This window comes from Streptomyces sp. NPDC052042, from assembly GCF_044548345.1.
GTDB lineage: Bacteria > Actinomycetota > Actinomycetes > Streptomycetales > Streptomycetaceae > Streptomyces.
This window is the reverse complement of the sequence record NZ_JBIUBU010000015.1, coordinates 1-56742: the sequence shown is the minus strand read 5'-3', so window position 1 is coordinate 56742 and position 56742 is coordinate 1. Positions and strand designations below refer to the sequence as shown.

At 71.8% G+C, this 56742-nt stretch carries 51 protein-coding genes and 1 pseudogene; 35 read left to right on the top strand and 17 right to left on the bottom strand.

The features are described from left to right. Positions 1-98: 98 nt before the first annotated feature. On the bottom strand, positions 99-1031 hold the full coding sequence (locus ACIHCL_RS23425; RefSeq protein ID WP_399864480.1) for a hypothetical protein: 933 nt from the start codon (positions 1029-1031) through the stop codon (positions 99-101). 849 nt (positions 1032-1880) lie between these two features. Here ACIHCL_RS23425 and ACIHCL_RS23420 point away from each other — a divergent pair. The 14 genes from ACIHCL_RS23420 to ACIHCL_RS23355 all read left to right on the top strand — a co-directional run bounded on the left by ACIHCL_RS23420 (position 1881) and on the right by ACIHCL_RS23355 (position 15451). After that, complete coding sequence (locus ACIHCL_RS23420; protein ID WP_399864479.1) at positions 1881-2870, top strand: ABC transporter ATP-binding protein; 990 nt, start codon at positions 1881-1883, stop codon at positions 2868-2870. Then, positions 2867-3721, top strand: a complete 855-nt coding sequence (locus ACIHCL_RS23415) for an MlaE family ABC transporter permease (RefSeq protein ID WP_399864477.1) — start codon at positions 2867-2869, stop codon at positions 3719-3721. The genes ACIHCL_RS23420 and ACIHCL_RS23415 overlap by 4 nt, the downstream gene beginning before the upstream one ends. A gap of 6 nt (positions 3722-3727) precedes the next feature. Then, on the top strand, positions 3728-4531 hold the full coding sequence (locus tag ACIHCL_RS23410; protein ID WP_399864474.1) for an MlaE family ABC transporter permease: 804 nt from the start codon (positions 3728-3730) through the stop codon (positions 4529-4531). Beyond that, the gene (locus tag ACIHCL_RS23405; protein ID WP_399864624.1) at positions 4531-5838 is read left to right on the top strand and encodes an MCE family protein; all 1308 of its coding nucleotides are present in this window, start codon (positions 4531-4533) and stop codon (positions 5836-5838) included. The genes ACIHCL_RS23410 and ACIHCL_RS23405 overlap by 1 nt, the downstream gene beginning before the upstream one ends. Further along, on the top strand, positions 5835-6866 hold the full coding sequence (locus tag ACIHCL_RS23400) for an MCE family protein (RefSeq protein WP_399864473.1): 1032 nt from the start codon (positions 5835-5837) through the stop codon (positions 6864-6866). The genes ACIHCL_RS23405 and ACIHCL_RS23400 overlap by 4 nt, the downstream gene beginning before the upstream one ends. Beyond that, complete coding sequence (locus ACIHCL_RS23395; protein ID WP_399864472.1) at positions 6863-7882, top strand: MCE family protein; 1020 nt, start codon at positions 6863-6865, stop codon at positions 7880-7882. Before ACIHCL_RS23400 ends, ACIHCL_RS23395 begins: the two co-directional genes overlap by 4 nt. Before the next feature lies 1 nt (position 7883). After that, on the top strand, positions 7884-9020 hold the full coding sequence (locus tag ACIHCL_RS23390; RefSeq protein WP_399864471.1) for an MCE family protein: 1137 nt from the start codon (positions 7884-7886) through the stop codon (positions 9018-9020). Further along, complete coding sequence (locus ACIHCL_RS23385; RefSeq protein WP_399864470.1) at positions 9017-10321, top strand: MCE family protein; 1305 nt, start codon at positions 9017-9019, stop codon at positions 10319-10321. Before ACIHCL_RS23390 ends, ACIHCL_RS23385 begins: the two co-directional genes overlap by 4 nt. After that, positions 10318-11574, top strand: a complete 1257-nt coding sequence (locus ACIHCL_RS23380; RefSeq protein WP_399864468.1) for an MlaD family protein — start codon at positions 10318-10320, stop codon at positions 11572-11574. Before ACIHCL_RS23385 ends, ACIHCL_RS23380 begins: the two co-directional genes overlap by 4 nt. Continuing rightward, a complete protein-coding gene (locus ACIHCL_RS23375; RefSeq protein WP_399864467.1) occupies positions 11571-12089 on the top strand; it encodes a hypothetical protein in 519 nt (172 codons plus the stop codon). Before ACIHCL_RS23380 ends, ACIHCL_RS23375 begins: the two co-directional genes overlap by 4 nt. Positions 12090-12108: 19 nt before the next feature. Then, positions 12109-12759, top strand: a complete 651-nt coding sequence (locus ACIHCL_RS23370) for a hypothetical protein (protein ID WP_399864465.1) — start codon at positions 12109-12111, stop codon at positions 12757-12759. Between the two features lie 77 nt (positions 12760-12836). After that, positions 12837-13367: a hypothetical protein gene (locus ACIHCL_RS23365; protein ID WP_399864463.1), complete on the top strand. Its 531-nt coding sequence runs from the start codon at positions 12837-12839 to the stop codon at positions 13365-13367. A gap of 43 nt (positions 13368-13410) precedes the next feature. Next, the gene (locus ACIHCL_RS23360) at positions 13411-14208 is read left to right on the top strand and encodes a hypothetical protein (protein ID WP_399864462.1); all 798 of its coding nucleotides are present in this window, start codon (positions 13411-13413) and stop codon (positions 14206-14208) included. Positions 14209-14245: 37 nt separating this feature from the next. Then, positions 14246-15451, top strand: a complete 1206-nt coding sequence (locus ACIHCL_RS23355) for a lytic transglycosylase domain-containing protein (RefSeq protein WP_399864461.1) — start codon at positions 14246-14248, stop codon at positions 15449-15451. Here the strand turns inward: ACIHCL_RS23355 and ACIHCL_RS23350 are convergent. Beyond that, entirely contained in the window at positions 15434-16501 is a 1068-nt protein-coding gene (locus ACIHCL_RS23350) for an ATP-dependent DNA ligase (protein ID WP_399864460.1), read from the bottom strand. The genes ACIHCL_RS23355 and ACIHCL_RS23350 overlap by 18 nt on opposite strands. A 97-nt stretch (positions 16502-16598) precedes the next feature. On the opposite strand from ACIHCL_RS23350, the gene ligD reads away from it, so the two are divergent. From ligD to ACIHCL_RS23335, 3 genes are all read left to right on the top strand, one after another. Then, complete coding sequence (ligD, locus tag ACIHCL_RS23345) at positions 16599-17609, top strand: non-homologous end-joining DNA ligase (RefSeq protein ID WP_399864623.1); 1011 nt, start codon at positions 16599-16601, stop codon at positions 17607-17609. Further along, entirely contained in the window at positions 17606-18685 is a 1080-nt protein-coding gene (locus ACIHCL_RS23340; RefSeq protein ID WP_399864459.1) for an ABC transporter permease, read from the top strand. Before ligD ends, ACIHCL_RS23340 begins: the two co-directional genes overlap by 4 nt. Positions 18686-19110: 425 nt before the next feature. Continuing rightward, on the top strand, positions 19111-20265 hold the full coding sequence (locus ACIHCL_RS23335; protein ID WP_399864458.1) for a multicopper oxidase domain-containing protein: 1155 nt from the start codon (positions 19111-19113) through the stop codon (positions 20263-20265). 34 nt (positions 20266-20299) lie between these two features. On the opposite strand, the gene ACIHCL_RS23330 is transcribed toward ACIHCL_RS23335, so the two are convergent. Then, positions 20300-22567 carry a DEAD/DEAH box helicase gene (locus tag ACIHCL_RS23330; protein ID WP_399864457.1) on the bottom strand — a complete coding sequence of 756 codons (2268 nt, stop codon included), beginning with the start codon at positions 22565-22567 and terminating at the stop codon, positions 20300-20302. A gap of 575 nt (positions 22568-23142) precedes the next feature. Between ACIHCL_RS23330 and ACIHCL_RS23325 the strand changes: the two genes are divergently transcribed. Beyond that, the gene (locus tag ACIHCL_RS23325; RefSeq protein WP_399864455.1) at positions 23143-23397 is read left to right on the top strand and encodes a WhiB family transcriptional regulator; all 255 of its coding nucleotides are present in this window, start codon (positions 23143-23145) and stop codon (positions 23395-23397) included. A 91-nt stretch (positions 23398-23488) separates the two neighbouring features. Further along, positions 23489-23995 (top strand): tetratricopeptide repeat protein, encoded by a 507-nt coding sequence (locus ACIHCL_RS23320; protein WP_399864453.1) that lies wholly within the window; start codon positions 23489-23491, stop codon positions 23993-23995. 85 nt (positions 23996-24080) lie between these two features. Here the strand turns inward: ACIHCL_RS23320 and ACIHCL_RS23315 are convergent, their stop codons facing one another. From ACIHCL_RS23315 to ACIHCL_RS23300, 4 genes are all read right to left on the bottom strand, one after another. Continuing rightward, positions 24081-25055 carry an acyl-ACP desaturase gene (locus ACIHCL_RS23315; protein WP_399864452.1) on the bottom strand — a complete coding sequence of 325 codons (975 nt, stop codon included), beginning with the start codon at positions 25053-25055 and terminating at the stop codon, positions 24081-24083. Between the two features lie 155 nt (positions 25056-25210). After that, positions 25211-27505, bottom strand: a complete 2295-nt coding sequence (locus ACIHCL_RS23310; protein WP_399864450.1) for an ATP-binding cassette domain-containing protein — start codon at positions 27503-27505, stop codon at positions 25211-25213. 177 nt (positions 27506-27682) lie between these two features. After that, a complete protein-coding gene (locus ACIHCL_RS23305) occupies positions 27683-27874 on the bottom strand; it encodes a hypothetical protein (RefSeq protein WP_399864449.1) in 192 nt (63 codons plus the stop codon). A gap of 25 nt (positions 27875-27899) precedes the next feature. Beyond that, the gene (locus ACIHCL_RS23300) at positions 27900-28754 is read right to left on the bottom strand and encodes a Scr1 family TA system antitoxin-like transcriptional regulator (protein WP_399864448.1); all 855 of its coding nucleotides are present in this window, start codon (positions 28752-28754) and stop codon (positions 27900-27902) included. A 294-nt stretch (positions 28755-29048) separates the two neighbouring features. Between ACIHCL_RS23300 and ACIHCL_RS23295 the strand changes: the two genes are divergently transcribed. Beyond that, on the top strand, positions 29049-29381 hold the full coding sequence (locus tag ACIHCL_RS23295) for an ATP-binding protein (RefSeq protein WP_399864446.1): 333 nt from the start codon (positions 29049-29051) through the stop codon (positions 29379-29381). Positions 29382-29520: 139 nt separating this feature from the next. On the opposite strand, the gene ACIHCL_RS23290 is transcribed toward ACIHCL_RS23295, so the two are convergent. Continuing rightward, positions 29521-29934: an SsgA family sporulation/cell division regulator gene (locus tag ACIHCL_RS23290; RefSeq protein ID WP_399864445.1), complete on the bottom strand. Its 414-nt coding sequence runs from the start codon at positions 29932-29934 to the stop codon at positions 29521-29523. A gap of 488 nt (positions 29935-30422) precedes the next feature. Here ACIHCL_RS23290 and ACIHCL_RS23285 point away from each other — a divergent pair, with 488 nt between their 5' ends. Together ACIHCL_RS23285 and mmpA are read left to right on the top strand one after the other, a co-directional pair. Next, complete coding sequence (locus ACIHCL_RS23285; protein WP_399864622.1) at positions 30423-31085, top strand: endonuclease V; 663 nt, start codon at positions 30423-30425, stop codon at positions 31083-31085. 102 nt (positions 31086-31187) lie between these two features. After that, complete coding sequence (mmpA, locus tag ACIHCL_RS23280; protein ID WP_399864444.1) at positions 31188-31331, top strand: morphogenic membrane protein MmpA; 144 nt, start codon at positions 31188-31190, stop codon at positions 31329-31331. Between the two features lie 31 nt (positions 31332-31362). Here mmpA and ACIHCL_RS23275 read toward each other — a convergent pair whose 3' ends face one another. Continuing rightward, positions 31363-32403: a peptidoglycan-binding protein gene (locus tag ACIHCL_RS23275; protein WP_399864443.1), complete on the bottom strand. Its 1041-nt coding sequence runs from the start codon at positions 32401-32403 to the stop codon at positions 31363-31365. Between the two features lie 258 nt (positions 32404-32661). Between ACIHCL_RS23275 and ACIHCL_RS23270 the strand changes: the two genes are divergently transcribed. From ACIHCL_RS23270 to ACIHCL_RS23245, 6 genes are all read left to right on the top strand, one after another. Then, positions 32662-33489, top strand: coding sequence for a glycoside hydrolase family 25 protein (locus tag ACIHCL_RS23270; protein ID WP_399864442.1), 828 nt, complete (start codon positions 32662-32664; stop codon positions 33487-33489). 313 nt (positions 33490-33802) lie between these two features. Continuing rightward, entirely contained in the window at positions 33803-34813 is a 1011-nt protein-coding gene (locus ACIHCL_RS23265) for a peptidoglycan-binding protein (protein WP_399864440.1), read from the top strand. Between the two features lie 240 nt (positions 34814-35053). Then, a complete protein-coding gene (locus tag ACIHCL_RS23260) occupies positions 35054-36205 on the top strand; it encodes a CaiB/BaiF CoA transferase family protein (RefSeq protein WP_399864439.1) in 1152 nt (383 codons plus the stop codon). An 80-nt stretch (positions 36206-36285) separates the two neighbouring features. Beyond that, complete coding sequence (locus tag ACIHCL_RS23255) at positions 36286-37428, top strand: acyl-CoA dehydrogenase family protein (protein ID WP_399864438.1); 1143 nt, start codon at positions 36286-36288, stop codon at positions 37426-37428. Positions 37429-37525: 97 nt separating this feature from the next. After that, positions 37526-38740, top strand: coding sequence for an acetyl-CoA C-acetyltransferase (locus tag ACIHCL_RS23250; RefSeq protein ID WP_399864436.1), 1215 nt, complete (start codon positions 37526-37528; stop codon positions 38738-38740). Positions 38741-38778: 38 nt separating this feature from the next. After that, a complete protein-coding gene (locus ACIHCL_RS23245; protein WP_399864434.1) occupies positions 38779-40950 on the top strand; it encodes a 3-hydroxyacyl-CoA dehydrogenase NAD-binding domain-containing protein in 2172 nt (723 codons plus the stop codon). Between the two features lie 37 nt (positions 40951-40987). Here the strand turns inward: ACIHCL_RS23245 and ACIHCL_RS23240 are convergent, their stop codons facing one another. Continuing rightward, positions 40988-41722: a MerR family transcriptional regulator gene (locus ACIHCL_RS23240; protein ID WP_399864433.1), complete on the bottom strand. Its 735-nt coding sequence runs from the start codon at positions 41720-41722 to the stop codon at positions 40988-40990. Between the two features lie 180 nt (positions 41723-41902). Between ACIHCL_RS23240 and ACIHCL_RS23235 the strand changes: the two genes are divergently transcribed. Next, a complete protein-coding gene (locus ACIHCL_RS23235) occupies positions 41903-42379 on the top strand; it encodes a macro domain-containing protein (protein ID WP_399864432.1) in 477 nt (158 codons plus the stop codon). Between the two features lie 122 nt (positions 42380-42501). Here the strand turns inward: ACIHCL_RS23235 and ACIHCL_RS23230 are convergent, their stop codons facing one another. Then, positions 42502-42957 (bottom strand): hypothetical protein, encoded by a 456-nt coding sequence (locus ACIHCL_RS23230; protein WP_399864431.1) that lies wholly within the window; start codon positions 42955-42957, stop codon positions 42502-42504. 275 nt (positions 42958-43232) lie between these two features. On the opposite strand from ACIHCL_RS23230, the gene ACIHCL_RS23225 reads away from it, so the two are divergent. Further along, the gene (locus ACIHCL_RS23225) at positions 43233-44153 is read left to right on the top strand and encodes an oxygenase MpaB family protein (RefSeq protein ID WP_399864429.1); all 921 of its coding nucleotides are present in this window, start codon (positions 43233-43235) and stop codon (positions 44151-44153) included. Between the two features lie 236 nt (positions 44154-44389). Here ACIHCL_RS23225 and ACIHCL_RS23220 read toward each other — a convergent pair whose 3' ends face one another. Next, positions 44390-45892: a M1 family metallopeptidase gene (locus tag ACIHCL_RS23220; RefSeq protein ID WP_399864428.1), complete on the bottom strand. Its 1503-nt coding sequence runs from the start codon at positions 45890-45892 to the stop codon at positions 44390-44392. A gap of 257 nt (positions 45893-46149) precedes the next feature. On the opposite strand from ACIHCL_RS23220, the gene ACIHCL_RS23215 reads away from it, so the two are divergent. Both ACIHCL_RS23215 and ACIHCL_RS23210 read left to right on the top strand, forming a co-directional pair. Beyond that, on the top strand, positions 46150-46290 hold the full coding sequence (locus ACIHCL_RS23215; RefSeq protein ID WP_399864426.1) for a hypothetical protein: 141 nt from the start codon (positions 46150-46152) through the stop codon (positions 46288-46290). A 12-nt stretch (positions 46291-46302) separates the two neighbouring features. Further along, a complete protein-coding gene (locus ACIHCL_RS23210) occupies positions 46303-47940 on the top strand; it encodes an ABC-F family ATP-binding cassette domain-containing protein (RefSeq protein WP_399864424.1) in 1638 nt (545 codons plus the stop codon). Positions 47941-48118: 178 nt separating this feature from the next. On the opposite strand, the gene ACIHCL_RS23205 is transcribed toward ACIHCL_RS23210, so the two are convergent. Further along, positions 48119-50509, bottom strand: a complete 2391-nt coding sequence (locus ACIHCL_RS23205) for a Tex family protein (protein ID WP_399864423.1) — start codon at positions 50507-50509, stop codon at positions 48119-48121. 352 nt (positions 50510-50861) lie between these two features. On the opposite strand from ACIHCL_RS23205, the pseudogene ACIHCL_RS23200 reads away from it, so the two are divergent. After that, a pseudogene (locus ACIHCL_RS23200) lies at positions 50862-51272 on the top strand (helix-turn-helix domain-containing protein); the annotation flags it as partial. Positions 51273-51310: 38 nt separating this feature from the next. On the opposite strand, the gene ACIHCL_RS23195 reads toward ACIHCL_RS23200, so the two are convergent. Further along, complete coding sequence (locus tag ACIHCL_RS23195) at positions 51311-52123, bottom strand: enoyl-CoA hydratase/isomerase family protein (protein ID WP_399864422.1); 813 nt, start codon at positions 52121-52123, stop codon at positions 51311-51313. A gap of 79 nt (positions 52124-52202) precedes the next feature. Here ACIHCL_RS23195 and ACIHCL_RS23190 point away from each other — a divergent pair, with 79 nt between their 5' ends. Both ACIHCL_RS23190 and ACIHCL_RS23185 read left to right on the top strand, forming a co-directional pair. Beyond that, complete coding sequence (locus tag ACIHCL_RS23190; protein WP_399864420.1) at positions 52203-52883, top strand: HdeD family acid-resistance protein; 681 nt, start codon at positions 52203-52205, stop codon at positions 52881-52883. A gap of 132 nt (positions 52884-53015) precedes the next feature. Beyond that, the gene (locus ACIHCL_RS23185) at positions 53016-53471 is read left to right on the top strand and encodes an ATP-binding protein (protein ID WP_399864419.1); all 456 of its coding nucleotides are present in this window, start codon (positions 53016-53018) and stop codon (positions 53469-53471) included. Between the two features lie 118 nt (positions 53472-53589). Here the strand turns inward: ACIHCL_RS23185 and idi are convergent, their stop codons facing one another. The 3 genes from idi to galE all read right to left on the bottom strand — a co-directional run bounded on the left by idi (position 53590) and on the right by galE (position 56551). Next, on the bottom strand, positions 53590-54183 hold the full coding sequence (gene idi / locus ACIHCL_RS23180; protein ID WP_399864418.1) for an isopentenyl-diphosphate Delta-isomerase: 594 nt from the start codon (positions 54181-54183) through the stop codon (positions 53590-53592). 270 nt (positions 54184-54453) lie between these two features. Beyond that, positions 54454-55395, bottom strand: a complete 942-nt coding sequence (locus ACIHCL_RS23175) for a cation diffusion facilitator family transporter (protein WP_399864416.1) — start codon at positions 55393-55395, stop codon at positions 54454-54456. A gap of 166 nt (positions 55396-55561) precedes the next feature. Continuing rightward, positions 55562-56551, bottom strand: coding sequence for a UDP-glucose 4-epimerase GalE (galE, locus tag ACIHCL_RS23170; RefSeq protein WP_399864414.1), 990 nt, complete (start codon positions 56549-56551; stop codon positions 55562-55564). Between the last annotated feature and the right edge of the window lie 191 nt (positions 56552-56742).

The window sequence follows — 56742 nt, the reverse complement described above, 5'->3', positions numbered from 1 at the left end:
CGGGCGAGGGGCGGTGCCGGGCATGCGGAGGGGGCCGCCCTCCGAGAACGCTCCCGTTCGGAGGACGGCCCCGCCCGAGGTCCGGACGGCCGGGCCGGTCAGCGCACCGCCGAGTGCCAGTACCGCGCCATCAGCCTGCCCGCGTCGGGTGCCGCGCCGCTCGGGTCGTTGAGCGTGGCCACGTAGGTCTGGGCGTCGTTCAGGACCACGTTGTTGCCGCCCGAGGCGGAGGGGAGCCCGGTCTTCAGGTTCACCGCCCAGTCCAGCAGGCCGAGGCCGCAGCCGCCGGCGCCCGGGACCGCGTAGGTGGTGTCCGTCTGGGTGGCGCCGAGGAGGCTGATGCGCCCCATCACACCGGCCGGATCGGGGGTGCCGTCGCCGTCGAACTGCTGGGTGCCGGCGGTGGGACGGGTCAGGTTCTGCGGGCGGAGCAGGATCGGCTTCGACGCGGAGCCGATGTAGCACGTGTTGCCGAGGAACGGGTTCTCCAGGTGGATCCGCACGGGCAGCGTGATGATCGGCTTGCCGGTGGTGACGCCCGCCAGGAGCTGGAAGTCGCTGGGGTCGCCGACCGACTCGACGGTGGCGGTGACCCGGTTCAGGGTGCTGTTCGTGATCTGGCCGCAGATGGCGCTGACCACCGGGATGTCGCTGGGGCACATCAGTCCGAGCAGCCCGCCGGGGATCTGCGCGGGGTCGGCCACCAGGGCGCCGCCCGCGGGTGAGACCACCGTCGAGGCGCCGCCGGAATGCGTGATCACACCGACCTGGAGGTCGCTGACTCCCACCGGCACGGTGGTGCTGCCGAGCTTGATGGAGCCGCTGGCGGAGCGCGAGGAGACGCACACCGCGGTGTCGTTCAGCCCGTCGGCGGCGAGCATCGCCGGCGCATCCACCGGGCAGCGGGTGAACGGTGCCCAGTGGCCGTTGAGGCCCGTGGCGGCGGTGGCCGATCCCACGGATACGAAGGCGGTGAGCGCGGTGAAGGACGCCAGCAGCCCCAGGCGCGCCCGTCTCGAACCAGATCTCATGTCGTCCCCTTTTCGGACAGCCGCCACCGGGCGGCCACATAAGCGGATGTGCTCGGGTCTTCCTGCGGTGCACCGATCCCTGCCGTTTTCGGGCAGGATTCCCCGGGCACACAGGCCATCGGATTGCGATACGGGTGCCGGAGCCCGCGGCGAGCCATGCCGAAACGGGCGCCTTTTCACCGAGCCGTGAGGTTACTGGCGGGAAACACCGCCGCACAATCCCGTCGTTTGAGATTCTTCCCCCGAAGAAGACTTCTCGTTCCCGGATGAGTGCGCCACGCGGGCGACTTGTCATTCGGTGCACATCCCGCGATGACGGAACCGGCCATGTCCGGAACCATCGGCCTGTGCGCAGAACTTGTCATCCGGTGATAAACGTGCTCGGTTTCCTGCTCAGACCATGAGAAGAACACGAGGGGTCGGTGCGGACTCGCGAAAACTTGGAGAACCGGTATTGCCCGGTCAGGTTACCCGGCCGTAGCGTCGCTCCGTAAGCAACTCGGCCACGCTGTCCGACGGTTGCTCCCCTTTCCGAAAAGGAGTCTCGTCGTGACCTGTGCGCGCAAGCCTCCGGCCGGGGGCCGTCGGTCGGGAGTCCGTGGGGGCGGCGGGCGGGGGCCGCCCCCGCCTCGCGTCCGCGACCACCGGGAACGCGGGGGAGGGGCCGCGCGTGACGCTGTGGATTACGCATCCGCCGACAAGGTGTACGCGGGAGTTTGTCATCGTGTGACAAATGCTCCGGCCCCTGGAGAAAAGGCTGTTCAAGGACTTGTCCTGGCGGTCCTGGTGAACCTAACGTGCGCCCCTCGGTGCACTTCTGTCACTTCGTGAGTGCATGCAGGAGGTGGGATGGGAATCGAAGTGGTCGTCGAGGGTCTTACCAAGTCCTTCGGCAGGCAGAACATCTGGCAGGACGTGTCGCTCACACTGCCCGCCGGTGAGGTAAGCGTGATGCTCGGCCCGTCCGGCACCGGAAAGACCGTTTTCCTCAAGTCCATCATCGGACTGCTGAAACCCGAGCGAGGGCGCGTTCTCATCAATGGCGTCGATATGGTGAACAGTCCCGAGCGGGACATCATGGAGACGCGCAAACTCTTCGGGCTCATGTTTCAGGACGGTGCGCTGTTCGGCTCCATGACACTGTTCGACAACATCGCCTTCCCGCTGCGCGAGCACACCCGCAAGAAGGAATCCGAGATCCGGCGCATCGTCATGGAGCGGATCGACATCGTCGGCCTGCTGGGATCCGAAGGGAAACTGCCCGGCGAGATCTCCGGGGGAATGCGTAAACGCGCAGGTCTGGCCCGCGCCCTCGTACTCGACCCTCAGATCATCCTCTGCGACGAGCCGGACTCCGGACTCGACCCGGTCCGCACCGCCTACCTCTCCCAGCTCCTCATCGACCTGAACGCGCAGATCGACGCGACGATGCTGATCGTCACCCACAACCTCGACATCGCGGCCACGGTCCCCGACAACATGGGCATGCTGTTCCGCCGCAACCTCGTCACATTCGGGCCCAGGGAGGTGCTGCTGACCAGCGACGAGCCGGTCGTCTCGCAGTTTCTGGCCGGACGCCGGGAGGGGCCCATCGGCATGTCCGAGGAGAAGGACGCGGCCACCCTCGCCGCCGAGCGGCTGAACGCCGACGGCACAGGTCACGCCTCCGGCCCGCGCACTGTCGTGCCACAGCTGGAGCCCTCTGACGGGATGCCGGTCCGCCGGGCCGTCCAGCGCCGCCGCGAACGGGTCCTCGGCATGCTGGAGCAGCTGCCCGAGGCCGCGCGCACGGCCATCGTGAACAGCTACGCCCCGGCCGCCGGCGGTGCCAGACCATGACCGCCGACCTTCCGGTGCGGCCCTCCGAGCCGCCCGCCGCCGACGCCCCACCGCCGGAGAGGAAAGCGGTGCGCCGGCCGCCGGTACGGCTGTTCGCGCCGCTGCGCGAGACGGGCAGACTGTTCGCGCTCGCCCTGTCCGTGACCCGCTCGGTCTTCCGCAGACCGTTCCAGATACGCGAGTTCGTCGAACAGTTCTGGTTCATCGCCAGCGTCACCATCCTGCCCGCCGCCCTCGTCTCCATCCCGTTCGGCGCGGTCATCGCCCTCCAGGTCGGCTCGCTCACCCAGCAGCTCGGTGCCCAGTCCTTCACCGGCGGCGCCAGCGTCCTCGCCGTGATCCAGCAGGCCAGCCCGCTCATCGTGGCGCTGCTCATCTCCGGTGCGGGCGGCTCCGCGATCTGCGCCGACCTCGGCTCGCGGAAGATCCGCGAGGAACTCGACGCGATGGAGGTCATGGGGGTCTCGCCCATCCAGCGCCTGGTCGTCCCGCGGGTCCTGGCCACCATGGGTGTGGCCGTCCTGCTCAACGGGCTGGTCTCCGTCGTCGGCACCCTCGGCGGCTACTTCTTCAACGTGATCATGCAGCACGGCACGCCCGGCGCGTACCTCGCCAGCTTCTCCGCGCTCGCCCAGCTCCCCGACCTCTACATCAGCGAGGTCAAGGCGCTGATCTTCGGATTCATCGCGGGCATCGTCGCCGCCCACCGCGGGCTGAACCCGCGCGGCGGACCCAAGGGCGTGGGCGACGCGGTCAACCAGTCCGTCGTCATCACCTTCATGCTGCTGTTCTTCGTGAACATGATCCTCACGGCGATCTATCTCCAGATCGTCCCCGCGAAGGGGAGCTGAGAGACGATGTCCATGCTCGGCTGGCTGGATCGCTCGGGCGACCAACTCACCTTCTACTTACGCGCGTTGATCTGGATCCCACGCACGCTGCGGCGCTATCTGAAGGAGGTGCAGCGACTCCTCGCCGAGGTCGCCTTCGGCAGCGGCGGGCTCGGTGTCATCGGCGGGACCATCGGCGTGATGATCGCCATGACCCTGTTCACGGGAACGGTCGTCGGCCTCCAGGGCCACGCGGCCCTCGACCAGATCGGCACGTCCGCGTTCACCGGCTTCATCTCCGCCTATTTCAACACCCGCGAGATCGCCCCACTGGTCGCCGGACTCGCGCTCTCCGCGACCGTCGGGGCCGGGTTCACCGCCCAGCTCGGCGCGATGCGGATCAACGAGGAGGTGGACGCCCTGGAGGCGATGGGGGTGCGGTCCATGCCCTACCTCGTCACGACCCGGGTGGTCGCCGGAGTCGTCGCGATCATCCCGCTGTACGCGATCGGACTGCTTTCGTCGTACGTGGCGTCCCGTTATGTCACCGTCCTGTTCAACGGGCAGTCCGAGGGCACCTACGACCACTACTTCAACCTCTTCCTCTCCCCGGACGACGTGCTGCTCTCCGTGCTCAAGGTGCTCGTCTTCAGCGTGATGGTGATCCTCGCCCACTGCTACTACGGCTTCCGCGCCGAGGGCGGACCCGCCGGGGTCGGCATCGCCGTGGGCCGGTCCGTGCGCAACGCCATCGTGGTGATCAGCGTCACCGACTTCTTCCTCTCGCTCGCCATCTGGGGCGCCACGACGACCGTGAAGGTGGCCGGATGATGCGGACGACGAAGACCGGGACGATCCGCCGCCGGCTCGCCGGGGTCGGGTTCCTGCTCGTGCCCGTCGCACTCGTATGGACCTCGGTCGCGGTGTACAACAAGGACTTCACCCACGACGCCACCGTCACCGTACACACCGGCGCCGTCGGCAACGAGATGCACGAGAACGCGGACGTGAAACTGCGCGGCGTCGTCGTCGGACGGGTGCACGCCATCGACGCCGACGGGGAGGGCGCCCGCCTCACCCTCGCCATCCGGCCCGGCGCACTCGACCGCATTCCGGCCGATGTCACCGCCCAGATGCTGCCCACCACCCTCTTCGGCGAACGGTTCGTGGCCCTCGTGCCCCCCGAGGCCCCCTCCGCGCGGACCCTCGAAGCAGGGGACGTGATCCCGCGGGACCGCTCCGGCAACGCCATCGAACTGGAACAGGTCCTCGACAACGTCCTGCCGCTGCTCACCGCCGTGCAGCCGCAGAAGCTCTCCGCCACACTCACCGCCGTCTCCCAGGCGCTCCAGGGCCGGGGCGAGAAGCTGGGCGACACCCTGGTCACGCTCGACGCCCACCTCAAGAAGCTCAATCCCCAACTGCCCACGCTCAACGCCGACATCAAGGAACTCGTCAGGGTCAGCGCCGTCTACGCGGACGCCGCCCCGGACCTCCTCGACGCGCTGACCGACCTCACCACCACCAGCGGCACCCTCGCCGAACAACAGGCCGGTCTGGCCGACCTGTACGGATCGACGACCGTCTCGGCCCAGGACGTCACCGACTTCCTGCGGAAGAACAAGGACAACCTCATCCGGCTCTCCGCGACCGGTCGGCCGACCCTGGAGACCCTCGCGGCGTACTCCTCCGAGTTCCCCTGCACCCTGCGCACCCTCGCCGGCTTCGTCCCGGCCATGGACAAGGCGCTCGGCAAGGGCACCGACCAGCCCGGTCTGCACGTGACGCTGAAGACCGTGCCCTCCAAGGGGAAGTACGTGCCGGGCCGGGACACCCCCGTCTACGACGCGACCGGCGGACCGCACTGCTACTCCCTGCCCTACATCGGCGACACCGCGCCGACCGCGGACGCCCGTGCGGCGGACCGCGACCGGTCGTCGCAGGCGTCCGCGCCCCGCGCGCCCCAAGAGGTCCCGGCGGCCGACGCCTCGCTCGGCACACCCAACTCCCGGCAGGAGAGCCGACTCGTCAACGAACTGGTCGCTCCCTCACTGAAAGTCCAGCCGCGGGTCCTGCCCGAGTGGAGCAGCGTGCTCATCGGCCCGGCCTTCCGCGGTGCGGAGGTGAAGCTCAAGTGAAGCGCCGCTCCCTCGCGGGACCGCTCGCGAAATCGATCGTCTTCGTCCTGGTGACGACGCTGGCCACCACCGTGCTGGCCCTGTCCATCGCCAACACCGGTGTCGGTGACACCCGTTCGTACAAGGCCCGGTTCACCGACGCGACCGGACTGGTCGTCGGCGACAGCGTGCGGATCGCCGGGGTCAAGGTGGGACAGGTCGAGTCCATCGGGGTCGCGGACCGGCGGCTCGCGGAGGTCGGGTTCACCGTGCGGAGAGGGAGGCAGCTCCCCGCGTCGGTGACCGCGTCGATCAAGTACCTCGACATGGTCGGCCAGCGGTACATCGACCTCGACCGGGGCACCGGACCGGTCGGCCAGGACTTCGCCCCGGGCTCCACCATCCCGGTGTCCCGCACCACACCGGCCCTCGACCTCACCCAGCTCTTCAACGGCTTCCAGCCGCTCTTCGAAGGGCTCTCTCCGCCCGAGGTCAACAAGCTGGCCGGTTCCATCGTCCAGGTGCTCCAGGGGGAGGGCGGCACCGTCGACAGCGTCCTCCAGCACGTCGGCTCACTGACCGGCACTGTCGCGGCCAAGGACAAGGTGATCGGCGAGGTGATCAAGAACCTCAACACGGTCCTGAAGACCGTCAACGACCGCGAGGCCGGCTTCAACGACCTCGTCGTCACCCTCCGCGAACTCGTCACCGGATTCGCGGGAGACCGCGAACCGCTCGGCCGGGCGGTCACCGCGATGGGCGCCCTGACCACCGTCACCGCCGACTTCCTCGACGACGGACGGGCCCCCCTCAAGGACGGCATCAAGCAGCTCGGACGCCTCTCCGACCGGCTCGCCGACAACGCGCCGAAGATCGAGGACTTCCTGCGGAAGACGCCCGCCAAGATGACGGCCATCAGCCGCATCACCTCGTACGGCTCCTGGCTCAACCTCTACCTCTGCGAGGCGAAGGTCACCGGTGTGACGACCAGCGACGGCAGCGCCCCGCCCACCGGCATCGCCATCACCCAGCCGAGGTGCCTGTCATGAGACTCAAGCCCGTACGGGAACGCGACCCCGTCGCCGTCGGCGTCGTCGGCCTGCTCGTCCTCGCCCTCCTCGGATTCGCCGCCTACCGGGCCGACTCGCTGCCCTTCGTCGGCGGCGGTGCGACGTACAGCGCCGACTTCACCGAGTCCGCCGGGCTCACCGAGGGCGACGAGGTCCGGATCGCCGGGGTGAAGGTCGGAAAGGTCACCGGGGTCGCCCTCGACGGCGCCGCGGTCAAGGTGACCTTCCGGGTGAAGAACGCCTGGATCGGCGACTCCAGCACCGTGGGCATCGCCATCAAGACGCTCCTCGGCGAGAAGTACCTCGCCGTCGACCCCCTCGGTGACGCGCCGCAGGACCCGCACGAACGCATCACCACCAGCCGCACCACCTCCCCGTACGACGTCACCCAGGCCTTCGACGGGCTGGGGGAGACCATTGGGGAGATCGACACCCGGCAGCTTGCCAGGAGCTTCGAGACGATCTCCGCCACGTTCAAGAACTCCCCGCCGAACGTGAAGAGCGCCGCCAACGGGCTCTCCGCGCTCTCCAGGACCGTCTCCGAACGCGACGCCGAGCTCGCCACCCTCCTCAGGAGCAGCAAACGGCTGACGAAGACCCTCGCCGACAAGAAGAGCAGCTTCGAGACCCTGCTGGAGGACGGCAACCTGCTCCTCGGCGAGATCCGGGCCCGCCGCGACTCCATCCACCTGCTGCTCACCGGCACCCGCGACCTGGGCACCCAGCTCACCGGTCTCGTCGCCGACAACAAGAAGCAGCTCGGGCCGACGCTGGACGCGCTGGGCCGGGTCACCGCCGTCCTGCAGAAGAACCGCAAGAGCCTCGACAAGGCGCTCGCGCTCGCAGGTTCGTACAACCGGCTCGTCGGCAACACCCTCGGCAACGGCCGGTGGATCGACAACTACGTCTGCGGGGTCGTTCCGAAGAACTACCTTCCCCCCGGTACCCCGCCGGCCACCGGATGCATGCCTCCGCGGCAGGAAGGCGACCGCTGACATGAGACCGCTCCGCATCGTCGGCATCGTCGCCGGGCTCGCCGTCGTGGCCGCCTCCGCCACGACCGGCGTGATGGCCCTGGACGACGGCGGCGGCACCACCGTCACCGCGTACTTCGAACAGGCGACCGGCATCTACTCCGGGTCCGACCTGCGGATCCTCGGTGTGAAGGTCGGCAAGGTCCAGTCGGTGAAGCCGCGTGGCGAGGAGGTCGAGGTGGTGCTGCGCGTCGACAAGGGCGTCAAGGTGCCGAAGGACGCCCACGCCGTCGTCGTCGCTCCCAGCCTGATCGCCGACCGGTACGTCCAGCTCGCCCCCGCCTACACCGGCGGACCGCTGCTCGCCGACGGCGCCGAACTGCCCGCCGCGCACAACGCCACACCCGTGGAGGTCGACCAGCTCTACGCCTCCATCACCGAACTGGCCGACGCGCTCGGCCCGGAGGGCGCCAACGCACAGGGGGCGCTCGCCCGCCTCCTCGACACCGGCGCGAAGAACCTCAAGGGCAACGGCAAGGACATCGGGAACTCCATCGAGCAGTTCGGCAAGGCGACGAAGACCCTCGACAAGAGCAGCGGGGACCTCTTCGACACGCTGTCCCGCCTCCAGACGTTCACCACCATGCTGAAGGACAACGACGGCGAGGTGCGCGAGGCGGAACGCCAACTGAACTCCGTGACCGGCTTCCTGGCCGACGACAAGAAGAACCTCGGCGCCGCGCTCAAGGAACTCGGCACCGCGCTCGCCGGGGTCAAGACCTTCATCCGGCACAACCGCTCGGCACTCAAGAAGAACGTCGACGCGCTGGTGCCGCTCACCCAGACCCTCGTCGACCAGCGCGCCTCGCTGGCCGAGTCCCTCGACGTCCTTCCCCTCTCGGCGGGCAACGTGCTGAACGCGTACGACCCGAAACACCGCACGCTCAACGGCCGCACCGATCTCAACGAACTCAGCATGGGCGGCCCCCTCACCCAGCCGGGCTCCGGGCTCCGGGGGCTCTCCCCGGTGGACGCGGAACGGCAGCGGGCACTGCCCGCACTGCCGTTGCCGGCGGTGGGCACCGTCTACGGCACCCCCGGGAACGACGGCACGACGGGGGCAACCGGGCGCCACGCGGGGAAGGGGGCCGGCCGATGAGCAGGAGACCGCACCGGCCCCGGGTCCGCACGGCCACCGGCACCACCCTGGTCGCGCTCGGCACCGTCTGCACCCTCGTCCTCACCGGCTGCGGTGCCCCGTCGTTCTCGGGCATCGAGCAACTCCCCCTGCCCGGTGGCGCGGACCTCGGCGACCACCCGTACGAGATCACCGCGGACTTCGGTGACGTGCTCAGCCTCGCCCCGCAGGCCTCGGTGAAGGTCAACGACGTCTCCGTGGGCCGTGTCACCGAGATCTCGCTCGTCCCGGGCAGCTGGCACGCCAGGGTCACCCTGCGGGTCAACGGGAAGGTCCGGCTCCCCGCCAACGCCTACGCCCACCTGGAGCAGTCCAGTCTTCTCGGCGAGAAGTACGTCCAGCTCTCGCCGCCCGCACGCGGCACCGCCCACGGCACCCTCGCCGACGGCGACCGGATCCCGCTCACCCGCACCAACCGCAACCCCGAGGTCGAAGAGGTCTTCGGCGCCTTGTCCATGCTGCTGAACGGCGGCGGCATCAACCAGTTGAAGACCATCACCACCGAACTCAACAAGGCGATGTCCGGCAACGAGCCCAGGATCCGGTCGGTACTCGAACGGATCGACACACTCGTCACCGACCTCGACGAGCACCGCAAGGACATCACCGAGGCCCTCGACGGCGTCAACCGGCTCTCCACCACCCTCGCCACCCGGAAACGGCAGGTGGGCAAGGTTCTCACCGACCTCAGCCCCGGCATGAAGGTCCTGGAGAAACAGCGCGGCTCCCTGCTGACCATGCTCCGCGCCCTCGACACCCTCTCCACCGTCGCCGTCGACACCGTCAACAAGAGCAAGGCCGACACCATCGCGGACCTGAAGGCCATCGCCCCCACCCTCAAGGCGCTCGCGGACTCCGGGAACGACCTGCCCGACTCGCTTCAGGTCCTGTTCACCTACCCGTTCACGGACGAGGTGCTGCGCGGGGTGAAGGGGGACTACCTCAACGTCTACCTGGACCTGACGGCCGTGCCCGGCACGCAGATCATCCCGGCGTTCGACCCGGACGCGGTGCCGGCGCCCGCGTCGAGAGCGGCCGTGCCGACAGCCGGTGGGGGACTGCCACTGCCGCTCCCCCCGGTCACGGCACCGGCCACGACCGTCCCCGGCACACCGGGCTCCCGGACACCGGGCACGAAGGCCCCCACCACGACGGCCTCCGGGGCGGCCCGGACGACAGCCCCGGGCACGCCCCCGTCATCGCCGCCGGACGGGCCGCCGGCCTCGGGCCGGCCGTCACCCTCGGAGGGGAGCGACCGTTGATCACCCTCGCCATCAGGCTGAAGAACATCGCGTTCCTGATCATCGCGGTGCTGGTGCTCGGATATCTCGGGGTGCGGTACGCCGACCTCGGCCACTACGTCGGGCTGCGCGACTACTACACCGTCACAGTCCAACTCCCCAGGACAGGTGGACTGTTCACACACTCCAACGTCACCTACCGAGGAGTCTCCGTGGGACGGGTCGGCCCCATCGAACTCACCGACGACGGCGTCGAGGCCGAACTGCGGATCAAGGACTCCGCGCCTCCCATCCCCGACGGTACGAAGGCCGTCGTGGCCAACCTGTCGGCGGTCGGGGAGCAGTACGTCGACCTCCGGCCGACCCGCTCCACAGGCCCCTACCTGGCGAACGGCTCCGTCATCCCGCAGGCCGACGCCACCGTCCCCGCCCCCGTGACCGACATCCTCACCAGCGTCGACGGCCTCGCCGGATCGGTCGACCTGGAGTCGCTGCGCACCGTGGTCGACGAGTTCGGCGCCGCGTTCACCGGCCGGGGCGACGACCTCCAGGTCCTCCTGGACACCGGCGGCGACTTCGTGCGGGCGGCCGACGACGCGCTGCCCACCAACACCCGGCTGATGGCCGACGGGCGGGTGGTGCTGCGCACCCAGGCCGAACAGGGCGAGGCGCTCAAGGGATTCGCCTCCGGCGCCGAGGAACTGGCGGCCCAGCTCAAGGGGTCGGACACGGACCTGCGGAAGCTGATCGCCGCCGCCCCCGACGCCGCCGGCCAGATCAGCGGACTGCTGCGCGATCTGGACCCCTCGCTCGGCATCGTCGTCGCCAACCTCCTCACCACCTCCGAGGTCGCCGTGACCCGGCAGCGCGGCCTGGAGGAACTCCTGGTGAAACTGCCGGCGGTGGTGGCGGCGGGAGCCAGCGCGGTGGACGAGGGCGGTGCCAGGTTCGGCATGTCCGTCACCTTCTTCGAACCCCTGCCGTGCACCGCCGGATACGGCGGCACCGTCTACCGCAACGGCCTCGACACGTCGAAGGGCCCCGCGGTCGACACCACGGCGCGCTGCGCCTCCTCGCCCGGCACCGGCATCAACGTGCGCGGCAGCGCGAACGCCCCGAAGGGCGGACCGGTGCCGACACCCGCCAAGCCCGGCTCGCTGCGCCTCGGCGCCGATGCCGGGGGAACGCTCCCGGGCGCGCTCGGGGCCGTCGGGGACCCGTCACCCGCCCCGAGGAGCATGGCCGGACTGCTCGGACTGGAGGCGGGCCGATGAGCGCACGCGCCAGGACCCTGACCGGCTGGGCGGCCGTACTCGTCGCGGCACTGGTCTGCGCACTCGGCGGCTGGTCGTACGCACGGGCGCGCGGCGACGACACGCTCGCGTACGCGAAGAGCCGCGATGCCGCCCTGGCGGCGGGGCGTCACCACCTTGCCCGGCTGAACACCCTGGACGGCACGGACGCCAGGAGTGTGGACGAGGGGCTGGGGCAATGGCTCGACGCCTCCACCGGGCCCCTGCACGACCAGCTCGCCCGCACCCGGAAGAAGGACGCGGACGAACTCCGCAGGAGCGGCGGCACGGCGCGCGGCACCGTCACCGACGCGGCGCTGACCGCGCTCGACGAGCGGACCGGGACCGCCGAGATGATCGCGACCGTGGAGGTACGCGTCACCCCGCGCACCGGCGGACCGGGCACCGAACGCAAGCGCTTCGAGGCCGTGCTCGCCCGGGCGGCGGGCGGCTGGAAGGTCAAGTCGCTGACCGCGATCCCGGTCGGTGGCGCGTGAGGAGCGGGGGAGGACGCCGATGGTGAGCACGGACGAACGGATCGGGAACCCGGACGAGAGGGTCGCGGCCCCGGACGGGGAGCGGGTGGACGCGGGCGCCGGAGGCGTGGTGGGGGAGGACGCGGCGCCGGGGGGCGGTGCGGAGGAGGCGGACGCGGCCGGGCCGCGGCGCCGCCGGTTGGTCACCGGAGCGGTGGCGCTGCTGGCCGCCGCCCTGCTCGCGGCGGGCGTCGGGTGCTTCGTCGAGGCCGGGCGGCTGCGGGACACGCCCGCCACCGGCAACCTGGCGCTGACCGACAGCACCGCGACCGCCAGGGTCGTCGGCGATGTCAGCAACGCGCTCGCCAAGGTGTTCTCCTACGGGCCGCAGGACACCGACGCCACCAAGGAGTCGGCCGAGCGGTACCTCGCCGGGAAGGCGCTCCAGCAGTACGCGGCGCTGTTCGGCCAGGTCGAGAAGCAGGCCGGGGACCAGGGACTGACCCTCACCACCCACGTCGTACGGGCCGGGGTCACCCGGCTCACCGGCACCGGCGCCCATCTGCTGGTCTTCCTCGACCAGGTCTACGAGCGCCGGGGAAGGGCCGCCACCACGGCCGCCGCCCAGCTCTCCGTCACCGCCGAACTGCGGGGCGGGCGCTGGCGGATCGTCGACATCGCCGCCCGTTAGCCGCCGGACGGACACCGGGACGGTACGGCGCGGCATCCACCGCTCAGCTCAGTTCGGCCGGCAGGGGAGAGACAGCGATGGCACGAGTACGGACGGGGAACAACCCGCTGGTGGTGGCGGCGATCGCGCTCGCCGCCGTGGCGGCCGGGGGAGCGGCCTGGGGCGGCTGGTCCTGGTACGGAGCGGCGCACGACGGAGCGGCGGCCTTCGCGCGGACCCGCGACGACGCGCTGGCCGCGGGCGAGCAGGCCGTGCAGAACATGAACACCCTCGACCACCGGAAGCTGGAGCAGGGGCTGGACGGCTGGGAGGACTCCACCACCGGCGATCTGCACAGCCAGCTCGTCGACGGGCGGAGCGGGTTCGAGAAGCAGATCCGGGCGGCGCGGACCGTGAGCACCGCCAAGGTGCTGTCCGGGGCGCTCACCGAACTCGACGAACGGGCCGGCAAGGCGTCGGTGATGGTCGCGCTGCGGATCACCGTCACCGCCCCGAAGACCCCGCCCGCGGTGAAGGAGAGCCGGATGCTCGGTGAGCTGACGCGCACGCCCGAAGGGTGGAAGCTCAGCGCCCTCGGCCAGGCACCGGTCGGCAACACGGCCGGCTGACGCCCCCGGCCTCCCACCCCGCCCCCGAGAGGACCCCACCGACATGTCGACCACCCGACACCTCGTCAACCGCCGACGCCGTCTGGCCGCCGCCGCTGCGGAGCGCGGCACAGCCGCCGCACCGCCGCGACGGCCCGCGGGCCCGGCCGCGTCGCACGCCGAGCCCGCCCGCGCACCGATGGCGGACGAAGCCGCGGTCATGGACGAGGCCGCGGTCACGGAGGACACCTCGGCCGACGTACCGGCCGCCGACGCCGCCGGTACGGACGGGCCCGAGGCACGCGGCGCATGCCCCGGGGAGGAGGCGCGGCGGCGCCGGCGACCGCGCCTCCTCCCCGGTCTTCCCGCCGTCCTCTGCGCCCTCACGGTGCTCCTCGGTGCCTTCGCCGCCTGGGCCTTCAGCTCGGCCGCGAACCTGCGCGACGAATCCGCACGGCAGAACACCGCTCTCACCGACATCGGCCGCACCAGCGAGGTGAAGGGTCGGATCGCGGAGGCGGTCGGTGCGGTCTTCTCGTACGACTACGCCGCCCCCGCGAAGTCCGAGCGGGCGGCGAAGACCTACCTGGTCGGCAAGGCGGTCCAGCAGCACCGGGACATGCTCGCCCGGGTCCGGTCGCAGGGGCCAGGTCAGAAGCTCGTCCTCACCACGACCGTCACCGACAGCGGCGTGGAGATTCTCGACGGAAACCGGGCCCGGCTGCTGATCTTCGCCGACCAGAGCAACACCCGCACCGGCGCCTCGGAGGAGAGGACCTACGCGGCGGCGATGTTCGCCGTGGACGCCGTCCGCCGCGACGGCGCCTGGCGGATCTTGGCCATCGACACCTTCACGCAGTGACTCGGCGACTCGTCGGCCCGGGGAAAGGGGAGCACGCATGAGGTTCACCGGCACCACCCGCCGCAGGATCGGCGGCACCGCGGCCGCGGTCGCCGCCATGGCCGCGCTCACCGCGTCCCAGGCACCGATGACCGTCCACCGCGAACGGACCGCGAAGGAGCGTCAGGAGACCGAGGAGGTCAGATGGTCCCAGGCGCCCAACGACGACTCCTACCACACCGAGCTCCCGCCGCTCGCGACACCGCAGCCGCCGAGGCCCGGCGCGAAGCGGAGCCCGGCCGCCGCCCGGACCTGGGCCGAGTCCGGCATCCCCACCACCGTGCTCGCCGCCTACGGCAAGGCGGAGAGCGCGTTGCGCCGCACCGACCCCGGCTGCCTCCTGCCGTGGCAGCTGCTCGCGGCCATCGGCAGGGTCGAGTCCGGGCACGCGGGCGGCGGGCGGGTCGACGTGCACGGCACGACCCTCACCCCGATCCTCGGACCGGTGCTCGACGGTGCGGGCTTCGCCGAGATCCGGGACACCGACGACGGCGTGTACGACGGTGACCGCACCTACGACCGCGCCGTGGGCCCGATGCAGTTCATCCCCTCCACATGGGCCCACTGGGGCAGGGACGGGAACGGCGACGGCCGCCGCGACCCGAACAACGTCTACGACGCCGCCCTCGCCGCCGGCGCCTACCTCTGCGCGGGGGCCCGCGACCTGTCGGTGAAGGCCGACCTGGACCGGGCGGTCCTCGCCTACAACCACTCGGACGCCTATCTGCGCACCGTGCTGTCCTGGCTGGAGTTCTACCGCAAGGGCGTCCACCCCGTGGCCGACGGCAAGGGCGTCGTACCGAAGAGCCCCGGCGCGGGCGGCCCCGACCAGCCGAAGCGGCCGGTCGGCGGACCCGGAACCCCGGTCGGCGGCATCGTGGTGGGCCCGCAGCCCGGTGGCTCGCCCGGACCCTCGCCGTCCCCGAAGCCGTCCGCCACACCGACCGGCGCACCGCACCCGACCGGGAGCCCGGACCCCACCGGTCCGGGCGGTTCCCCCGATCCCACCGGCGGCGGAACGGCCTTGCCGGACCCCGGCACGCCCCCGGACCCCGGTGGCGCGGAACCCGGCCCCGGCTGCCCGACCGGCTCCGCGTCGCCCGGTCCGACGGCGTCGACGGGTACGACCCCGGGCCCGTCCACGGAACCGGGCACCGGCGAGGACCCCTGCCCCACCCCGTCGCCCTCAGCCACCACCGGCTGACAGCACCTCGGCCAGGTCGTACCGCACCACCTCCACCAACTGCGTGTACGTACAGCTCTCGGGGGTGCGGTCCGGCCGCCACCGTCGGAACCGGGTGGTGTGCCGGAACCGGTCGCCCTCCATGTGGTCGTACGCCACCTCGCAGACCCGCTCCGGACGCAGTGCCACCCACGACCGGTCCTTCCTCCCCGACCAGCGGCTCGGCGCCCCGGGCAGCCGGGCGGTCTCGTGCGCCTCGGCGTCCGCCCACGCCGCCCACGGATGCCCGGCGACATCGACCCGCAGTGGCTCCAGCTCCTCGACCAACTCCGCACGGCGCCTCTGCGAGAACGCCGCACAGACGCCGACGTGCTGCAGGGCACCCCCGGCGTCGTACAGACCGAGCAGCAGCGAGCCGACGACCGGTCCGCTCCGGTGGAGGCGGTACCCCGCCACCACGCAGTCGGCGGTCCGCTCGTGCTTGATCTTGTACATCACCCGGGTGTCGGGGCGGTACGGCAGATCGAGCGGCTTGGCGACCACCCCGTCGAGCCCCGCGCCCTCGTACCGTTCGAACCACTCCTCGGCGACCGCGGGGTCCCTGGTCACCGGGGCCAGATGGACGGGCGGTCCGGCGGCGGACAGTGCGGCCTCCAGTACGGTGCGCCGGTCGGACTGGGGCAGGGACAGCAGCGAGTCGTCGCCCACCGCCAGGATGTCGAAGGCGACCAGACTGGCGGGGGTCCGCTCGGCGAGCAGCCGCACCCGGGAATCGGCCGGGTGGATCCGGTCGCTGAGCCGGTCGAAGTCGAGCCGGTCGCCGTACGCCACCACGATCTCGCCGTCGATGACGCAGCGCGGCGGCAGATTGTCCCGGACGGCCGCGACCAACTCGGGGAAGTAGCGGGTGAGCGGCTTCCCGGTGCGGCTGTCGATCACCACCTGGTCGCCGTCGCGGTACACGATCGCCCGGAAGCCGTCCCACTTGGCCTCGTACTGCATGCCGGGCGGGATCTTCGCGACGGACTTGGCGAGCATCGGCTTCACGGGGGGCATCACCGGCAGATCCATGGTCCGATTCTCACCCGAGGAAGGGAGTGGTTCTCCCGATATGCGGCATATGTACGTCCGGCCTACCGTGATCGTCATGGGCGCAGCGGGTAGAGCGGTGGAGCTGGAAACCGGTGGACGGACCGTACGGCTGTCCAGTCCGGACAAGATCTACTTTCCTGCGCCGGGCTACACCAAGAAGGACGTGGCGGATTACTTCCTCGCGGTGGGGCCGGGCATCACCCGAGCCCTGCGGGACCGGCCGACCACGCTCCAGCGCTTCGTGGACGGGGTCGAGGGAGAATTCTTCTACCAGAAGCGGGCCCCGAAGAACCTCCCCGACTGGATCCCCACCGCCCGGATCACGTTCCCCAGCGGCCGCCACGCGGACGAGATCTGCCCGACCGAACCGGCCGCCGTCCTCTGGGCGGCCAACCTCGGCACGCTCACCTTCCACCCCTGGCCCGTCCGCGGCGCCGACACCGACCATCCGGACGAACTGCGCATCGATCTCGATCCACAGCCCGGAACCGAGTACGCCGACGCGGTGCGCGCCGCCCACGAGCTGCGATCCGTCCTCGACGACCACGGTCTGCGCGGTTGGCCCAAGACCTCCGGCGGCCGGGGCATCCACGTCTTCGTCCCCCTCGAACCATGCTGGACCTTCACCGAGGTCCGGCGTGCCGCCATCGCCACCGGGCGCGAACTGGAACGCCGGATGCCGGACCGGGTGACGACCGCCTGGTGGAAGGAGGAACGCGGGGAGAGGATCTTCGTCGACTTCAACCAGACCGCCCGCGACCGCACCCTCGCCTCCGCCTACTCCGTGCGCCCCCATCCGCACGCCCCGGTCTCCGCCCCGCTGCGCTGGGACGAGATCGACGACGCCGAACCGCGGGACTTCGACATCCGGACCATGCCGAAGCGCTACGCCGAGGTCGGTGACGTGCACGCGGACATGGACGAGCACGCCTTCCGGCTCGACGCCCTGCTGGAGCTGGCCGACCGGGACGAGCACGAGCGCGGTCTGGGCGATCTGCCATACCCGCCGGAGTACCCGAAGATGCCCGGCGAACCGAAACGGGTCCAGCCGAGCCGGGCCCGGAGCGACGAGGACGGCGCCGCATGAGCGCACCCGACCTGGAGCCCTCCGCACCGCACGGGGCACATGGCCGGCCGCTGAACACCCGTCAGAAATGGGCGGTGTACAAGAAATCGCCGTACCTCCCGGCCACCGTGCTGCTGTTCATCCTCGCGGCCGCCGCCGGACTCTTCGCCGGCTCCTACAGCTACGCGATGGCCAATCCGACCCCGCACCGGATCCCGATCGCCGTGGTCGGCCCTCCGGAGTCGGCACGGGGCGCGGAGTTCCTGGCCGCCATGGACCGGGCGCTCGGCGCCTCGCTCGTCATCCACGCGTACCCGACCCGGGAACGGGCACGGCAGGCGCTGGAGCGGCAGGAGGTCTTCGCGATCACGCGTGCGGACGGCCGGGGCGTCCTTCTGGACGTGGCCGGTGCCGCGGGGGCCTCCGTGGCCGAGGTGCTCACTCGGTCCGCGGCCGAGGTCGGCGCCCGGACCGGGGTCCCGGTCACGGTCCGCGACGTCAAACCGCTGCAGCGGGGCGACCCGCGCGGACTCGCCCTCTTCTACATCTCGCTCGCCGCGGTGATCGTCGGTTTCGTCGGCGCGATCCAGCTGAGCGTGCACGCGCGGGCGCTGGTGCCCGTGGAGCGGATCGCCTTCACGGTCGCTTACTCGCTGCTCGGCGCCTTCGCGATCGCCGCGGTGGTCGACTGGCTGCTCGGCGCCCTGGACCTGCCGTTCCTCCACTCGTGGCTGATCCTGGCGCTCACCATGTTCACCACGGGCATGGTCTTCACGATGTTCAACACCCTGATGGGGCGTTGGGCGATGCTGCCCACCTGGGGCGTGATGGTGCTGCTGGGCAATCCGTCCTCCGGCGGCGCGGTGTCCTGGCCGCTGCTGCCCTCGGTGCTCGGGCACATCGGCCGCTGGCTCCCGCCGGGGGCCTCGGTCAACGCCCAGCACACGGCCGTCTACTACCGGGGGCACCAGTTCCTCTTCCCGTATCTGGTGCTCGGCGGCTGGGCGCTGGTCTCCTGCACGGTGTTCTGGGTGTGGCGCCATCGGCATCCCGGTGGCCGCGACCACGCGCCCCGGCATGCGGCCACGGCCGACTGAGCCCGCCCGGCGACGCGCCCTCGGCTCCCGGTCCCGTCGCCGCGGTCCCCGCCCGGTGACCCGGCGCGCTCCGCAAGGGCACCCGACCTCGCCGGGCACCGCGACCGCGGAAGCGGCCGGGACACCGTGCGGGACGCGCCGGCGGCCGTGGCGGCGCGGGAACACGGTCCGCATGGCGCGCACGAGCGGGGGATTCTCCTGAAAATCGTTGTGGGCCGTCCGAGGGGCAGCCGCGCCCCGCCTATCACGGCAGCCTCTGAAGCCGCCGCACGCCCCGTAACCTCCGTAATCGCCGCCTTTTCCGCGGCCCTTTGATCCGGGCCGGATCCGGGACGGTGCCGTCCGCACGCGGCCCGGGGCGGCCCCAGTGATCCGGCCAAGTTCGCACACACTCCGTAAATTCGTAAGGCAGTGGGGAGTTCGGCATGGACAGAAGGAGCTTCAACCGGAGGTTCCTGGTGGGCGGCGGGGTGGCGGCCGCAACCGGGGTGACATCGTTGTCCCTCGGCGCCGTCGAGGCCAGTTCGGCGCAGGCCGGGCCGAGAACCGCCCCGCCCGGCGGTGCCGTGCGCCGCCTGCGGATGTACGCGGAGAAGCTGGCGGACGACCGGATGGGATTCGGACTGAGCAAGGGCAGGGCCACGGTCCCCGGACCGCTCATCGAACTCAACGAGGGCGACACCCTGCGGATCGAGCTGCACAACACGACGGATGTGCCGGTCAGCCTTCACCCGCACGGCGTGGACTACGACATCGCCAGCGACGGCACCCGGATGAACAAGAGCATGACCGAGCCCGGCGGCACCCGGACCTACACCTGGCACACCCACGCCCCGGGCAGGCGTCGGGACGGCAGTTGGCGGGAGGGCAGCGCGGGCTACTGGCACTACCACGACCACGTCGTCGGCACGGACCACGGCACCGAAGGAATCCGGAAGGGGCTGTACGGTCCCCTGATCGTCCGCCGCAGGGGCGACATCCTGCCGGACAAGACCATCACGATCGCCTTCAACGGCACGACGGTCAACAACAGTCCGGCCCGCCGAGCCCCCGACTTCCGTGCCACCGTGGGGGAGCGTCTCGAAGTCGTGATGATCACCCACGGCGACTACTTCCACACCTTCCATCTGCACGGACACCGCTGGGTGGACAGTCGGACCGGTCTGCTCACCGGCCCGGACGACCCCAGCCCCGTCATCGACACGAAGACCGTCGGCCCGGCGGACTCCTTCGGCTTCCAGATCATCGCGGGGGAACGGGTGGGGGCGGGGGCCTGGATGTACCACTGCCATGTGCAGAGCCACTCCGACCTGGGCATGGCCGGACTGCTGCTGGTCGCCGAACCGGACGGCACCGTGCCGGGCCACGACCCGCACGGCCCGGGGTCCCACAGCACACCCGTACCGGAGAAGACCCCCTCGGGCGGTACCGCGCCGGGCAAGGGCGCACCGGACACGACCACGTCGGACAAGACGCCTGCCGGCACACCGGGCACCGGTCCGGCGGCGTCCGGCACGGCCACCCCCGGTGCGCCGGCCGCCGGCGGGGCCGGACACGACCCGGCGGCGCACGGCTCCTGACCCGGAGACCGGCGGTGCGAAGGGCCCGGTCCGGTCAGCCGTCCTCCGCCGAGGGGCCGGGGACGTCGACGGCTCCGGCGGCCCCGACCGGTGAGGCCGGTTCGGTGGCCCCGGCGGCGTCGGCCGCCCGCGACGCGAGGCGCCGCTGCTCCTCCTCGACGATGCGGCGGGCGAGCGTCCCGTCCGACACGTCCACGGCGTCCGGAGTCGTCTCGGCGACATCGCTGCGCCGCGCGTACAGGTCGAACAGCCGCTCCTTGCGGGCCAGGATGTCCAGAATCCGCTCGTCGACGCTGTCGGCCGTGAGGAGCCGGTGCACCCGGACGGTCCGTATCTGCCCCATCCGGTGCGCGCGGGCCACCGCCTGATGCTCCATCGTCGGTTTGATCTGCGGTTCGCACAGGATGACCACGGAAGCGGCCTGCAGGTTGAGCCCGGTGCCCCCGGCCTGGATCTGACTCAGCAGCACCGCATGGCCCCGGGCGGCGGTGAACGCGTCGACGATCTCCTGGCGCCGGGCGGCCGGGACATGTCCCGCCAGCGGCCCGAACACGTCCTCCCCGAGAGCCTGTCCGACGGCGTCGAGAACCTCGCGGAAGTACGAGAACACCACGACCTTGAGGCCGTTCTCCGCGGCCTCGGCGACCAACTCGCGCAGCCGGTTCAGCTTCGCGGAAGCGGCGGGCCGGGCGTACGCGGCCCGCCGCATCCGCATGAACCGCCCGGTGTCCACCGCCTCGCGGTAGGCGGCGAGATCGTCCTCGCTGAACTCCTCCCACTCGTCGACCTGCACCAGGGCCGGGAGTTCGGTGAGCACGTCCTCCTGGTTGCGGCGCAGGTAGGCGGGGGCGACGGCCCTGCGGAACGCGTGCGAACCGGCGGCTCCGTGGGTGATGCGGACCGAAGGGGCCAGTTCGGGCTGGAGGTGGCGGACGAGGCTGCGGAACTCCTCGACCCGGTTCTCCATCGGCGTGCCGGTGAGGAAGAGCACCCGCTCGGTGTGCCGCGTCCAACCGGACACCGCCCGGGAACGGCGGGTCTCCGGGTTCTTCACGTAGTGGGCCTCGTCGACCACCAGCATGCCGGTCTTCACCCCGTTGTCCCGGGGAGCCGGCAGGGTGTGCAGGGCGTCGTACGTGGTGACGGCGACACCGCCGCCCTCCCGCCACTCGGCGAAGGCGCCCAGCCGCTCGGGGCCGTGCACCGGCAGGGGCCGCAGCGTGGAGCGGGCACGGACCTCGCGCGCCCAGTTGATCAGCACGCTCGCGGGGCACACCACCAGGAAGTGCGTCTCGCCGTGCGCCGCGAGATGCGCGAGCGCGGCGATCGCCTGCACGGTCTTGCCCAGCCCCATCTCGTCACCGAGTATCACCCGCTTCTGCGCCAGCGCGAACCGGGCTCCGAACGACTGGTAGCCGCGCAGCGAGACCCGCAGATGCGCGTCGTCCAGCCGCAGACCGCGCACCCGGTCGGCGATCCCCGCCGGGACGAACCCCTCGGACGCGTCCCGGTCCGGGCCGATGCCCGACATCTCGGCGAGCAGGCTGTAGTACTCGGCGGACCGCAGTTCGAAGTCGACCCAGGCCGCGAGGCCGTCCACTTCCCGCAGCAGATCGGCCGACGCCTGACCGAACAGCAGCGGCAGCCCGTTCCTCTCCGCCTCGTCGACGGTGTCGCGCACCGAGGCGACGGCTGTCAGCGCACCGCTACGGGCCTGCCGCCCGGCGAACAGCAGACGCAACCGCCCCCGCGCGGGCCCCGCTGCGGCCGACAAGGGCTCCAGGCGCGCGACGAACCGGCCCGCCGCGTCCACCGCCCGGCGGACGCCGGGCCCCGCCTCGACCAGCCGGTGCAGCGCGATCAGCAGTGCGGTCGTGGCCTCGTCCGGGGCGTCCACATCGATGCGCACCGCGACGGTGTCCCGTACGGCGTGGGCGATCTGGCCGGCCGCCGCCAGCGCCTGATCGGCGGTCTGCGCACCGACGCCGGGAAGCTGGCGCAACTCGTAGCGGTTCGCCGCGTGGACCTGGTCGACGGTCGTGAAACCGGCCTGCTCCACGGCGCCGAGCCGCAACCGTCCCTCGGTCACGTCCTTCAGCCGGGAGACCGGGATGGCGGACAGCTCCCGGCGGACGAGTTCGTCGACCAGCGGCTCCAGCGCCGTGCGCACGGCGCCGACGGCGCCCGCGTGATCGGCCGGCACCGCGCGTGCCGTGCACAGCAGTTGCTCGGCCCGCTCCAGGAGCTCCCGGGCGGCCCGTCCCGTGGGTGCCCCGGCCTGTGCCGGTCCGGCCTCTGTCATCTGCGTTCCTCTGTCCGCGCCGCCGGGCGGCCGTTCCGCCCGGCACCTGCCCCGAGCGCTCCATATCGTGCCACGCGCCGCCGACAGCACCCCGGCCCGGTGACCGGCCCCGACGGGCTCCGGCCCGCGAACGCAGTCGACCCCGCCCGGCACGCCGACGTCTTCCTGACCTGGGCCGAACCCCGGCATCCGCTGAAGGAGGAGCCGGCGCGGGTGCGCGCGCACCCGCGCGGGAGGGCGCCCCGGGCCGGGACGCGTCTCCCTCGTCGCCCGGAACACGGAGGGCGAGGCCGGGGCCGCGCCGACCGGCTCCTCGACGTCACGACCGAGGCCACGTACGCCGGGGCGTGTCGAGGTTCTCCGGGCCGGGACGGGCTTGTACGCTCCAAAAGGCGCCGACGGCCGCCGGGCGAACGGAACCCGCCCCGATCCGCCGTGCGCGGAGGCCGGGAAGGCCGGGGCAGGAGAAGCGGAAGGCCGTGGGCGGGGTCGGCGAGATCGGCCGGAAAGCACCGGCGCGCCGCGTTGATGGCGCGTTGATCGGTTGTTTATCGAAGCCGTGCACTGTGGGTGCCATGCTGATCAACACCGCTTCCGACCCCGCACTCGCCTGGCAGGAGACAGCGTTGTGCGCGCAGGCGGGACCCGAATTCTTCTTCCCCGCCCCCGGCAGTTCCACCCGCGAGGCCAAGCAGCTCTGCAACGCCTGCGAGGGGCGCGTGGCCTGCCTGGAGTACGCCCTGGCCAACGACGAGCGCTTCGGCGTGTGGGGCGGTCTCTCCGAGAAGGAGCGGGAACGGCTGCGCAGAAGCGGACGCAAGCGGGCCTGAGCTCCCCGGTGCCATGTTCCGGGCCCGCCCCGGGCCGTGCCGTCACGGACCGGCGGGCCGGGGTGACCGCACCGCCTGCGACAGTGTGGGTGTGAACGAAAAGGAAAACGGCCGGGACACCCTGCTCGCGGCGGCCGTACGGCTGCGCGTCGAGGGCCGCCCCGAGGAGGCCCGCAGCCTGCTGCTGTCCCTCTCCGCCGCCCACCCCACCGATGCCGAAGTGGCCTACCAGACGGCGTGGGTCCACGATGTGCTCGGCCTGGAGGCCGAGGCCGTACCGTTCTACGAACGCTGCCTGCACGGTCCTGGCCTGTCCGAGGAGGACCGCCGGGGCGCGCTCCTCGGCCTGGGGAGCACCCATCGGGTGCTCGGCCGGTACGACAGGGCCGTCGAGGTCCTGAGCGCGGGCGTCGAGGAGTTCCCCGACGACGGGGCGCTGCGGGCCTTCCTCGCCATGGCCCTGTTCAACACCGGCGAGTACCACGCTTGCACGCGCCTGCTGCTGGAGCTGGTGGCCGCCGACGGCCAGGACCCGTACGTGCGGCAGTACCGCAAGGCGATCGAGCACTACGCGCGCGACCTGTGGGCGACGGGATGAGTCCGGCGGCGGGCGCCCTCCCGGCCGCCGCCGGCACGAGCGGAGGGCCGCACGGTGATGTCCGGGCGGGAGGGCGGACCGGGGATCAGGCTCCCGCGCGCGCGGCCATCCGCGCCTTGCGGGCGGCGAGCTTCTCGTCGAACTTCGCCGCCTCCGCGTCGAGGCCGTCCATGTACAGGCCCAGTTCCTCCTGGGCGCGCAGGCCGTCGGGGCCCAGCCCGTCGACCTGCAACACCTTCAGATAACGCAGCACCGGCTGGAGCACGTCGTCGTGGTGGATGCGCAGGTTGTAGACCTCGCCGATCGCCATCCGCGCGGCGGCCCGCTCGAAGCCCGGGATCCCGTGGCCCGGCATCCGGAAGTCGACGACGACGTCCCGCACGGCCCGCATCGTCTCGTCCGGGGCGATCTCGAACGCCGCGCCCAGCAGGTTGCGGTAGAAGACCATGTGCAGGTTCTCGTCGGTCGCGATGCGCGCCAGCATCCGGTCGCACACGGGGTCGCCGGACTCACGGCCGGTGTTGCGGTGCGAGACGCGGGTGGCCAGCTCCTGGAAGGCGACGTACGCCACGGAGCGCAGCATCGAGTGGCGGTTGTCGGACTCGAAGCCCGATCCCATGTGCGCCATCCGGAACCGCTCCAGCGCGTCCGGGTCCACGGCCCGCGAGGTGAGGAGGTAGTCGCGCATCACGATTCCGTGCCGGCCCTCCTCGGCGGTCCAGCGGTGCACCCATGTGCCCCAGGCGCCGTCACGGCCGAAGAGCGTGGCGATCTCGTGGTGGTAGCTCGGAAGGTTGTCCTCCGTCAGCAGGTTGACGACGAGGGCGGTCCTGCCGATGTCGGTCACCTTCGACTGATCGGCCCGCCACTCCTCACCGTCCTCGAAGAGACCCGGGAAGTTCCGCCCGTCGGAGAACGGCACGTACTCGTGCGGCATCCAGTCCTTGGCGACCTTGAGGTGGCGATTGAGCTCCTTCTCGACCACCTCTTCCAGGGCGTACAGCAGTCGGGCGTCGGTCCACGCCTTGGAACTGCCGAGGTGGGGAGCGGTGATCGTCACGGGGGACTCCTGGGGACGGGAGATTTACCTACGGGAACGTAGGTTACGAGACCGTAGGTTAAAGCCGTGGTAAGCCCCCCGCCAACTCGACCCCTCTCAAGCGGTTCTGAAACCCCCCTCGAAAACGTGTCTACCCGCAGGCCGGGGGAAAAGGGTCATCCCTCGCCGCCCCGCTCCAGGTCCCGGCGCAGGTACTCGGCCGTGAACGAGGTGCGGTGAGCGAGCAGCGCCGCGGGGGTCCCCTCGAAGAGGACCTCGCCACCGTTGCGGCCTCCGTCGGGGCCGAGGTCGATCACCCAGTCCGCGCGTCTGACCACATCGAGGTCGTGCTCCACGCAGATCACGCTGTTGCCCGCGTCCACGAGCCGGTCCAGCAGGCCGACGAGCGATCCCGTGTCCGCCATGTGCAGCCCGGTGGTCGGTTCGTCGAGGATGTACACGGCACCGGTCCGGTGCAGCCGGGTGGCCAGTTTGATGCGCTGGCGCTCACCACCGGAGAGGGTGCTGAGGGGCCGACCGAGGGGCAGGTGCGTCAGGCCGACCTCGTCGAGGGCCCGCAGCCTGCGCAGCACGGCCGGATCGTCGAAGAGCCGCGCGGCCCGCGCGGCGGTCATCTCCAGCACGTCGACGATGGACGCGCCGCCGACCCGGTACCGCAGCACCTCGTCGTGGAAACGCCGTCCCTCGCACACCGCGCAGGTGATGGTCACCGGGTCCATGAACGCGAGATCGGTGCAGATGACGCCCCGGCCCGAGCAGTTCCCGCACGCACCGGACGAGTTGAAGCTGAAGAGCCCCGGGGCGACGCCGTTCTCACGGGCGAAGATCCTGCGGATGGGGTCCAGCGCGCCGAGGTACGAGGCGGGGGTGGAGCGCGACGAGGCGGCGATCGCACCCTGGTCGACGACCACCGCCTCCGGATACGCCGCCGTGAAAACCCGTGAGACCAGGGTCGACTTGCCGGATCCGGCCACTCCCGTCACCACCGTCAGGACACCGCTCGGGAACGCCACGTCCACGTCCTTGAGGTTGTGCAGCGCGGCGCCCGTCACCGGCATCCACCCGGTGGGGGGCCGGAACGTCTCCTTGACGTGCCCGCCCCGGCGCAGATACCGGCCGGTGAGCGTGTCCGCCCGGCGCAGCCGTTCCACGGGCCCCTCGAAGACGACGCGTCCGCCGTCGGCCCCCGCCCGCGGCCCCATGTCGACGACGTGGTCCGCCACCGCGATCACATCCGGGTCGTGCTCGACGACCAGGACGGTGTTGCCCCGGTCGCGCAGCCGGACCAGCAGGTCGTTCAGCCGGCCGACGTCGCGCGGATGCAGTCCCACGCTCGGCTCGTCGAGGACGAAGGTCAGTCCGGTCAGCGAACTGCCCAGATGCCGAACCAGCTTGAGCCGCTGCCCCTCGCCGCCGGACAGGGTGGTGGTCTCGCGGTCCAGGCTGAGGTAGCCGAGCCCGATGCCGACCAGCCGCTCCAGTCGTTCGCGCGCGGCCGAGGCGACCGGACCGGCCACCGGATCGTCGATCGCGGCCAGCACCTTCACCAGGTCCGTCACCTCCATCCGCGCGTAGTCGGCGATGGAGAGGCCGTCGATCCGGGTGGCGAGCGCCGCCGCGTTCAGCCGGGCACCCGCGCAGGAGGCGCACACCGATTCGGTGGTGAAGCGAGCGGCGGTCGCGCGCCGCCGCTCCGAGAGCCCTTCGGTGTCCCGCTTCAGGTGGAGCCGGGTGAAGCGTTCGACGATGCCCTCGAACCGCACGTCGGCCGAGGACGACTTCAGCCTCAGCCGCACGGTGAACCCGGCGCCGTGGAGCAGGAGCCGCATCTCCTCGTCGGTGAAGTCCCGGAGCGGCTTGTCGTTGTCGAAGCGCCCCGAACCGGCGTACAACTGCCACTCCCAGCCGCCCACCGAGAGCCCCGGCAGCAACAGCGCGCCGTCGTTGAGCGACTTGTCGGGGTCGATCGCCCGGTCGACGTCGAGACGCACCGTGTGCCCCAGGCCGTCGCACTCCGGGCACATGCCGTCCGGTTCGTTGAAGGAGTACGCGGTCGCCGGGCCGGCGCTCGGCGTTCCGTGCCGGGAGAACAGCACACGGATGGCCGACCAGATGTCGGTCATGGTGCCGACGGTGGAGCGGGCGTTGCCGCCGATCGGCTTCTGGTCCACCACGATCGCCACGTTCAGGTCGTTGATCGAGTCCATCTGGGGCCGCTCGTACTTCGGCAGCCGGTTGCGGATGAACGAGCCGAACGTCTCGTTCAGCTGCCGTTGGGACTCCACGGCGATCGTGCCGAAGACGAGCGACGACTTGCCCGAGCCGGACACGCCGGTGAAGACGGTGATCCGTTCCTTGGGGACGGTGAGGGAGACATCGCGCAGATTGTTCGCGCGTGCCCCGGTGACGACGATGCTCCGGTCCGTTTTCGGGAGGGTGGGCTGATCCATGCGGCCGAAGCTAACGGCGATACCCGACACCCTCTGTCTGGATTCCCGGGTGGCCGGATTCCTCCACGGGGCCCGGTCGGCCCCGCGGGAGGGCTGCTCAGAGCTGTCGGCGTACTCGGAGCGAACGCGCTCGCCGCAGGGGCGCCGTGGTGCGGGCGTGCGGGACGGCCCGGAGGGTCAGAGGAGGTGGTCAGCGGCCCCCGACTTCAGCGCGGAGATCAGCGCCCGCAGTGCCTCCACGGAGTCGCTGACGTGCACGTCGGTGTCCGTCGTGGAGCCGATGTACGCGCGGCCCTGGTCGTCGAGCCCGAAGCGGAAGCAGTTGGCGCCCTCGCTGCAGAAGGGGTCGTCCCAGTGGATCTCGGTCATGGTCAGTCCTCTCACAGGTGCCGGGTCACAGGTCCCGGGCTATGGTCCGGATGAGGTCGCGTGATTCCCCGACCGGGAGCGCGAGCGCCCGAAGACGCCCCAACAGGCCGCGGTATCGGCGTAGTTGCATGTCGGAGTCCAACACCATCGAGCCGTGCGAGGAATCGAGCTGCACAGTATCGAGCTGGGGTACCGGGGCGCCCGCGTAGGTGAACGACTGCCCCGCGCCGGGGAGGCCGCCGGCGGTGAACGGGATGACCCGGACGGTGATCCGGTCCCGTTCGGACCGGACGAGGACGTGGTCCAGCTGGGCGCGCGCCACCTCCGGGCCGCCGAACTGCATGCGCAGGGCCGCCTCGTGGATCACCGCCTCGTAGGAGGGGGGACGGTGGTCCCGGTCCAGCACCTCCTGGCGGCGCAGCCGCAGGGCGAGCCGGGCGTTCAGATCCGGGCCGGGCAGCGGGGGATCGGCCATGGCGAAGAGGGCCCGTGCGTGCTCCTCGGTTTGCAGCAGGCCGGGAATGTGGATGGTCGTCGACGTGCTCAGGTCGACCGCGTGGTGTTCGAGTTCGGCGATGTCCAGCAGCCCGGGGGGCAGCAGTCCGCGGTGCTCCTCCCACCAGCCCCTGGCCCGTTCCTGGGCCATCTCGGCGAGCAGGTCGATCAGGCCGGTGTCCGGGCAGCCGTAGTTGAACGCGAGGGTGCGGACCCGCTCGGCGCTGATGCCGAACCGGCCCGATTCGATGTTCGGGATGCGGGTGCGGTCGACGCCCAGCAGGGCGGCGGCCTGCTGCACCGACATCCCCGACTGCTCGCGCAGCCTGCGCAGTTCGGCGCCCAGGCGTTGCTGCCGGGCGGTCGGGGTGCTTCTGGGTGGCACGGTGGATGGTCCTTTCCGAGGATCGTCCCGAACGAAACAACCGGAACCGGGCAAGTGGTAGCACTGTGCTCCGGGGTGCGCTACCGTCGGTAGTGCAAGTCTCACACGGGGCGACTTACCTCGGTTGTGATCGTCAACACAATTACCGGAAATGTGGGCATCTTGATGAAGGGCGCATTGCGTTGCCTCCCGGCTCCCGTACCGGTCGGACCCCGGCCGCCCAGGGAGGACAACCTCAGCTACTCGTTCGCTTTACCGGGTGGCGCGTTCTGTGCCGGCGTCGCGCGTGGAACCGTGGGCACGCTCCTCGAACGGCACGGACTCTCGGAACTCCGTGAGACGGCTGTTCTCGCCGCCTCCGAACTGGTCGCCGCCGCCTACCGGTTCACTCCGGACCGGGAAATGCTCCTGCGCGTCCACTGGCAGTTCGACGCACTGCGCGTCATTCTCTACGACCAGCATCCGCCCCATGGTTCGGCCGAGAAGTCCGAGAAGTGCCGCCGACGGCGCAGCGAGAGCATGTGGTTGCTGGCGGCGGCGGTCGACTCGCACGGCGGGGACTGGGGACTCGCCCCCGCGCTGACCCCGTCCGGCGGCTGCAAGACCTGGGCATTGCTCCACCGCTGACCGCACGACCCACGCGTCCGCCGTCCGTATCCGGCCCGGAACCCCGGGCCGCCGGATCCCGGGGAGCGGACAGCGGCCCGCCCTCTGACAAGGCGGAACGAGACGGAACGAGGCGGCCCGACGGCGCGGGTCCGGCCGGTCAGATTCCGCCGAACAGATCGGTCAGGTCCCGGTCGAGATCCAGGAACCGGTGCTCGTCGCCGGACGGCACCAGTGCCTGCGCGCGTTCGAGGAACAGCCGCAGCTCCGCGGTGCGGACGTGGACCATCGCGATCCCCTCGACGGCGTGGAACTCCAGGACCGTGCGGTCGTAGCCGTACGGCCTGATGCGTACGTCTCCGACACCGGCGGCTTCGTCCATTCCCGTGGCGAGCAACTCCCGGGAGAACTCCCAGGACACGTCGGTGCCCTCCAGGGTCGCCGTCGCCGGGAACGCCATGTGTACGGCGAACGGGTCTCTCCGGTCGTACCGCAGAGTGGCGGGAAGCGTCTCCATCCGCGGTGCCGACGCGACGATGCGGGCCTGTACGGGCTGTTCGATGACGGTGGACAAGACCTGCTCCCTCTCTCGGCCGGATGAACGGTTCCCGACAAAGACAGAGACGGCGGATCCCCCGCTCGCGTGCACAGGACGGCGGGTGAGTTGTGTCACTGGGCGCCGGGCACCGGTCGTGTACCCGCTTCATGGCTCGGCATCCGGGCCATGTACGGCCGCGGGACGACCTCCGGTGCCTCACGAGCCGAGGGAGAGCAGAGGGAGGGACGAGGGAGGAAGAGACGGCCCGTGCCATGGGGTTCCGCTCGCGTCAGGGGATTCCGTGCGGCGGCACCGACCAGGGGGACGGGGTCCGGCGATGCGGGCCGCCGCGACGGGCGGAGCCCTCGGCCCCGGCCCACGCCCACCGCGGGCCGGGCGGGCCGGGCCGCCGCCCGCTCGGACACGTCCCCGTAGCCCGCGGACACCCCCCGCAGGCGGCGGGCGCGCACTCACCAGGCCGCCGGGCGGCTCGTAGACTTGACGGCACTATGACAACGTTTCCGATGCCCGTCGACGAGGCCGAGGCCCGAGCCGTCCAGGACGCGTTGCGCACCCGCGTGGTGCTCGACGAACCCGGACCCCCGCCCGGGACCGGCCATGTCACCGGGGTCGACGTCGCCTACGACGACGAGCGCGATGTCGTCGCGGCGGCCGCGGTGGTGCTCGACGGTGCGACGCTCGACGTGGTCGCCGAAGCCACCTCCGTCGGCCGGGTCGCCTTCCCGTACGTCCCAGGGCTCCTGGCCTTCCGTGAGATCCCAGCCCTGCTGACCGCGCTGGAATCGCTGCCGACCGATCCCGGGCTCGTGGTCTGCGACGGGTACGGCCTTGCGCATCCGCGCCGCTTCGGCCTCGCCAGCCACCTCGGGGTGCTCACCGGGCTTCCGGTGATCGGTGTCGCCAAGAACCCGTTCACCTTCTCCTACGAGCAGCCCGGCCCGCACCGGGGAGACTGGTCACCGCTCCTCGACGGCGAGGAGGAGGTGGGCCGGGCGCTGCGCACCCAGGACGGCGTCAAACCGGTCTTCGTCTCGGTCGGGCACCGGACCGGGCTGGACAACGCCTGCGCCCACACCCTGCTCCTGGCCCGCGACTTCCGACAGCCCGAAACGACCCGCAGGGCCGACACGCTCTGCCGCCGGGCACTGCGGGAGACGGCGCCCTGACACCATGTCAATGCGATGGCGTGGCACGTTGATCGCGGGTGGATACCGACTGAGTACGCGTACGGATGCCGCTCGCCGATCACGCCGGGCAGACTGGTTCGCATGACCGATCAGCGAACGCCCGCTCGACCAGGAACCGTGTACCTCGCCCAGCGCCGGGTCGCGGTGGGAATGACCCTCGGCGTCGTCGCGGGGGTGGTCTGGGCCATCTCGATGATCTGCACCCTGGTGAGCTGGGTGTTCTGACCCGGGCGCCGCACCGGCCGTTGTGTCGCGACTACTTGTGCAGGTCCGGGGCCTGGGCATTGAGCAGAGCGCGCCAGGTGTCCTCATCACCGACACCGGTCGGGGGCAGATTCCGGGAGATCTGGAACTCCTTCAGCGACCGCATGGTCGACGGGGTGTACGTGCCGGTGCTGTCGGTCGGCACCCCCGCCTGATGGAGCAGGTACTGCACCGCCATGACGGCCTCGGGCTCCCGCGTGCGGGAATCGACGGTCGTGATCAGCAGCGGCCAGGTGTCCTTCCCCACCTTGCCGTCCGCCGTCAGGCCGTGGGTGGTCTGGAACGCCCTGACGGCAGCCGCGGTCACCGGTCCGTAGTCGGCGTCGACCTTCACGTCGTAGCCGTGCGCCCGCAGGAGCAACTGCACTGTACGGGCCTTCCACAGCACATTCCCCTTCCGTGCCAGCGGCCACTCCATGACCTGCGACGGCGGGTCCGTCACTTGCGCGACGGCCTTCGCGTCATCGCGTCCCGCCGATCGCTCCGGCCACCACATCAGGCAGCCGATCGCCAGCAGGAGGAGGGCCGAGGCCCCCGCGATCGCCGGTGCGAGGGGAGGGCGTTTCCATCTGCCGGGCGTCACGTGCCCGGCATCCGGCCCGTGCGCGGCGGGTCGCGTGCCGCTCCTCGTCGCCGGTGTTCCTGCGCCGTCGGGGGTGGCAGCGCTGCCCGGGGTGGCCGCGCCGTCGGGGGTGGCCGTCGGGGCGGACCGCCTACCGGCCCCTGGGCGCCTCCTCGCCGACGCGGAACCGGCCGCCGCCTCGGCCAGGGCGCGGCCCCGGGCCAGTTCGCGGGGCGGTGCCCCCAACGCCGTGTGCAGCTGCTCGACGATCCGGCAGGGGGCATTGGACGAGTGTGCGGGATTCAGGTATCGCGACAGGGTGGTCTGGTCGATCCCCAGCCGTTTCGCGAGGGACTGCTGAGTGGGTTTCTCGCGGCCACCGTGTGCGGAGGACTCCCACCAACTCCTCAGTAGCTCCGCGAGGGCTCGCCCCGGATGTTCCTCGTCGCTCCGCACGGTGCTGTCGGTCATCGGCACTCCCCGGTTTTCTGTGTGCATAGCCGCAGCTCAGCGGCGTGCATGGTGGCTCTGCATAGGCGCATCGATCAGCGGGACGCAGATCGTAGTGAAACCCCCGGCCGGTGCTGCACAGTTGGGGAGCGGCCGACCCCCCGGGCGCCGCGCTCCCGCCTCCCGTCGCCCGCCTCCCGTGGGCTGCCCCCACCTGTGTGTTCGCGGTGGACCGCGCGGCCCGTGGTCTTTTCATCCGAGGAACGAAAAGGTCTGAATATGCCTCAGTCATCACTCGTAAGAGTGCGCGTCGCGCTGACCGGTACCGTCGTGGGAGGAGCCCTCGTCGCGCTGGGCTTGATCGCCCCGGCCGTCGGCGCCGCGCCGCCCTCCGCGTACTCGGTCGCCGGGGTGGATACCAGCCACCACAACCACGAGTCCAAGGGGCGGGACCATCCGACGGAGATCGACTGGCGTCGGGTGGCCGCCGCGAACGACTTCGCCTTCCTCAAAGCCACGCAGGGGGCGTCGGGGCGGGACACGTGGTTCGCCGACGACTACGCCGCGGTGTCCCGGACCTCGTTGTTCCGTGCCCCGTACCACTTCTTCCACCCGAGGAGCGCGTCCGACGGGGCGGCCCAGGCGAGGCACTTCGTCACGACCGTCCGAGCCGCAGGCTATCGCGGCGACCGGGCGGGCGAACTGCCGCCGGTACTGGACGTGGAGAAACTGCCCGCGGGCGGTGGCGGGGAGGTGTGCCCGCAGCATCTGCGCACTCAGGAACTGCGCGTCTTCCTCCAGGAGGTGCGCAAGGCATTCGGTGTCACCCCGATCGTCTACACCCGGGCGTCCTTCGTGAAGGAGTGCATGGGCGGCGAGGGGGAGGTGTTCGCCGGCCATCATCTGTGGCTCGCCCGCTACGGCAGCGGCTCCGACGAGCCCCAGCGGGTGCCCGGTGCGGGGCGCTCCTGGTCCTTCTGGCAGCACACGCAGACGGGAAGCGACCCCGGGGTCGTGGGACCGGTGGACCGCAACGTCTTCCGCGGCAGCCGGTCCGAACTCGCGGCACTTGCGAAGGGGGGAGCGCCGGGTCCGGACGGCCGCTGACCGAAGGCCCTCGGCCCCGCCCCGTACGGCGGTTCGGTGACCCGCCGCCCGCCCCGTACGGCGGTTCGGTGACCCGCATATCAACCTCCCTCCTCCGCAGTGCTCTTGACATCCAGCGTCCCGCGCGGAGCCGCGCTCGGACCGTCCCTCGGACGCCCGGCCCCGGCCACCCGCCGGGCTCGGCCGGCCCGCTTGCGGACCGGATCCCGCGAGAATCCGGAACCGGTCCTCACCGCGCGGGACGACGAACGCACCACCCGTACCTCACCCGCATCCGGCCCTGCCGGGCCGTCTCACCACCGAGGAGTGACCCATGTCCGCACCGTCCGTCCGTTCCCGCCGCACCCCCCTCCGCCTCGCCGCGGGCCTCGCTGCCCTGGCCGTCCTGACCGGACCGGCCGCCTCCCTCGCCACCGCGGGTGACCGCCCCGCGGCGGCCCCGCCCCGACACCTGGCTGCGGCCCAGTGGCCGACCCTGAAGGCCGGGAGCAAGGGCGCGGGCGTGACCGCGCTTCAGCACCTGCTGGCTTTCCGCGGCCAGGCGGTGAAGGTCGACGGTGCCTTCGGCCCGGCCACGACGGCCAAGGTGAAGGCGTTCCAGAAGGCCCACCGGCTCACCGCGGACGGTGTCGTCGGGCCCGCCACCTGGACCAGGCTCGTCACCACGCTGCGCGGCGGCTCGAAGGGCGCGGCCGTGAAGGCGGCGCAGACCCTGCTGAAGGCGCGCGGTCAGGCGGTGACGGTCGACGGCACCTTCGGCCCGGCCACGACGGCCAAGGTGAAGGCGTTCCAGAAGGCGGCCGGTCTCACGGCCGACGGCGTCATCGGCGCCCGGACCTGGGCGGCCCTGCTGGGCGGCGGCGCGCCGGCCGGCGACCGGGTGGGGCTCGCCAAGCAGATCCTGGCCCAGCAGCGGATCACGCTGGCCACCGTCCACCCGGGCGGCAGGCACGCCGGGTCGACGGCACGGCAGAACGTCATCGACACGGCGCACGGCAAGGGGGCGCTCACCAGCCCGTGGGGCGACAAGCCCAACCGGCGCGTCCCGCTCGACCCCCGCATGCTCAACGGGCTGCTGAAGCTGCGCACCCAGTACGGCTACCGGCTGTCCGTCTCCGAGATCGTCGGCGGCGACCACAGCGGCAACTCCAGGCACTACGCCGGGATCGCCTTCGACATCACGCACATCAACGGCCGCCACGTCGGCAGCGGGGCCCCGCACAAGCAGTTCATGGCCACGTGCAGGAAGCTCGGCGCGCAGCAGGTCATGGGCCCCGGTGACCCCGGGCACGGCCGCCACGTGCACTGCGCCTGGTCCCGCTGAGGCGGAGCGGTGCCCGGCGGTCCCGGTGGGGCTGCCGGGCACCGGCATGCCGTGGGGCGGCGGAGTCCGCCGCGGTGTACGGCCAGGTGTCGTCCGTGGCGGTCTGCGGCGGGGCGATGTCCGTGGGGGAGGATCGCGGGGAAGACCGAGCGCTTGCTCAGCCGAAAGGCTTGTGCGGAGCGCGTCGCGTTCTTAGCATCATCGCTGTTACATCAGTTGTGTCATACCCCTGGGGGCCTGATGGCGACGACCGAGTACGGATCACACGGTCCACTGACCGGCGTGCGCGTGCTGGAACTCGCGGGCATCGGTCCCGGGCCGTTCGCGGCCATGCTCCTGGCCGACCTCGGCGCCGACGTCGTCAGGGTCGATCGGCCCGGCGGGGTCGGGCTGGGCATCGACCCGGCGTACGACCTCACCAATCGCAACAAGCGGTCCGTGGTCGTCGACCTCAAGGCCGAGGACGGACCCGGTACGGTGCTCGACCTGGCCGCCCGGGCCGACATCCTGATCGAGGGGTACCGGCCCGGAGTCGCCGAACGCCTCGGCATCGGCCCGGACGCCGCGCTCGCCCGCAATCCGCGACTCGTCTACGGGCGGATGACCGGCTGGGGGCAGGACGGGCCCCTCGCCGAACGGGCCGGGCACGACATCGCCTACATCGCCCTCACCGGCACCCTCTCCATGATCGGCAATCCCGGCGAGCCGCCCACCGTCCCCGCCAATCTGGTCGGCGACTACGCGGGCGGCTCGCTCTATCTCGTCGTCGGCGTCCTCGCCGCGCTCCAGTACGCCCGCACACCCGGCGGCCGGGGCCAGGCCGTGGACGCGGCGATCGTGGACGGCGCCGCGCACCTCACCACGATGATCCACGGCATGCTGGCGGCGGGCGGCTGGCAGGACCGGCGCGGCTCCAACCTCCTGGACGGCGGCTGCCCGTTCTACGGCACGTATGAGACCGCCGACGGGCAGTACATGGCGGTCGGCCCGCTGGAGCAGCGGTTCTACGACGAGTTCAGCGGGCTGCTCGGCATCGACGGCGAGGCCCCCGACCGGGCGGACATCACGCGCTGGCCGGAACTGCGCACCCTCGTCGCCGAACGGTTCAAGACCCGTAGCCGTGCGGAATGGGCGGCGGTGTTCGCGGGCACCGATGCCTGTGTCGCCCCCGTACTCTCACTCCGCGAGGCCCCGGACCACCCGCACCTGGCCGCCCGCTCCACCTTCGTCGAGCACGGCGGACTCACCCAGCCCGCGCCCGCGCCCCGCTTCTCCGCCACCCCCGTCGCCGTGCGCACCGGGCCCGCGCGGCCCGGCGCGGACACCGCGGCCGTCGCCGCCGACTGGGGCGTCCCCGCACTCGGGGGGACCGGCGACCCCCGCCCGGAGTGACGGGCCCGAGAACACCCCGCCGGAGCCGCACCCGCCCCGGCCGAACCCGACGACGACCAACCGGCCCCGGGAGGCCCGCAGTGCAGCGGCAGATCTTCACCGAAGAGCACGAAGCGTTCCGCGCGACCGTCCGCACCTTCCTCGCCAAGGAGGTCCTGCCGCACTACGAGCAGTGGGAGCAGGACGGCATCGTCTCCCGCGAGGCATGGCGGGCGGCCGGACGGCAGGGACTGCTCGGCCTCGCCGTACCCGAGGAGTACGGGGGCGGTGGCACCACCGACTACCGCTACAGCGCCGTCCTCGCCGAGGAGTTCACCCGGGCCGGTGCCCCCGGCCTCGCCCTCGGTCTGCACAACGACATCGTCGGCCCCTATCTCACCGGCCTCGCCACCGAGGAGCAGAAACGGCGTTGGCTACCCGGCTTCTGCAGCGGCGAGACCATCACCGCCATCGCCATGACCGAACCCGGCGCGGGCTCCGACCTCCCGGGCATCCGCACCACCGCCGAGGACCGGGGCGACCACTGGCTGCTCAACGGATCCAAGACGTTCATCTCCAACGGCATCCTCGCCGACCTCGTGGTCGTCGTCGCGAAGACCACCCCCGACGGCGGCGCGAAGGGCCTCTCGCTGATCGTCGTCGAGCGCGGCGCCGAGGGCTTCGAACGGGGCCGCAACCTCGACAAGATCGGGCAGAAGTCCCAGGACACCGCCGAGCTGTTCTTCCACGACGTGCGCGTCCCCAAGGAGAACCTGCTCGGCGAACGCGACGGCGGGTTCGTCCACCTGATGACCAACCTGGCCCAGGAGCGGCTGGGCATAGCGGTCGCCGGGATCGCCGCCGCCGAACACCTGCTGGAGATCACCACCCGGTACGTCAAGGAGCGCGAGGCGTTCGGACGGCCGCTGTCCAGACTCCAGCACATCCGGTTCGAGATCGCCGAGATGGCCACCGAATGCGCCGTCACCCGCACCTTCGTCGACCGGTGCGTCGCCGAACACTCCGACGGCGGGCTCGACGCCGTGCACGCCTCCATGGCCAAGTGGTGGGCCACCGAGCTCCAGAAGCGCGTCGCCGACCGCTGCCTCCAACTCCACGGCGGATACGGCTACATGGCGGAGTACCCGGTCGCCCGTGCCTTCACCGACGGCCGCATCCAGACCATCTACGGCGGCACGACCGAGATCATGAAGGAGATCATCGGCCGCTCGCTGCTCGCCTGACCCGGCCCGCCCCACCGCTGGTGACGGCACCTGGCCCCCACCGCCCCCGGTGGCTCCCGCGGTCCCCTCGCCCCACCACCCTCGAAAGGCTGCTGACTTGAGCACCGAAGCGTTCGTCTACGACGCGATCCGCACCCCGCGCGGCCGCGGCAAGGCCAATGGCGCCCTGCACGGCACCAAGCCGATCGACCTCGTCGTCGGCCTCATCCACGAGATCCGCGCCCGCTTCCCCGGCCTGGATCCGGCGGCCGTCGACGACATCGTCCTCGGCGTGGTCAGCCCGCTCGGCGACCAGGGCTCCGACATCGCCCGCATCGCGGCCATCGCCGCCGGCCTCCCGGACACCGTCGCGGGCGTCCAGGAGAACCGCTTCTGCGCCTCGGGCCTGGAAGCCGTGAACCTGGCCGCCGCCAAGGTTCGCTCCGGCTGGGAGGACCTCGTTCTCGCGGGCGGCGTCGAGTCCATGTCCCGCGTTCCGATGGGCTCCGACGGCGGCGCCTGGGCCATGGACCCGATGACCAGCTTCGAGACCGGCTTCGCCCCGCAGGGCATCGGCGCCGACCTCATCGCCACCATCGAGGGCTACTCCCGGCGCGATGTCGACGAGTACGCCGCGCTCTCCCAGGAACGCGCCGCCGAGGCGTGGAAGGAGGGCCGGTTCGCCCGCTCAGTCGTCCCCGTCAAGGACCGCAACGGCCTGGTCGTCCTCGACCATGACGAACACATGCGGCCCGGCACCACCGCGGACGCGCTGGCCGCCCTCAAGCCGTCCTTCGCCGTGATCGGCGAGGCGGGCGGCTTCGACGCGGTCGCCCTGCAGAAGTACCACTGGATCGAGAAGATCGACCACGTCCACCACGCGGGCAACTCCTCCGGAATCGTCGACGGCGCCGCGCTCGTCGCGATCGGCAACGCGGAGGTCGGCGAACGGTACGGGCTCACCCCGCGCGCCCGGATCGTCTCCGCGGCCGTCTCCGGCTCCGAACCCACCATCATGCTGACCGGCCCCGCGCCCGCCACCCGCAAGGCCCTCGCCAAGGCCGGACTCACCATCGACGACATCGACCTCGTCGAGATCAACGAGGCGTTCGCCGGTGTCGTCCTCCGCTTCGCCAGGGACATGGGCCTCCCGCTCGACAGGATCAACGTCAACGGCGGCGCCATCGCGATGGGCCACCCGCTCGGCGCCACCGGGGCGATGATCCTCGGCACCCTCATCGACGAACTGGAGCGGCGCGAGGCACGGTACGGGCTCGCCACCCTCTGCGTGGGCGGCGGCATGGGCATCGCCACCGTCGTCGAACGCCTCTGACCGTCCCCGGCCACCCCTGCCTACGGAGAAGAACAGCCATGACCGAGAGCACGACCATCCGCTGGGAACAGGACGAGACCGGCGTCGTCACCCTGGTGCTGGACGACCCCCACCAGTCCGCCAACACGATGAACCGGGCGTTCACGGACTCCATCGCCGCCGTCGCCGACCGCGCCGAGGCCGAGAGGGACTCCATCCGCGGCATCATCTACACCTCCGCGAAGAAGACCTTCTTCGCGGGCGGCGACCTCAAGGACATGATCAAGGCCGGTCCCGAGGACGCCGAGCGGGTCTTCGGGACCGGCACCGCCATCAAGAACGCGCTGCGCCGCATCGAGACCCTCGGCAAGCCCGTCGTCGCCGCCATCAACGGCGCCGCGCTCGGCGGCGGTTACGAGATCGCGCTCGCCGCCCACCACCGCATCGCGCTGGACGCCCCCGGTTCCCGGATCGGCCTGCCCGAGGTCACCCTCGGCCTGCTGCCGGCGGGCGGAGGCGTCACCCGCACGGTACGCCTGATGGGCATCGCCGACGCCCTGCTGAAGGTCCTCCTCCAGGGCACCCGCTACACCCCCCGGCGCGCCCTGGAGAACGGCCTCGTCCACGAGGTGGCGGCCACCCGGGAGGAGATGCTCGCCAAGGCCCGCGCCTTCATCGACGCCCACCCCGAGGCCCACCAGCCCTGGGACGTCAAGGGTTACAAGATCCCCGGCGGCACCCCGTCGCACCCGAAGTTCGCCGCGAACCTGCCCGCCTTCCCGGCCAACCTGAAGAAGCAGCTCGGCGGCGCCCCGATGCCCGCGCCCCGCAACATCCTGGCCGCCGCCGTCGAGGGCGCGCAGGTCGACTTCGAGACCGCGCTGACCATCGAGGCCCGCTACTTCACCGAACTGGTCACCGGCCAGGTCGCCAAGAACATGATCCAGGCGTTCTTCTTCGACCTCCAGGCCATCAACTCCGGCGTCAGCCGCCCCAAGGGCATCGAGGAGCGACAGGTCCGCAAGGTCGCCGTCCTCGGCGCCGGGATGATGGGCGCGGGCATCGCGTACTCCTGCGCCCGCGCCGGCATCGACGTCGTTCTCAAGGACGTCTCCGCCGAGGCCGCCGCCAAGGGCAAGGTCTACGGCGAGCAGCTCCTGGACAAGGCGCTGTCCCGGGGCCGCACCACCGAGGCGGAGCGCGACGCGCTGCTGGCCCGCATCACCCCGACCGCCGACCCGGCCGATCTGGCGGGCTGCGACGCCGTCATCGAGGCCGTCTTCGAGAGCACCGCGCTCAAGCACGAGGTGTTCCAGGAGATCCAGGGCATCGTCGCCCCGGACGCCCTGCTGTGCTCCAACACCTCGACCCTGCCGATCACCGTCCTCGCCGACGGCGTCGAGCGCCCCGCCGACTTCATCGGACTGCACTTCTTCTCACCGGTCGACAAGATGCCGCTGGTCGAGATCATCAAGGGCGAGAAGACCGGCGACGAGGCCCTGGCCCGCGCCTTCGACCTGGTCCGGCAGATCAGGAAGACCCCGATCGTCGTCAACGACTCCCGGGGCTTCTTCACCTCGCGCGTCATCGGACGGTTCATCAGTGAGGGCGTCGCCATGGTCGGCGAGGGCGTCGAACCCGCGTCGGTCGAGCAGGCCGCCGCACAGTGCGGCTACCCGGCCAAGGTGCTCTCCCTGATGGACGAGCTGACCCTCACCCTGCCCCGCAAGATCCGCGAGGAGACCAGGCGGGCCGTCGAGGAGGCCGGCGGCACCTGGGAGGCGCACCCGGCGGACGCGGTCGTCGACCGGATGGTCGACGAGTTCGGCCGCCCCGGACGCAGCGGCGGCGCGGGCTTCTACGAGTACGACGAGAACGGGGCGCGCACCCGCCTGTGGCCGGGCCTGCGGGAGCACTTCACGCGCCCGGGCACCGACATCCCCTTCGCGGACATGAAGGACCGGATGCTGTTCTCCGAGGCGCTGGACAGCGTGCGATGCCTGGAGGAGAACGTCCTCACCTCCGTCGCCGACGCCAACATCGGCTCCCTCATGGGCATCGGCTTCCCGCCGTGGACCGGCGGTGTGCTCCAGTACATCAACGGGTACGAGGGCGGGCTGCCCGGCTTCGTGGCCCGCGCCCGGGAGCTCGCCGAGCGGTACGGCGACCGCTTCCTGCCGCCCACCCTGCTCGTGGAGAAGGCCGAGCGGGGCGAGACCTTCCACGACTGATCCGCCACGGCGGGCACCCCGGCCGGGAGGGCCGCGTTCACTGTGCCGTGAACGCGGCCCGCAGCTCCTCCCGCAACGACCGCTGGAACGCCGTCACCAGGGCCTGGAGCACCATCGGCTGCATATGGGCGGAGAGCGACTTCATCGCCGCCAGGTGCTCCGGGTCCGACTCCCGCTCCCGGTACGGCTCCCACACCTCGTCCCGGAACAGCCGGGTCAGCTCCTGGGCCGCGGACCGGGAGTGCGCCAGCAACACCGTCCGCGCGGCCAGGATCGTCTCGTGAGCGATCGGCACGCCGAGCAGCTCGACCCCCAGCCGCAGCAGCCCCCGGTCCACCCGGTAGCGGCCGTCGACCGGCTCCGCGCGCTCCAGCCCCCCCATGGCCGCCAGCCGGACGATGTCCTCCTCGCTCAGCGTCCGGCCCGCCCGGCGCTCCAGCTCCGCGCGCGTCACGTCTTCCGCGGCGTCCGGTGCCCAGGACGCCACCAGTGCCCGGTGGATCGCCAGGTCCTGCGCGCTCAGGTCCGGCGGGAGCTGCTCCAGGTAGCGTTCGATCGCGGCCAGTGTCATGCCCTGGTGCCGGAGCTCCTCGATGAGCGCGAGCCGGGACAGATGCTCCGCCCCGTAGTGCCCGACCCGGCGCGGACCGATCACCGGTGGCGGCAGCAGCCCCCGGGTGCCGTAGAAACGTACGGTGCGCACGGTGACCCCGGCGCGGGCCGCCAGCTCGTCGACGGTGAGCGTCGTCGGGTCCTCGGTCCCGGTCGCCATGTCTGCTCCTCGCACTCCGGTCCGGCTCCGGCGGTGGACCGCCGAACCGGCCCCCAACCGTTCAACAGTATTGCTGTCTCACCACTCTTGTGAAAGAGCTGGGCAGCGACAGGTGGGCACGGGCCCGCGGTGCTCCGCGGTCCGGCACGCGATGTCAGTGGCCGCCCGTACGGTGACCGCATGTCGGAGATCACGTACATCCGGGGCGACGCCACCGCCCCGCAGGGCAGTGGCGTCAAACTGATCGCGCACGTCTGCAACGACCTCGGCGGCTGGGGCAAGGGCTTCGTGCTGGCGATCTCGCGCCGCTGGCCCGAGCCGGAGGCGGCCTACCGCCGCTGGTACCGGGAGCGCGCGGGCCATGACTTCGCGCTCGGCGCGGCGCAGTTCGTCCAGGTGGGGCCGTACATCTGGGTGGCGAACATGGTGGGCCAGCGGGGGATACGCCGGGGGAGCAAGGGGGTGCCGGTGCGCTACGAGGCCATCGACACGGCGCTCGGGGCGGTGGCCGACCGGGCCGTGGAACTCGGGGCGTCGGTCCACATGCCCCGGATAGGCTGCGGACTGGCGGGCGGCACATGGTCCAGGATCGAGCCCCTGCTGGAGAACCGCCTGGTGCGCCGGGGCATAGCGGTCACGGTGTACGACCACGACTGAATGCCCCGGCCCGAACGGCATCTGCCCAGGACCGGCGGCCCCTTCGGACCGCCCGCCACGACGGGCCCGGACCGGAGCCACGGCCCTCCCTCGTGGGGGCGGGTGGCCGGGCGGCGGGCGCCTCAGCGCTCGGGGCGGAGGCCGAGGAGCATCGGCAGGTCGTCCGCGTCGGTGACCACGGCGTCGGGCGCGCGGTCCGGGCCCGCGGTGAACACCGCGGTCACCGGCGCCGTCAGCGCGTACCGCCCGGGATCCACCACGCACTCCGCCCGCAGCACCAGGGCCGCCTCCGGGTCGACCGCCGAGCGGCCAGGGAAGTCCGACGCGTCCACACCGACCTGGCCCAGCGCGAACGGGTACACGGCGACGGCGACCTCCAGCCGGCCTCCGTCCAGGGTGTGCTCGGCCCAGCCGTCGGTCGGCAGCAGGTGGAACGCTCCGTAGCCCTCGTAGCAGTAGTCGCCCAGCCGTGCGACGGCGCGTTCGCCGGGTGAGCCGTCCGGGTCGACGAGGAGCGTCACGACGGGCGCGTCCGGCTCGTCGGGGTTCACACCGGAAGAGACGAGGAGCCGGGCCACGGAACGACCTCCGGAGACGGGTGTGGTGTACGGGAGCTCAGTAGAACACGGCCCAGGACGACCGGGTCAGCTGGCGCCGATGACACCGCGGGCCGGGAGGAGGCGTGCCGGCTCCCACCAGGAGGGACGCGCCGCCGGCGTGGACGGTCCCGGAGACGCGGGGAGCGCGTGCGCCCCTGTGCGGGGCGGACCGGGCCCCGGGGCGGAGCCGCATACTGGTTCGTACCGGGACCGGGCGCCGCGCCGCGGCCCCGGCCGACCGTCGGGAGCGCCGCATGAGCACGTCGTCCGCGCGGGACGTCGACCCCGTCCCTCCGCCGCCCGGGGGAGTGCTCTGGGGCATCTCCGGCGACATCCGCGCCCTGCTGATGCTGCCCGCCGCCTTCACCCTCCAGGTCGCCCATCCGGCGGTCGCCGCGGGCGTGGACGAGTACTCCGTCTACCGCACGGACCCATGGGGGCGCGGCGAGAGGTCCCTGCGCTCGCTCCAACTCTGGGTGTACGGCGGCGAGGAGGCCGCCGTGGAGGGGCGCCGGCTCCGCCGTCTGCACCGCACCGTCCGCGGTGTCGACGGCCGCGGGCGCCGGTACCACGCGCTGTCGCCCGCCACCTACGCGTGGGTGCACGCCACCGGCTTCCCCGTCTACCAGCATGCCGCCCGCTACCTCCTCCGCCCGCTCACCGAGGCGCAGGAGCGGGCCCTGTACCGGGAATGGCTCCAGGTGGGCAGGGTTCTCGGCATCAACGACCGGGACATGCCGCAGACGATCGAGGAGTTCTGGCCGTACTTCCACAGGACGCTCGCCGAGGAGATCGAGCGGACCGTCGTCGTCGAGGACCTGATCGCGACCGACCGGCCCGTACCGCCCCCGGACCGGGGGCCGTGGCCGCTGCGCCCGGTGCTGAGGGCGCTGTGGCCGGTGCTGCTCCCGCCGCTGGCCCGGTTCCGCCGCTTCGTCACCATCGGCCTGATGCCGCCGGACGCGCGGGAGGCGATCGGTCTGGAGTGGACGGATGCCCAGGAGCGCAGGCTGCGGCGGCTGGGCGCGGTGGTGCGGTGGGTGGTGCCCGTGCTTCCCGAGCGGCTGCGCTATCTGCCGTACGCGCGCCGGGCGCGGGCGGCGCACCGCACGGCCGTCGTCGGTGAACAGGCGCCCGGCAGGCCGGGGCCCGGCACGCCGATCCGGCCGGTGTGACGGCGAGTTCGCCCCGCCGCTCGCCGTCTTCGGTGGCAGCCCGGCACCTTTGAGGAAGGCGAGCGATCAACGCTCCCATCCCCGAACAGAGACGACGGATGGTCAGGGGTGGGGGCGGTCGCGTCCATGGTCGGCGCCGATCCGTGGAACCTGGCCGGAACCGCATGCGTCGCGTCGGCGGACCGGGTCCCGTCGCCCACCCGGAGGGCGACGGAACCCGGTAGCGGGGCGGACCGTCAGCGGTGGTCGTGGATCGTGTTGGTCGCGGCGATCTTCTTCCATGACGCGGGCGGCTCGGGCTGCCCGGGCCGTGCGGGTGTGCGCAGCAGGCGCGCTTCGGCCGCCGCCGGGGCCTCGGGCCGCGTCGGCTGGTACAGCCAGGTGTCGAAGAGGCCGGCGAGGGGCGTGTCCGAGATCCGCTCGGCGTAGGCGACGAAGTCGCCCACGGTCGCGTTGCCGTAGGCGTGCTCGGCCGGCCAGCCCCTCAGCAGCTCGAAGAACGTCTCATCGCCCACCTTGTTGCGCAGTGCCTGGAGGGCCAGCGCCCCGCGGTCGTAGACGGCCGCGTGGAACTGGTCGTCCGGGCCCGGGTCACCCGGCTTCACGGCCCAGAAGGGGTCGCCTTCGGGGTGCTGGGAGTAGGTGTGGTCCGCCAGTTCCTGCGCGGTGCCCTCGCCCTCCTTCTCCGACCACAGCCACTGGCTGTACCGGGCGAAGCCCTCGTTGATCCAGATGTCCTTCCAGCCCTTGACGGACACGCTGTCGCCGTACCACTGGTGCGCCACCTCGTGGACGACCACCGAGACGTTGGATCCGTTCGCGAACTGCTTCGGGCTGTAGAACGGCCTGGTCTGCGTCTCCAGCGCGAACCCGCTCGTCACATTGGGGGAGTACCCGCCGAGCGCGTCGAACGGGTACGGGCCGAACAACTCCGTCAGCCACTCGGCGACCTCGGCGGTCCGCTCGATGCTGGCACGCGCCGCACCGCCGTTGGCCCCGAGGTCCTTGCTGTACGCGTTGACGACCGGCACTCCGTCCGCCGTGGTGTCCGTGGTGATCTCGAACTTCCCGATCGCCAGTGTCGTCAGATACGTGGCCTGCGGCTTGGCGGAGCGCCAGTTGAAGCGGGTCCAGCCGAGCTTCGAACTCTGCGACTGGAGCGTGCCGTTGCTGATCGCCTGGGTGCCGTCCGGCACCGACACCGAGATGTCGTACGTCGCCTTGTCCAGCGGGTGGTCGTTGCTGGGGTACCACCAGACGGCCGACTCCGGCTCCTGCGCGGCCACCGCGCCGTCCGGCGTACGGACCCAGGAGGTCCAGCCGTTGACCTTCACCTCGGACGGCTTCCCGGCGTACCGCACGACCACCGTGACGGGCCTGTCCTTCGCCAGCGGCGACGCCGGGGTGATCTCCAGCTCCTGCTCGCCGCTCCTGGCGAATGCGGCCTTCTTGCCGTTCACCCGCACCTCGGACACGTCCAGCGCGAAGTCCAGGTTGAAGCGGGACAGCGCCTGTGTGGTCGTGGCGAGGATCGTCGCGGTGCCCTCCAGCAGGTCGGTCGCGGGCTGGTACTTCAGCCGGAGGTCGTAGTGGGACACGTCGTAGCCGCCGTTGCCGCTGGCCGGGTAGTAGGGGTCGCCGATGCCGGGGGCGCCCACGGTGCCCCCGGCGGCCGAGGCCGGGATCGCCAGCAACAGGGAGGCCGCGAGGGCGCCGGGGACAATGAGTCTGCGGTGCACGAATGCTCCAAGTCGTCGGTGGATGACGGTTTTTCTGAGCCGCTGCCGGGATCCTGGCAAGCGATCCCGGTGTTAGTCATGTCCATGGCTGCACCTGTCACACGTTCGCCATGCCGCCGACATGTCACCCGTCGCCACCGCCGCGTGATCGCACCGCGCTGATCGGAGATCGCCCTCTGCCGCACGGGAGTTCAGCGGAGTACCTTCCGCCCACGCCGATGCGTGCGCGGGGCAGCCGCTCGACGTACAGATCACTGATGGTGACGGCCGAGGCCGCCCTGACGACCGGTCTGCTCACGCCGACGGGAGCGCACCGCGTGACCGCCGACGCGCCCGCGGGCCGGGAGGCCGACCGACCGGCGGGCGGAGAGAGCCCGGCCTGGCGGTACTGCCCGTAGGATCGGTACCTGATGACTGCCACCCTCGTCGCCAAGGACCTCACCGCTGCCCACGGCGACCGCACCCTCTTCGCCGGTCTCGACCTCGTCGTCGCGCCCGGCGACGTGATCGGTCTCGTCGGAGCCAACGGCGCCGGCAAATCGACCCTGCTCCGGCTGCTCGCCGCATTGGAGCGGCCGGAGCGGGGCGAACTGCGGCTCTCGCCGCCCACCGCCACCGTCGGCCACCTCCCACAGGAACCGGAGCGGCGCCCGGGCGAGACCGTGCGGGAGTTCCTGGCCCGCCGCACCGGCGTCGCCGACGCCCAGCGGGCGATGGACGAGGCGACGCGGGGCCTCGTCGACGGGACGCCCGGCGCCGACGACGCGTACGCCGAGACGCTCGAACGCTGGCTGGCGCTCGGCGGCGCCGACCTCGACGAGCGAGCCGAGGAGATCGCCGCCGACCTCGGTCTCACCGTCGGCCTCGACCTGCCGATGACCGCCCTCTCCGGTGGCCAGGCGGCCCGCGCGGGCCTGGCCTCCCTGCTGCTCTCCCGCTACGACGTCTTCCTGCTCGACGAACCCACCAACGACCTCGACCTGGACGGTCTGGAACGGCTCGAACGCTACGTCTCCGGGCTGCGCGCGGGCACGGTCGTCATCAGCCACGACCGCGAGTTCCTGACACGCACGGTCACCAAGGTTCTCGAACTCGACCTGGCCCAGCAGGCGATCAACCTGTACGGCGGCGGATACGCGGCCTACCTGGAGGAGCGCGAGCGGGCCCGCAGGCACGCCCGCGAGGAGTACGAGGAGTACGCCGACAAGCGCGCCGCCCTGGAGGACCGCGCCCACACCCAGCGCTCCTGGATGGACAAGGGGGTGAAGAACGCCCGCCGCAAGGCCGCCGACAACGACAAGATCGGCCGCAAGTTCTGCAGCGAGGCGAGCGAGAAGCAGGCCGCGAAGGCCCGGCAGACCCAGCGCATGATCGAACGGCTCGACGCCGTCGAGGAGCCGCGCAAGGAATGGGAACTGCGGATGGAGATCGCCGCCGCGCCCCGGTCCGGTTCGGTCGTCGCCACCCTGCGTGAGGCACGCGTCGCACGCGGCGGTTTCGTCCTCGGCCCGGTCTCCCTCCAGATCGACTGGGCGGACCGGGTCGCGATCACCGGCGCCAACGGGGCGGGCAAGTCGACCCTCCTCGCCGCACTCCTCGGACGTCTCCCGCTGGACGCGGGACACGCGACGCTCGGCGCGGGCGTGGTGGTCGGTGAGGTCGACCAGGCACGCAGGCTGTTCCACGGACCGGAATCGCTCCTGGATGCCTTCCGTGCCGCAGTGCCCGACACCGAACCGGCCGAAGTCCGCACGCTGCTCGCCAAGTTCGGCCTGCGCGCGGACCATGTGCTGCGCCCCGCGACGACCCTCTCACCGGGCGAGCGGACCCGGGCCGCGCTCGCCCTCCTCCAGGGCAGGGGCGTCAACCTCCTCGTCCTCGACGAGCCGACGAACCACCTCGACCTGCCCGCCATCGAGCAGCTGGAGTCGGCGCTCGAGTCGTACCCCGGGACCCTGCTGCTGGTCACGCACGACCGGCGGATGCTGGAGGCGGTGCGCACCACGCGCCGGGTCGAGGTGATGGACGGCAGGGTGAAGGAACTCTGACCCTTCCCGGTCCCGTGACCGCCGCGCCCGGCCCCGTGCCGGTGAGGGCCCGGCCCGCTCGCCGGGGTGGAGCGGCCCCGCGCCGGGGCGGTTCGCGGCGGGGCGGGATCGCGGCGGGGCGGGATCGCGGCGGAGGCGGGGCGCGGCGCCGACGCGCGCACCCCGCCTCCGCCCGGCGTCAGCGCTTTCGGCCGCCGTCCCGGTCCGGCCCGGCGAGCCCGGCCCGCCGCAGCGCGTCCGCCATGGCGCTGTTCACCGGCGCCGGGGCCGGACGGGCCGAGCCGCCACCGCGCCGCTCGCGGTCCTGGCCGCTCTGGCGCGGCCGCGGCGGCCGGGCGCCCTGACGTCCGCGTTCGCCCCGCTCCCGCCGGGGGCCGCCGCCCTGGCCGGACGTCCCCGCCTCGTCGTCCAGGCGCAGGGTCAGCGAGATCCGCTTCCGGGGAATGTCGACCTCCAGGACCTTCACCTTCACGATGTCGCCCGGCTTCACGACGTCCCGCGGATCCTTCACGAACGTGCGGGACATCGCCGACACGTGCACCAGACCGTCCTGGTGCACCCCGACGTCCACGAACGCGCCGAACGCCGCGACGTTGGTGACCACACCCTCCAGCACCATGCCGGGCGTCAGATCGCCGATCTTCTCGACGCCCTCTTTGAACGCGGCCGTCCGGAACGCGGGCCGCGGGTCGCGCCCCGGCTTCTCCAGTTCCTTCAGGATGTCGCCGACGGTCGGCAGACCGAACTTCTCGTTCACGAAGTCGTCGGGCCGCAGCGACCGCAGCACCGCCGTGTCGCCGATCAGCGAGGCGACGTCACCGCCCGTCCGCTTCGCCATCGCCCGCACCACCGGGTACGCCTCGGGGTGCACGCTCGACGCGTCCAACGGGTCGTCGCCCCGGATGCGCAGGAAGCCGGCGCACTGCTCGTACGCCTTCGGACCCAGCCGCGCCACGTCCTTCAGTGCCTTGCGCGACCGGAAGGGGCCGTTCGCGTCGCGGTGTGCGACGATGTTCTCGGCAAGCCCGGCGCCGATCCCCGAGACCCGCGAAAGCAGCGGCGCCGAGGCGGTGTTGACGTCCACGCCGACCCCGTTCACACAGTCCTCGACGACCGCGTCCAACGACCGTGACAGCTTCACCTCGGCCAGGTCGTGCTGGTACTGGCCGACCCCGATCGACTTCGGATCGATCTTCACCAGTTCCGCGAGCGGGTCCTGGAGCCGGCGCGCGATCGACACCGCGCCGCGCAACGACACGTCCATGTCGGGGAGTTCCTGCGAAGCGAACGCCGAGGCCGAGTACACCGACGCGCCCGCCTCCGACACCATCACCTTCGTGAGCTTCAGCTCCGGGTGCTTGGAGATCAGTTCACCGGCGAGCTTGTCGGTCTCGCGGGACGCCGTGCCGTTGCCGATCGCGATCAGTTCGACGCCGTGCGTCCGCGCCAGCCGTTCCAGTTTCGCCAGCGCCTGGTCCCACTGGTTCGCCGGCACGTGCGGGTGGATGACGTCCGTGGCGACGACCTTGCCGGTCGTGTCGACGACGGCGACCTTCACCCCCGTGCGGAAGCCGGGGTCCAGCCCCAGCGTGGGACGCGTCCCGGCCGGTGCGGCGAGCAGCAGATCGCGCAGGTTCGACGCGAAGACCCGCACCGCCTCGTCCTCCGCCGCCGTGCGCAGCCGCAGCCGCAGGTCGATGCCGAGGTGCACCAGGATCCTGGTCCGCCAGGCCCAGCGCACGGTCTCGCCCAGCCACTTGTCGCCCGGACGGCCCCGGTCGCCCACCCCGAAGCGCCGGGCGACGATGCCCTCGTAGGACGAGGGGCCGGGCGTGTCCGAGGGCTCCTCCGGCTCCAGGACCAGATCGAGCATTCCCTCCTTCTCGCCCCTGAGCATCGCCAGCACCCGGTGCGAGGGCAGTTCGGTGAACGGCTCGGTGAAGTCGAAGTAGTCCGCGAACTTCGCCCCCGCCTCCTCCTGGCCCTCGCGGACCTTCGCCGCCAGCCGGCCGCGCGTCCACATGCGCTCCCGCACCTCACCGATCAGATCGGCGTCCTCCGAGAACCGCTCGGTGAGAATGGCGCGGGCCCCCTCCAGCGCGGCGGCCGGATCGGCGACCCCCTTGTCCGGGTCGACGAAGGCGGCGGCTGCGGCGAGCGGCTCCACCGACGGATCACCGAGCAGCCCCTCGGCGAGCGGTTCGAGCCCCGCCTCCCGAGCGATCTGCGCCTTGGTGCGCCGCTTGGGCTTGAACGGCAGGTAGATGTCCTCAAGACGCGCCTTGGTGTCGGCGGCCCTGATCCGGGCCTCCAACTCCTCGTCCAGTTTGCCCTGTTCACGCACGGAGTCGAGGATCGCCGTCCGGCGGTCCTCCAGCTCCCGCAGGTACCGCAGTCGCTCCTCAAGGGTGCGCAGCTGCGCGTCGTCGAGCATCTCGGTCGCTTCCTTGCGGTAGCGCGCGATGAACGGCACGGTCGACCCGCCGTCGAGCAGCTCGACGGCCGCCTTCACCTGCCGTTCGCGTACGCCGAGCTCCTCGGCGATCCTGCCTTCGATGGACGTCGTCACGGTTCTACCGACTCGCCTTCTCGTACGGGCTGTGCTGGCTGCACTGGCTGTGCTGACGGGGCCGGGGCCCCTTCGTCTGCATTGTGCCGGGTGGCCGGGCGCCCTGTCGCCCGGCCACCCCGTCGCGCGTCGACCGGTGAGGGCCGGCGCCCGCCGATGGAACCGGCCGGGGACGTTCCGGCGAGGAGCGCCGCCGCCGGGAACCCGCGCGCCGGCTCGGCGGGCCGCGCCGCGCCCGTTCTGCCTGGACGCCCGTCCGGGGTGAGGCCTCGTCCGGGCAGCGGTATCCGCCGGCTCGGCGCGGACGTGGTCCACTTCCGCCGACTCGCCCGGCCGCGCGGGAGTGCGCGTTCGCGCGGCTGCCCGGACGCCGCCGTCCGGCGCCGTGGTCTTCCTGCGCAGACCCGGGAACCAGGCCCAGTTCAGCGCACAGCTCACCGCACAGACCGCCCGGCGCGAACCGCTGCGCGAGGTCCAGCACTGGATCAGCGAGCACCCCGGCGCCGACCTCACCGTCGAGGCGCTGGCCGCCCGCGCCCGGCTCTCGCCCCGTCACTTCGCCCGTGCCTTCCGGGAGGAGGCGGGCCTCACCCCGGGCCGCTACGTCGACCGCGTACGCCTCGAACACGCCCGACGGCTGCTGGAGGACACCTCCGACAACGTCGCCGGCATCGCGCGCGCCTGCGGTTACGGCACCCCGGAGGCCATGCGCCGCGCCTTCGTGAAGAGCCTCGGTACGGCACCCGCCTGGCGCCCTCCTCCGTCGACGGCGGATCGGCTCGCCGCCGGCGGCCCGACGGGTCAGTCCGGCTCCTCGGGCCAGCGGAAGCGCGCCGCGCGCCGTTCCAGGAACGCGGCGACGCCCTCCGCGGCGTCGCCGCTGTGCCGTGCCCGCTCCGCCCAGTACGCGTCCCGGTCCCGGCGCCCGTCGGCGAACTCCTTCGCCGCCGCCTGTGTGAGCCGGGAGCGCGCCGCCAGGGTCCGGGTGTACGCGCCGACCCGCGCGTCCAGGCCGCCGGCCGGCAGCACCTCGTCCACCAGTCCGCACCGCAGCGCCCGCGCGGTGTCGATCAGCTCCCCGGAGAAGAGCAGGTGCTTCGCCGTGGCGGGCCCGGTCAGCGCCACCAGACGTCGGGTCGACGACGCCGGGTACACGATCCCGAGCCTGGCCGGGGTCACCCCGAACGAAGCGCCCTCCTCGGCGAACCGCAGATCGCAGGCGGCAGCGAGCTGGCTGCCGCCGCCCACGCAGTAGCCGCGGATCGCCGCCAGCGTCGGCCGGGGGAACGCGGCCACCGCCTCCTCGGCCACCACGGCCAGCGTCCGTGGATCGTCCGGCGGGTCGTCGAGCGGGGACGGGGCCCCGGGCGAGGACGGACCGCGGAGCGACGGAGCCCTGAGCGAGGTGATGTCCGCCCCGGCGCAGAAGGTGTCCCCGGCGCCCGTCAGCACCATTACGCGCACCGAGACATCGGCCGCCAGCCGCTCCAGCAGCGGGGGCAGCGCGCTCCACATCGACGTCGTCATCGCGTTGCGCCGGGCCGGATTGTCGATGACGACGGTGGCGACACCGTCCGCGACGGTGTGCGTCAGCCGGGGTTCCGTGCGGTCCATGCGCCGGATGCTATCGGCACGGTTCGAACCTATGATCAAAAAGGGGGGCCGTGCACGCACACGACGTGAGGAGTTCTCGGTGGCCGATCCCGCAGTCGAGGGCAGGAAGCTGAGCCGGAGTTTCGGTCGGCTGGCCCTGCTCGGCGCCCTGCTCGTTGTGGCCGGTCTCATCGGCCTCGTCTACACCGGTGTCGCGACACTGACCTCGATGCTGCTCTTCGGCTGGCTCCTGCTGGTCGGCGGCATCGTGGGCCTGGCCCACGCCATCGAGTCCCGCGGCAGCAACTTCTTCTGGCTGGCGGCCGTGGTCGCCGCGCTGAACATCGCCGCCGGAGTCGTCGTCATCCGGCATCCGCAGGGCACGGCAGCGACGCTGACCATGTTCGCCGCGCTGCTGTTCCTGACCGGCGGACTGTTCCGACTGGTCGGCAGCGTCGTCGTGCGCGGCCCGCAGTTCGGCTGGACGCTGCTCCAGGGGGCCTTCGGGCTCCTCCTCGGACTGCTGGTGCTCTTCGACTGGCCGCACAGCAGCCTCTACGTCCTCGGCCTCTTCTTCTCACTGGCGCTGCTCTTCGACGGACTCGGCCTGATCGCGATCGGGGTCGGCGGCCGACGCATCGTCTCCCTGGTCACGGACCAGGGCGTGGCCCCGGATCACCGGCGCACGGACCCGCACCGGGGCACGGACCCCGGGTGGCGGACGACCGGCGAGTGGCCGGACGCCTCCACCGGAGAGAGCCGGAATCAGTCCAAGAACTAGTGGGATCGTGCAGCTTCGATCAAAACCCGTCGATAGATGTCGACTTCTATTCAGTGGTCCGGTGTGACGGCTAGGCCGCGCACTCTGTACTCGGCGTGCAGTCACCGACGAGTCGAGGGCGGGTACCGGACTATGGAGAGCCGCGGGAGCGTCCCCGCTCGGCCCATGTCGTACGAAGGAGTCTGGCGGTTCACCGCACCGGCCGTGGACGTGTCCGTCCCGCGGGCCAGGCGCGCCGTGCGCGACCTGCTGGACCGTCAGGGCGTGCCCATCGACGGCGACATCACCGAGGGGCTGCTGCTCATCGTCTCCGAGCTGGTCACCAACGCGGTGAAGCACGCCGCGCTGCTGTCGCCGGAGCTGGCCGTCGAGGTGGCCGTCGGCACGGAATGGGTCAGGGTGTCCGTGGAGGACAACCACCCCTATCGCCCGACGGCGCTGGAGACGGACCACGGGCAGACCGGCGGCCGTGGGCTGCTCCTGGTCCGCGAGATCACCCGCGAGGCGGGCGGAGCCTGCGACGTGGAGCACACCGCGAGCGGCGGAAAGGTCATCTGGGCCGCGCTGCCGCTCGGCCGGAGGTTCTGACCCGCCGGCGCGGCCGGTCCGTCACGACCGCCCCTTCGGGCACCCGGTCAAGCGCCCCCGCCGGTCGGCGCGGGGCGCCCGGTGGCACGGCTTCCGCGAGCACCGGGCGCCCCGTCCACTACCAGCCGGCGGAGGGGCCGGTCAGCTCCCTGATGGCCGGCCGCGCGGCGTCCAGCACCGTCATGAACCATGCCGAGAACGGTGCCTCGGCGTGCCGCTCGGCCAGTTCGGCGGGCGTGACGAACGCGGTCTCGCCGACCTCCTCCGGGACCGGCCGCGGCGACCCCTGCATCAGGCCCACGAAGAGGTGGTTGAACTCCTGCTCCACCAGCCCGGAAGCCGGATCCGGATGGTTGTAACGCACCGTGCCCGCCTCGGCCAGCAGGGAGGGCGAGACGCCGAGCTCCTCGTGCGTGCGCCGGGCGGCGGCGGCGAAGGGCGCCTCACCGGGGTAGGGGTGGCCGCAGCAGGTGTTCGACCAGACCCCGGGGGAGTGGTACTTGCCGAGCGCGCGCCGCTGGAGCAGCAGTCGGCCCCGCTGGTCGAAGAGGAACACCGAGAAGGCCCGGTGCAGCAGCCCCGGCGGCTGGTGGGCGGACAGCTTCTCCGCCGCACCGATGGTGGTGCCGTTCTCGTCGACCAGTTCGAGCATGATCGCTTCTGCTGTGCCGTTTGACGAGCTGTGCGCCGGGGTGGCTGGTGTGGTCGGCATACCCATCCTTCGCTATGGTCCCGGCCCGGTGTGCCGGTCCCGTCGAGTCCGCTCAAGTCTGCCGCACAAGAGCCGCTTGTCCGCACTTCGGGTTCAAGCATGTCCGGCTACCGGCCCGCTCCGGGCGAGCGCGGGGAACCGCACGCCCCACGCCCCGGTGCGCGGGGCCGCGCCGTGCCGCGGCGGGGATGCCCCGACCGGGGCGTCGTCGTGGTCCGCCGACGTGTGAACGCCCGTGGTCGGGGGACCGGCCGACTACCGTCCGGCCGTTCAGTGGCAGAGTCCGGCCTCGTGCTCGGCGTGGCCGCTCGGCTCCAGCTGGAACGTGCAGTGCTCGACGTCGAAGTGGTCGCCGAGGCACCCCTGGAGCTCGTGGAGGAGCTTCTCATGGCCGACCGAGTCCAGTACTTCCTGGCTCACCACCACGTGGGCGGAGAGCACCGGCATCCCCGAGGTGATCGTCCAGGCGTGCAGATCGTGGACGTCCAGCACACCGGGCAGCGCGGTGATGTGGGCCCGTACCTCACCCATGTCCACGCCCTTCGGGGCCGCCTCCAGCAGCACGTTGAGCGTTTCACGGAGCAGTTTCACGGTACGGGGGACGATCATCAGGCCGATCACCAGCGAGGCGATCGGGTCGGCGGCCTGCCAGCCGGTGGCCAGGATGATGGTCGACGAGATCAGCACGGCGACGGAGCCGAGCGTGTCCGCGAGCACCTCCAGATAGGCCCCGCGCACATTGAGGCTCTCCTTCTGCCCGTGCATCAGCAGCGACAGGGAGATCACGTTGGCGACCAGGCCGACCAGGGCGAAGGCGATCGCCAGCCCGCCCCTGGTCTCGGCGGGGGTGATGAAGCGCTGGATCGCCTCGATGAGCAGGAAGCCGCCGACCCCGAGCAGCAGCAGACAGTTGGCCAGGGCCGCGAGGATCTCCGCGCGGGCGAAACCGAAGGTGCGGTTGAGCCCGGCGGGCCGGTTGGCGAAGTGGATCGCCAGCAGCGCCATGCCCAGTCCCAGGGCGTCGGTCGCCATATGGGCCGCGTCGGCGATCAGCGCGAGCGAGTCGGCGAGCAGCCCACCGACGATCTCCACGGCCATCACGGTGAGCGTGATGCCCAGTGCGATCCGCAACCTCCCCTTGTACGCGGCGGCGGCCGTGCCGGTGGGCGGCGGCCCGCCGTGGGTGTGCCCGTGATCGTGCCCTGCCCCCATGGGGACGCCTCCCGATCTTCTCGCGGACTCGGGCGCGGTCGGCCCGAGCACTGTCAGTGAACTACGGGTGGGGGGTATCGGGCAACACGGGACTGAACACCGTTGTCATGTGCTCTGACCTGCGGAAATGTCCGCTGGTCAGAAGCTCGGGGTGATCACCGGAAGGTCAGTTCGCGCGTGCCCCGGGATGCTGGGCGCACCAGCCGTCCCAGGCCGACTCGACCATCTCGCGCGCGCCGCGCCGAGCCGTCCAGCCGAGCTCCCCGGACATCCGGGCGGCGGACGCGACGGCCTTCGCGCCGTCGCCGGGGCGGCGCGCCTCCACCACGGGCCGGAGACGCAGGCCCGTGACCTCCCTCACGAGATCGGCGATCTCCCGTACCGAGACGCCCTCGCCGCGGCCGATGTTCACGGTCAGGTCGCCGGGGCTCCCCCCGTCCCGGCCGGCCAGGCTCCGGGAGACGGCCAGATGCGCGTCCGCGAGGTCCGCGACGTGGATGTAGTCACGGATGCAGGTGCCGTCGGGGGTCGGGTAGTCGTCGCCGAAGATCCGGGGGGCCTCGCCCCTGGTCAGTCGTTCGAAGAACATCGGGATCACGTTGAAGGCGCCCGTGTCCGCCAGTTCCGGTGCGGCGGCCCCGGCCACGTTGAAGTAGCGCAGACAGGCGGTGGACAGCCCGTGCGCCCTCCCCGCCGCCCGGACCAGCCACTCCCCGGCGAGCTTCGTCTCCCCGTACGGGCTGATCGGCAGGCACGGGGTGTCCTCGGTGATCAGTTCCACATCCGGCACGCCGTACACCGCCGCGGAGGAGGAGAACAGGAAGCGCCGCACCCCGGCGGCCACGACGGCCTCCAGCAGGACGGTCAGCCCCGCCATATTCTCCCGGTAGTACAGCAGCGGCCGCTCGACGGACTCCCCGACCTGCTTCTTCGCCGCGAGATGCACCACACCCGTCACGGCGTGCCGCTCCAGCACCTCGTCGAGCAGCGCGCGGTCGGCCACCGAGCCCCTGATCAGCGGCACATCGGCCGGGAGCCGTCCGGCGACCCCGGTCGACAGGTCGTCGAGGACGACGACCCGCTCACCGGCCACCGCCATGGATCGCACCACATGTGCGCCGATGTACCCCGCCCCGCCTGTGATCAGCCATGTCATACGGGCCAGCCTAAGCCTCGATTCACCGACGCGGTTTCGAAGTGATCTCCGAGGGGTTGCGGGGAGGGTTCTGGGCTGTCGCCTGAGTGTGGGCAGGGGATATCCGCTGGTCTGCCCAGCTTTTCCACGGTTGCGCTCCGGTCGGGCCTTGGCGGGCGGGGTGGTCAGGGGCGTCAGGCCGTCTCGGGTGG

Coding starts and splice junctions, on each gene's coding strand:
- ACIHCL_RS23425 (WP_399864480.1), bottom strand. CDS start 1,031: ATGAGATCTGGTTCGAGACGGGCGCGCCTGGGGCTGCTGGCGTCCTTC.
- ACIHCL_RS23420 (WP_399864479.1), top strand. CDS start 1,881: ATGGGAATCGAAGTGGTCGTCGAGGGTCTTACCAAGTCCTTCGGCAGG.
- ACIHCL_RS23415 (WP_399864477.1), top strand. CDS start 2,867: ATGACCGCCGACCTTCCGGTGCGGCCCTCCGAGCCGCCCGCCGCCGAC.
- ACIHCL_RS23410 (WP_399864474.1), top strand. CDS start 3,728: ATGTCCATGCTCGGCTGGCTGGATCGCTCGGGCGACCAACTCACCTTC.
- ACIHCL_RS23405 (WP_399864624.1), top strand. CDS start 4,531: ATGCGGACGACGAAGACCGGGACGATCCGCCGCCGGCTCGCCGGGGTC.
- ACIHCL_RS23395 (WP_399864472.1), top strand. CDS start 6,863: ATGAGACTCAAGCCCGTACGGGAACGCGACCCCGTCGCCGTCGGCGTC.
- ACIHCL_RS23390 (WP_399864471.1), top strand. CDS start 7,884: ATGAGACCGCTCCGCATCGTCGGCATCGTCGCCGGGCTCGCCGTCGTG.
- ACIHCL_RS23385 (WP_399864470.1), top strand. CDS start 9,017: ATGAGCAGGAGACCGCACCGGCCCCGGGTCCGCACGGCCACCGGCACC.
- ACIHCL_RS23375 (WP_399864467.1), top strand. CDS start 11,571: ATGAGCGCACGCGCCAGGACCCTGACCGGCTGGGCGGCCGTACTCGTC.
- ACIHCL_RS23370 (WP_399864465.1), top strand. CDS start 12,109: ATGGTGAGCACGGACGAACGGATCGGGAACCCGGACGAGAGGGTCGCG.
- ACIHCL_RS23365 (WP_399864463.1), top strand. CDS start 12,837: ATGGCACGAGTACGGACGGGGAACAACCCGCTGGTGGTGGCGGCGATC.
- ACIHCL_RS23360 (WP_399864462.1), top strand. CDS start 13,411: ATGTCGACCACCCGACACCTCGTCAACCGCCGACGCCGTCTGGCCGCC.
- ACIHCL_RS23355 (WP_399864461.1), top strand. CDS start 14,246: ATGAGGTTCACCGGCACCACCCGCCGCAGGATCGGCGGCACCGCGGCC.
- ACIHCL_RS23350 (WP_399864460.1), bottom strand. CDS start 16,501: ATGGATCTGCCGGTGATGCCCCCCGTGAAGCCGATGCTCGCCAAGTCC.
- ACIHCL_RS23340 (WP_399864459.1), top strand. CDS start 17,606: ATGAGCGCACCCGACCTGGAGCCCTCCGCACCGCACGGGGCACATGGC.
- ACIHCL_RS23335 (WP_399864458.1), top strand. CDS start 19,111: ATGGACAGAAGGAGCTTCAACCGGAGGTTCCTGGTGGGCGGCGGGGTG.
- ACIHCL_RS23330 (WP_399864457.1), bottom strand. CDS start 22,567: ATGACAGAGGCCGGACCGGCACAGGCCGGGGCACCCACGGGACGGGCC.
- ACIHCL_RS23325 (WP_399864455.1), top strand. CDS start 23,143: ATGCTGATCAACACCGCTTCCGACCCCGCACTCGCCTGGCAGGAGACA.
- ACIHCL_RS23310 (WP_399864450.1), bottom strand. CDS start 27,505: ATGGATCAGCCCACCCTCCCGAAAACGGACCGGAGCATCGTCGTCACC.
- ACIHCL_RS23305 (WP_399864449.1), bottom strand. CDS start 27,874: ATGACCGAGATCCACTGGGACGACCCCTTCTGCAGCGAGGGCGCCAAC.
- ACIHCL_RS23285 (WP_399864622.1), top strand. CDS start 30,423: ATGCCCGTCGACGAGGCCGAGGCCCGAGCCGTCCAGGACGCGTTGCGC.
- mmpA (WP_399864444.1), top strand. CDS start 31,188: ATGACCGATCAGCGAACGCCCGCTCGACCAGGAACCGTGTACCTCGCC.
- ACIHCL_RS23275 (WP_399864443.1), bottom strand. CDS start 32,403: ATGACCGACAGCACCGTGCGGAGCGACGAGGAACATCCGGGGCGAGCC.
- ACIHCL_RS23270 (WP_399864442.1), top strand. CDS start 32,662: ATGCCTCAGTCATCACTCGTAAGAGTGCGCGTCGCGCTGACCGGTACC.
- ACIHCL_RS23265 (WP_399864440.1), top strand. CDS start 33,803: ATGTCCGCACCGTCCGTCCGTTCCCGCCGCACCCCCCTCCGCCTCGCC.
- ACIHCL_RS23260 (WP_399864439.1), top strand. CDS start 35,054: ATGGCGACGACCGAGTACGGATCACACGGTCCACTGACCGGCGTGCGC.
- ACIHCL_RS23245 (WP_399864434.1), top strand. CDS start 38,779: ATGACCGAGAGCACGACCATCCGCTGGGAACAGGACGAGACCGGCGTC.
- ACIHCL_RS23240 (WP_399864433.1), bottom strand. CDS start 41,722: ATGGCGACCGGGACCGAGGACCCGACGACGCTCACCGTCGACGAGCTG.
- ACIHCL_RS23235 (WP_399864432.1), top strand. CDS start 41,903: ATGTCGGAGATCACGTACATCCGGGGCGACGCCACCGCCCCGCAGGGC.
- ACIHCL_RS23225 (WP_399864429.1), top strand. CDS start 43,233: ATGAGCACGTCGTCCGCGCGGGACGTCGACCCCGTCCCTCCGCCGCCC.
- ACIHCL_RS23215 (WP_399864426.1), top strand. CDS start 46,150: ATGGTGACGGCCGAGGCCGCCCTGACGACCGGTCTGCTCACGCCGACG.
- ACIHCL_RS23210 (WP_399864424.1), top strand. CDS start 46,303: ATGACTGCCACCCTCGTCGCCAAGGACCTCACCGCTGCCCACGGCGAC.
- ACIHCL_RS23195 (WP_399864422.1), bottom strand. CDS start 52,123: ATGGACCGCACGGAACCCCGGCTGACGCACACCGTCGCGGACGGTGTC.
- ACIHCL_RS23185 (WP_399864419.1), top strand. CDS start 53,016: ATGGAGAGCCGCGGGAGCGTCCCCGCTCGGCCCATGTCGTACGAAGGA.
- idi (WP_399864418.1), bottom strand. CDS start 54,183: ATGCCGACCACACCAGCCACCCCGGCGCACAGCTCGTCAAACGGCACA.
- ACIHCL_RS23175 (WP_399864416.1), bottom strand. CDS start 55,395: ATGGGGGCAGGGCACGATCACGGGCACACCCACGGCGGGCCGCCGCCC.
- galE (WP_399864414.1), bottom strand. CDS start 56,551: ATGACATGGCTGATCACAGGCGGGGCGGGGTACATCGGCGCACATGTG.